At 70.9% G+C, this 57,671-nt stretch carries 47 protein-coding genes (2 of these 47 only partly in view); 29 read left to right on the plus strand and 18 right to left on the minus strand.

Features of this window, described 5'->3' with window-relative positions; translation table 11 throughout:
- Positions 1–576, plus strand: the final stretch of a protein-coding gene (locus F8O04_RS13495; RefSeq protein ID WP_158029919.1) for a glucose-6-phosphate dehydrogenase. The gene continues 825 nt to the left of window position 1, outside the view; the window shows 576 of its 1,401 coding nt (coding positions 826–1,401); the start codon falls outside the window, past its left edge; it ends in the stop codon at positions 574–576.
- Here F8O04_RS13495 and F8O04_RS13500 read toward each other — a convergent pair whose 3' ends face one another.
- Positions 577–2,382 (minus strand): glycoside hydrolase family 15 protein, encoded by a 1,806-nt coding sequence (locus F8O04_RS13500; protein WP_158029920.1) that lies wholly within the window; start codon positions 2,380–2,382, stop codon positions 577–579.
- Between the two features lie 115 nt (positions 2,383–2,497).
- Here F8O04_RS13500 and clpX point away from each other — a divergent pair, with 115 nt between their 5' ends.
- The 14 genes from clpX to F8O04_RS13575 all read left to right on the plus strand — a co-directional run bounded on the left by clpX (position 2,498) and on the right by F8O04_RS13575 (position 21,020).
- Positions 2,498–3,775 (plus strand): ATP-dependent Clp protease ATP-binding subunit ClpX, encoded by a 1,278-nt coding sequence (gene clpX / locus F8O04_RS13505; protein ID WP_158029921.1) that lies wholly within the window; start codon positions 2,498–2,500, stop codon positions 3,773–3,775.
- A gap of 149 nt (positions 3,776–3,924) precedes the next feature.
- Positions 3,925–4,563 (plus strand): hypothetical protein, encoded by a 639-nt coding sequence (locus tag F8O04_RS13510; protein WP_158029922.1) that lies wholly within the window; start codon positions 3,925–3,927, stop codon positions 4,561–4,563.
- 172 nt (positions 4,564–4,735) lie between these two features.
- Positions 4,736–6,319 (plus strand): CoA-acylating methylmalonate-semialdehyde dehydrogenase, encoded by a 1,584-nt coding sequence (locus tag F8O04_RS13520; protein ID WP_158029923.1) that lies wholly within the window; start codon positions 4,736–4,738, stop codon positions 6,317–6,319.
- Between the two features lie 117 nt (positions 6,320–6,436).
- A complete protein-coding gene (locus F8O04_RS13525; protein WP_158029924.1) occupies positions 6,437–7,312 on the plus strand; it encodes a sugar phosphate isomerase/epimerase family protein in 876 nt (291 codons plus the stop codon).
- A 632-nt stretch (positions 7,313–7,944) separates the two neighbouring features.
- Positions 7,945–8,358, plus strand: a complete 414-nt coding sequence (locus tag F8O04_RS13530; RefSeq protein WP_158029925.1) for a GntR family transcriptional regulator — start codon at positions 7,945–7,947, stop codon at positions 8,356–8,358.
- Positions 8,355–9,305, plus strand: a complete 951-nt coding sequence (locus F8O04_RS13535; RefSeq protein ID WP_158029926.1) for an ATP-binding cassette domain-containing protein — start codon at positions 8,355–8,357, stop codon at positions 9,303–9,305. Before F8O04_RS13530 ends, F8O04_RS13535 begins: the two co-directional genes overlap by 4 nt.
- Positions 9,302–10,084: a hypothetical protein gene (locus tag F8O04_RS13540; RefSeq protein ID WP_158029927.1), complete on the plus strand. Its 783-nt coding sequence runs from the start codon at positions 9,302–9,304 to the stop codon at positions 10,082–10,084. Before F8O04_RS13535 ends, F8O04_RS13540 begins: the two co-directional genes overlap by 4 nt.
- A 236-nt stretch (positions 10,085–10,320) precedes the next feature.
- Positions 10,321–11,778 carry an HtaA domain-containing protein gene (locus F8O04_RS13545; RefSeq protein WP_158029928.1) on the plus strand — a complete coding sequence of 486 codons (1,458 nt, stop codon included), beginning with the start codon at positions 10,321–10,323 and terminating at the stop codon, positions 11,776–11,778.
- Positions 11,779–11,947: 169 nt separating this feature from the next.
- Complete coding sequence (locus tag F8O04_RS13550; protein WP_158029929.1) at positions 11,948–13,393, plus strand: WxL protein peptidoglycan domain-containing protein; 1,446 nt, start codon at positions 11,948–11,950, stop codon at positions 13,391–13,393.
- A gap of 5 nt (positions 13,394–13,398) precedes the next feature.
- Complete coding sequence (locus F8O04_RS13555; protein ID WP_158029930.1) at positions 13,399–14,655, plus strand: heme/hemin ABC transporter substrate-binding protein; 1,257 nt, start codon at positions 13,399–13,401, stop codon at positions 14,653–14,655.
- A gap of 5 nt (positions 14,656–14,660) precedes the next feature.
- Positions 14,661–15,893 carry a FecCD family ABC transporter permease gene (locus tag F8O04_RS13560; protein ID WP_373285890.1) on the plus strand — a complete coding sequence of 411 codons (1,233 nt, stop codon included), beginning with the start codon at positions 14,661–14,663 and terminating at the stop codon, positions 15,891–15,893.
- Positions 15,890–16,756 carry a heme ABC transporter ATP-binding protein gene (locus tag F8O04_RS13565; protein ID WP_225735081.1) on the plus strand — a complete coding sequence of 289 codons (867 nt, stop codon included), beginning with the start codon at positions 15,890–15,892 and terminating at the stop codon, positions 16,754–16,756. The genes F8O04_RS13560 and F8O04_RS13565 overlap by 4 nt, the downstream gene beginning before the upstream one ends.
- Complete coding sequence (locus tag F8O04_RS13570) at positions 16,753–18,195, plus strand: hypothetical protein (protein ID WP_158029931.1); 1,443 nt, start codon at positions 16,753–16,755, stop codon at positions 18,193–18,195. Before F8O04_RS13565 ends, F8O04_RS13570 begins: the two co-directional genes overlap by 4 nt.
- On the plus strand, positions 18,192–21,020 hold the full coding sequence (locus F8O04_RS13575; RefSeq protein ID WP_158029932.1) for a fibronectin type III domain-containing protein: 2,829 nt from the start codon (positions 18,192–18,194) through the stop codon (positions 21,018–21,020). The genes F8O04_RS13570 and F8O04_RS13575 overlap by 4 nt, the downstream gene beginning before the upstream one ends.
- Positions 21,021–21,099: 79 nt before the next feature.
- Here the strand turns inward: F8O04_RS13575 and F8O04_RS13580 are convergent, their stop codons facing one another.
- The 5 genes from F8O04_RS13580 to F8O04_RS13600 all read right to left on the minus strand — a co-directional run bounded on the left by F8O04_RS13580 (position 21,100) and on the right by F8O04_RS13600 (position 26,393).
- Positions 21,100–21,759, minus strand: a complete 660-nt coding sequence (locus tag F8O04_RS13580) for a biliverdin-producing heme oxygenase (RefSeq protein WP_158029933.1) — start codon at positions 21,757–21,759, stop codon at positions 21,100–21,102.
- A gap of 100 nt (positions 21,760–21,859) precedes the next feature.
- The gene (locus F8O04_RS13585; protein WP_158029934.1) at positions 21,860–22,789 is read right to left on the minus strand and encodes an ABC transporter permease; all 930 of its coding nucleotides are present in this window, start codon (positions 22,787–22,789) and stop codon (positions 21,860–21,862) included.
- A 60-nt stretch (positions 22,790–22,849) separates the two neighbouring features.
- The gene (locus F8O04_RS13590) at positions 22,850–23,854 is read right to left on the minus strand and encodes an aliphatic sulfonate ABC transporter substrate-binding protein (protein ID WP_158029935.1); all 1,005 of its coding nucleotides are present in this window, start codon (positions 23,852–23,854) and stop codon (positions 22,850–22,852) included.
- 60 nt (positions 23,855–23,914) lie between these two features.
- Positions 23,915–24,856: an ABC transporter ATP-binding protein gene (locus F8O04_RS13595; protein ID WP_158029936.1), complete on the minus strand. Its 942-nt coding sequence runs from the start codon at positions 24,854–24,856 to the stop codon at positions 23,915–23,917.
- A gap of 292 nt (positions 24,857–25,148) precedes the next feature.
- The gene (locus F8O04_RS13600; RefSeq protein WP_158029937.1) at positions 25,149–26,393 is read right to left on the minus strand and encodes an aminotransferase class I/II-fold pyridoxal phosphate-dependent enzyme; all 1,245 of its coding nucleotides are present in this window, start codon (positions 26,391–26,393) and stop codon (positions 25,149–25,151) included.
- Between the two features lie 337 nt (positions 26,394–26,730).
- Here F8O04_RS13600 and F8O04_RS13605 point away from each other — a divergent pair, with 337 nt between their 5' ends.
- From F8O04_RS13605 to F8O04_RS13635, 7 genes are all read left to right on the plus strand, one after another.
- The gene (locus F8O04_RS13605) at positions 26,731–27,861 is read left to right on the plus strand and encodes an LLM class flavin-dependent oxidoreductase (RefSeq protein ID WP_188726503.1); all 1,131 of its coding nucleotides are present in this window, start codon (positions 26,731–26,733) and stop codon (positions 27,859–27,861) included.
- Positions 27,858–29,093 (plus strand): amidohydrolase, encoded by a 1,236-nt coding sequence (locus F8O04_RS13610; RefSeq protein WP_158029939.1) that lies wholly within the window; start codon positions 27,858–27,860, stop codon positions 29,091–29,093. The genes F8O04_RS13605 and F8O04_RS13610 overlap by 4 nt, the downstream gene beginning before the upstream one ends.
- Positions 29,094–29,202: 109 nt before the next feature.
- Positions 29,203–30,759 carry an ABC transporter substrate-binding protein gene (locus F8O04_RS13615; RefSeq protein WP_188726502.1) on the plus strand — a complete coding sequence of 519 codons (1,557 nt, stop codon included), beginning with the start codon at positions 29,203–29,205 and terminating at the stop codon, positions 30,757–30,759.
- Positions 30,760–30,767: 8 nt separating this feature from the next.
- Positions 30,768–31,727: an ABC transporter permease gene (locus F8O04_RS13620; protein WP_158029941.1), complete on the plus strand. Its 960-nt coding sequence runs from the start codon at positions 30,768–30,770 to the stop codon at positions 31,725–31,727.
- A complete protein-coding gene (locus F8O04_RS13625; protein ID WP_158029942.1) occupies positions 31,724–32,635 on the plus strand; it encodes an ABC transporter permease in 912 nt (303 codons plus the stop codon). The genes F8O04_RS13620 and F8O04_RS13625 overlap by 4 nt, the downstream gene beginning before the upstream one ends.
- Positions 32,632–34,275 (plus strand): dipeptide ABC transporter ATP-binding protein, encoded by a 1,644-nt coding sequence (locus tag F8O04_RS13630; RefSeq protein WP_225735082.1) that lies wholly within the window; start codon positions 32,632–32,634, stop codon positions 34,273–34,275. Before F8O04_RS13625 ends, F8O04_RS13630 begins: the two co-directional genes overlap by 4 nt.
- A 4-nt stretch (positions 34,276–34,279) precedes the next feature.
- Positions 34,280–35,194 carry a LysR family transcriptional regulator gene (locus tag F8O04_RS13635; protein ID WP_158029943.1) on the plus strand — a complete coding sequence of 305 codons (915 nt, stop codon included), beginning with the start codon at positions 34,280–34,282 and terminating at the stop codon, positions 35,192–35,194.
- Here F8O04_RS13635 and F8O04_RS13640 read toward each other — a convergent pair.
- The 5 genes from F8O04_RS13640 to valS form a co-directional block, all read right to left on the minus strand.
- A complete protein-coding gene (locus tag F8O04_RS13640) occupies positions 35,191–37,287 on the minus strand; it encodes a M3 family metallopeptidase (RefSeq protein ID WP_225735083.1) in 2,097 nt (698 codons plus the stop codon). The genes F8O04_RS13635 and F8O04_RS13640 overlap by 4 nt on opposite strands.
- A gap of 216 nt (positions 37,288–37,503) precedes the next feature.
- Positions 37,504–37,950 (minus strand): arsenate-mycothiol transferase ArsC, encoded by a 447-nt coding sequence (locus F8O04_RS13645; RefSeq protein WP_225735084.1) that lies wholly within the window; start codon positions 37,948–37,950, stop codon positions 37,504–37,506.
- A gap of 35 nt (positions 37,951–37,985) precedes the next feature.
- Complete coding sequence (locus tag F8O04_RS13650; protein ID WP_188726501.1) at positions 37,986–38,249, minus strand: hypothetical protein; 264 nt, start codon at positions 38,247–38,249, stop codon at positions 37,986–37,988.
- Between the two features lie 13 nt (positions 38,250–38,262).
- Positions 38,263–38,781 carry a GNAT family N-acetyltransferase gene (locus F8O04_RS13655; RefSeq protein WP_188726500.1) on the minus strand — a complete coding sequence of 173 codons (519 nt, stop codon included), beginning with the start codon at positions 38,779–38,781 and terminating at the stop codon, positions 38,263–38,265.
- 175 nt (positions 38,782–38,956) lie between these two features.
- A complete protein-coding gene (gene valS / locus F8O04_RS13660) occupies positions 38,957–41,638 on the minus strand; it encodes a valine--tRNA ligase (protein ID WP_158029947.1) in 2,682 nt (893 codons plus the stop codon).
- 86 nt (positions 41,639–41,724) lie between these two features.
- On the opposite strand from valS, the gene F8O04_RS13665 reads away from it, so the two are divergent.
- Positions 41,725–43,149 (plus strand): NCS2 family permease, encoded by a 1,425-nt coding sequence (locus F8O04_RS13665; protein ID WP_158029948.1) that lies wholly within the window; start codon positions 41,725–41,727, stop codon positions 43,147–43,149.
- A gap of 103 nt (positions 43,150–43,252) precedes the next feature.
- The gene (locus tag F8O04_RS13670) at positions 43,253–43,654 is read left to right on the plus strand and encodes a RidA family protein (protein ID WP_158029949.1); all 402 of its coding nucleotides are present in this window, start codon (positions 43,253–43,255) and stop codon (positions 43,652–43,654) included.
- Positions 43,655–43,674: 20 nt separating this feature from the next.
- On the opposite strand, the gene F8O04_RS13675 is transcribed toward F8O04_RS13670, so the two are convergent.
- A complete protein-coding gene (locus tag F8O04_RS13675; protein WP_158029950.1) occupies positions 43,675–45,537 on the minus strand; it encodes a phosphoenolpyruvate carboxykinase (GTP) in 1,863 nt (620 codons plus the stop codon).
- Between the two features lie 253 nt (positions 45,538–45,790).
- Here F8O04_RS13675 and F8O04_RS13680 point away from each other — a divergent pair, with 253 nt between their 5' ends.
- The gene (locus F8O04_RS13680; protein WP_158029951.1) at positions 45,791–47,272 is read left to right on the plus strand and encodes a helix-turn-helix transcriptional regulator; all 1,482 of its coding nucleotides are present in this window, start codon (positions 45,791–45,793) and stop codon (positions 47,270–47,272) included.
- Between the two features lie 31 nt (positions 47,273–47,303).
- On the opposite strand, the gene F8O04_RS13685 is transcribed toward F8O04_RS13680, so the two are convergent.
- The 4 genes from F8O04_RS13685 to F8O04_RS13700 all read right to left on the minus strand — a co-directional run bounded on the left by F8O04_RS13685 (position 47,304) and on the right by F8O04_RS13700 (position 52,617).
- Positions 47,304–48,902: an ABC transporter ATP-binding protein gene (locus F8O04_RS13685; RefSeq protein WP_188726499.1), complete on the minus strand. Its 1,599-nt coding sequence runs from the start codon at positions 48,900–48,902 to the stop codon at positions 47,304–47,306.
- Entirely contained in the window at positions 48,899–49,744 is an 846-nt protein-coding gene (locus F8O04_RS13690; protein WP_158029953.1) for an ABC transporter permease, read from the minus strand. The genes F8O04_RS13685 and F8O04_RS13690 overlap by 4 nt, the downstream gene beginning before the upstream one ends.
- Positions 49,741–50,799, minus strand: a complete 1,059-nt coding sequence (locus F8O04_RS13695; protein ID WP_225735085.1) for an ABC transporter permease — start codon at positions 50,797–50,799, stop codon at positions 49,741–49,743. Before F8O04_RS13695 ends, F8O04_RS13690 begins: the two co-directional genes overlap by 4 nt.
- Before the next feature lie 144 nt (positions 50,800–50,943).
- Positions 50,944–52,617, minus strand: coding sequence for an ABC transporter substrate-binding protein (locus F8O04_RS13700; RefSeq protein ID WP_225735086.1), 1,674 nt, complete (start codon positions 52,615–52,617; stop codon positions 50,944–50,946).
- A gap of 157 nt (positions 52,618–52,774) precedes the next feature.
- Between F8O04_RS13700 and F8O04_RS15135 the strand changes: the two genes are divergently transcribed.
- A complete protein-coding gene (locus tag F8O04_RS15135; protein WP_225735087.1) occupies positions 52,775–53,401 on the plus strand; it encodes a TetR/AcrR family transcriptional regulator in 627 nt (208 codons plus the stop codon).
- A gap of 19 nt (positions 53,402–53,420) precedes the next feature.
- Here F8O04_RS15135 and F8O04_RS13710 read toward each other — a convergent pair whose 3' ends face one another.
- Positions 53,421–53,972 carry a hypothetical protein gene (locus F8O04_RS13710; RefSeq protein WP_158029955.1) on the minus strand — a complete coding sequence of 184 codons (552 nt, stop codon included), beginning with the start codon at positions 53,970–53,972 and terminating at the stop codon, positions 53,421–53,423.
- Positions 53,973–54,156: 184 nt separating this feature from the next.
- Between F8O04_RS13710 and F8O04_RS13715 the strand changes: the two genes are divergently transcribed.
- The 3 genes from F8O04_RS13715 to F8O04_RS13725 are packed head-to-tail and all read left to right on the plus strand — an operon-like array spanning position 54,157 to position 57,369.
- Positions 54,157–55,407, plus strand: coding sequence for a sensor histidine kinase (locus F8O04_RS13715; protein WP_158029956.1), 1,251 nt, complete (start codon positions 54,157–54,159; stop codon positions 55,405–55,407).
- Positions 55,398–56,129, plus strand: coding sequence for a LuxR C-terminal-related transcriptional regulator (locus F8O04_RS13720; RefSeq protein WP_158029957.1), 732 nt, complete (start codon positions 55,398–55,400; stop codon positions 56,127–56,129). The genes F8O04_RS13715 and F8O04_RS13720 overlap by 10 nt, the downstream gene beginning before the upstream one ends.
- Position 56,130: 1 nt before the next feature.
- Positions 56,131–57,369 (plus strand): DUF4097 family beta strand repeat-containing protein, encoded by a 1,239-nt coding sequence (locus F8O04_RS13725; protein ID WP_158029958.1) that lies wholly within the window; start codon positions 56,131–56,133, stop codon positions 57,367–57,369.
- Between the two features lie 95 nt (positions 57,370–57,464).
- Here the strand turns inward: F8O04_RS13725 and F8O04_RS13730 are convergent, their stop codons facing one another.
- Positions 57,465–57,671, minus strand: partial view of an aminotransferase class IV gene (locus F8O04_RS13730; RefSeq protein ID WP_188726498.1) — the 3' portion only. It continues 702 nt past the right edge of the window; the window shows 207 of its 909 coding nt (coding positions 703–909); the start codon falls outside the window, past its right edge; the stop codon is at positions 57,465–57,467.

Genomic DNA, 57,671 nt, shown 5'->3' on the forward strand with positions numbered 1-57,671 from the left:
TCGAGCCGCCGAGCCCGGTACACGGCCGGCCGCATCGGCGACCGGGAAGTGCCCGATTACACGGATGAACCCGGGGTCGACGGTCGGCGCGGCACCGAGACGCTCGCGGAGGTCACGCTCGAGGTGCGCTCGCAGCGCTGGGCCGGGGTGCCGATCGTGCTGCGCAGCGGCAAGGCGCTCGGGCGGCAGCGGCGCGTGATCCGCCTGCTCATGCGCCCGGTGCCCGTCGTGCCCGTCGGCCTCGCGGGTGAGGCCGCGCCCAACGTGCTCGAGCTCGATCTCGGCACGGGCGACTTCACGCTCGGCGTCGTGACGAGCGCCGTTGACGACCCACAAACCCTCGACCGCGCCGTGCTCCGCGCGCGGCTCGGCCGTTCGGCGCTCACGCCGTACGGCGAAGTGCTCGAGATGCTGATCGACGGCGACCCGCTCCTGAGCGTGCGCGACGACGTGTCCGAGCGCTGCTGGGCGATCGTGCAGCCGGTTCGGGACGCGTGGGCGTCGGATGCGGTGCCGCTCGAGACGTATGCGGCCGGCACCGACGGACCTGGGGAGTGGTCGACGAGCGCCGGCTGATCAGGCGGAGCCGTCGTCGCCCGGGCCATGCCCCGCGAGCGCCGACGCGGCCATGATGAGGCCGATGTGCGAGAACGCCTGCGGGAGATTGCCGATCTGCCTCTGGAGCTCGGGGGAGTACTGCTCGGCCATGAGCCCGACGTCGTTCGTCGTGCCGAGCAGCCGCTCCATGAGATCGACGGCATCGTCGCGGCGGCCGATCTGCGCGTAGGCGATGACGAGCCAGAAGCAGCAGATGAGAAACGGGTGCTCGTCGCCGCTCAGTCCGTCGACGCCTGATTCCGTGCGGTAGCGAAGCACGAGACCGTCGCGGAGCAGGTCATTCTCGATCTGTTCGACCGTCCGCACGAACCTGGGGTCGTCCGCATCCACGATGCCGATGGTGGCCAGGAGCAGGAGCGACGCGTCGACCTCCGTCGTCTCGTCGTGCTGCGTGAAGTGCCCTCGCTCCTCGTGGTGGCCGCGCGTCAGGACGTCCTCGCGCGCCGCGTCGCGCACTTCGGCCCACCGGGCGACATCGCCGGGCAGATCGTACGTGGTCGCGGCGCGAATGCCGCGGTCGAAGGCCGCCCACACCATGGCCTTCGAGTGCGTGAACGATCGGCGGGGGCCGCGTACCTCCCAGATGCCGTTGTCGGGCTCCGCCCACGTCTCGGCGAGCCCGTCGAGCAGCAGTCGCTGCAATTGCCACGTGTCTCGATCTCCGTAGATTCCCTCGTTCCGGAGCAGCTCGAGCGCGATCATGACCTCGCCGAGCACGTCGGTCTGTCGTTGCGTGTGGGCGCCGTTGCCGATGCGAACGGGCTGGGAACCCTCGTAGCCGGGCAGGTGGTCGAGCTCTCGTTCCGCGAGGTCGCGGCCGCCATCGACCTCGTACATGATGAGCAGCTGCTTGACGTCGCCCGCGGCCGCGCGGATCAGCCAGTTTCGCCATGCCGCCGTGCCGTCCGCGAAGCCGGCGTGCACGAGTGCCTCGACCGTGAGCGCCGCGTCGCGGAGCCACGAGAACCGGTAGTCCCAGTTCCGGCTCCCGCCGAGTGTCTCGGGGAGGGACGTGGTGACGGCGGCGACGATGCCGCCCGTGTCGACGTGGGTGAGCGCTCGCAGGACGAGGACGGATCGGCGCACCTGGTCCTCGTAGGGGCCGCGATACGCGAGGTCGCCGATCCAGGATCGCGACTCGGCGATCGTGGCCTCGAGCCGCTCGACCTCGTCGATCGGGGGCGGAACGGGGCGGTGCGAGGGCCCCCAGACGAGGTCGAAGGCGATGCGGTCTCCCTCGGAGAGCGTGAACCGGTCGCGATGCCGCGGCCACTCGGAGGTCGGCATGCGCGGGCCGCGAAGCGTCACGCTGTCGGCTCCCGCGACGCACCGGAGGGCGTCGAGTTCATGGCCGCTCCAGTTCTCGGTGACGCGGGTGACCCACGGGACCGTCGCGCCGTAGTTGAAGCAGATGACGAGCTCGTGCACGAACGTCATCTCGCCTTCGAGGACCTCGACGGCGCGGACGACATCGGCACGCTGTTCGCCCGTCGGCATGAAGTCGATGACGCGCGCCTTGCCGCTCGCGGTCGTGTAGGTCGATTCAAGCACCAGGGTGTCATCGAGGTAGCGGCGCGTGCACGTTGCGTCGCCGTCAGGGGCCAGCAGCCAACGGCCGTTCGACTCGTCGCCGAGGAGCGCGGCGAAACACGCATGCGAATCGAAGCGCGGCAGACACAACCAGTCGATCGACCCGTCCATGCCGACGAGTGCTGCCGAACGCCGGTCACCGATGAGGGCATAGGTTTCGAGGGGTTTCGACATGTCCCGAGGCTACGGGGCGAGCGTGAACCGGGGCGTGCCGAGCCGGGGGCGTCGCCTGACGCCATTTGTCGTTGGGCCGGGTTAGGCTGGGCAACCGACGATCTGGGAGGAACGCATGGCACGCATCGGCGAGAGCGGCGACCTGCTCAAGTGCTCGTTCTGCGGGAAGAGCCAGAAGCAGGTCAAACAGCTCATCGCGGGCCCAGCCGTCTACATCTGCGACGAGTGCGTCGAACTCTGCAACGAGATCATCGAAGAGCGCATGGCAGACGCCCACGACGAGGTCGTCTCCGATTTCGTGCTGCCGAAGCCGCGTGAGATCTTCGCCTATCTCGAAGAGTTCGTCATCGGGCAAGACGAGGCCAAGCGCGCGCTGGCGGTGGCCGTCTACAACCACTACAAGCGCATCCGCGCGTTGGGGCAGATCACCTCCGCCGAAGACCGGGCAGACGAGGTCGAGATCGCGAAGAGCAACATTATGCTCATCGGGCCGACCGGCTGCGGCAAGACCTATCTCGCGCAGTCGCTGGCCAAGCGCCTCAACGTGCCGTTCGCGGTCGCCGACGCCACGGCGCTGACCGAAGCCGGCTACGTGGGCGAAGACGTCGAGAACATCCTCCTCAAGCTGCTGCAGGCCGCCGACTACGACGTCAAGCGAGCCGAGACGGGCATCATCTATATCGACGAGGTCGACAAGATCGCCCGCAAGGCAGAAAACCCGTCGATCACCCGCGACGTGTCCGGTGAGGGCGTGCAGCAGGCGTTGCTGAAGATCATCGAGGGCACGGTCGCCTCGGTGCCTCCGCAGGGAGGCCGCAAGCATCCGCAGCAGGAGTTCATCCAGCTCGACACCACGAACGTGCTCTTCATCGTCGCCGGCGCGTTCGCCGGGCTTGAGGACATCATCTCCCAGCGCGCGGGCAAGAAGGGCATCGGTTTCGGGGCGCCGATCCACTCGAAGGACGAGACCCGCGACATCTTCAGCGAGGTCATGCCGGAAGACCTGCACAAGTTCGGCCTCATCCCCGAGTTCATCGGACGTCTCCCCGTCATCACGACGGTGTCGCCGCTTGACCGCGAGGCCCTCATCGAGATTCTGACCACCCCGCGGAACGCGCTTGTGAGGCAATACCAGAAGTTGTTCGAGATCGACGGGGTCGAGCTCGAGTTCGATCGCGACGCGCTCGTCGAGATCGCCGATCTCGCCGTCAAACGCGAGACCGGCGCGAGGGGGCTCCGCGCCATCCTCGAGGAGGTGCTCGCGCCCGCCATGTTCGAGGTGCCGAGCGACGAAGATGCGGGGCGCGTGTGCATCACGCGCGATGTCGTGCTGCAGAACGCGGCGCCCACCATTCTTCCGCGTCCCGCGCTCCGCGCCGAGAAATCGGCGTAGGCCCCCGCGGCCTCCCCCCAGCCGGACGCCCTCCGGTTTCGGCGTGACGCCGAGACCGCTGGCCGGAAACACCGTGTGCCGCCTGGCACCCTCCTGGCGTGTTCCGCAGCGAGCGTCAGGTGTTCGCCCTGATACGGCAGAATGCGCGCGTGCCACCGAGATCCCGCCTCGTGTCGATGCTCGCCGTGTCGGCCATCGCCCTCGCGCTCGGCGGCTGCGCGCGCGGCGCCGAGCCGGCGCCGACCGTGCCGGAGCTGACGTACGCGGGAGCGCCGGAGGATGATCCGGAAGCGAGCGGGGCCGGGGTGACCCCGACGACGAGTGGCGCGACGACGGCGCCCGCCGAGACGAACGACGCCGGCGACCCCGATGCGGTACCGAGCGCCTCCCCGGCGGTCAACGCCGCCCTCCAGTACGCGGCGATCGGCGGCAGTGAGATCACGGGCACGTGGTCGGGTGGATGCTCGGTGCAGCCGCCGGTCGGTGTCTCGGCCATGGAATGGCGCGGTTCCGACCTCGCGGTCGCCGACGGCAGCACGCTGACCGAGATCACGGTGGTGATGTCGATCGCGTCGAAGGCGGCCGACGGCACGCCCAACGTCTCGCATTTTCGCGTGCACGGCGCGTTCGGCGATGGCCGCACGTTCGACTCGAACTGGGCGCCGTACTACCAGTGGGGCGAGGTCTGGGCCTCGTCGGCAGAGGGCGTGTACACCTTCCACTACGATTCGCCGGACATCATCGGCACCTTCGAGCTGCGGGTCTACTGCGACGACCGGATCGCGTAGCCGTGGGCAGGTCGCCGGCACGGATGGCATGCTCGGGTCGGCTCGAGATCTGAAAGTACAGTGGCAGTGGGCCCGTTCGATCGAGGTCGTCGAACAGGTGATCGCACTGGGCTGCCGCCTCAGGGCACCAGCCCGATCCCCGCGTGAACCGACACGAAGAAGGACGAAGCAGATGAGCACGATCGACACGAGCACGAGCACGAGCACGCGGACCGGTTCGGCGACGACGCCGGATGCTCCGGTCATTCCCCACTGGATCGACGGGGCCGCGTTCGCCCCCGAGAACGGCCGCACGGCACCGGTGTTCAACCCGGCGACGGGCGAGGTGACGGCGCGCGTCGCGCTGGCCGACGAGGCCGAGATCGATGCGGCCATCGCGTCGGCGCACGCCGGGTTCGAGACCTGGTCGCGGTTCTCGATCGCGAAGCGGCAGACGGTGCTGTTCGCGTTCCGGGAGCTGCTGAACGCACGCCGGGACGAGCTCGCGCAAATCATCTCGCGCGAACACGGCAAGGTCGTGTCGGATGCCATGGGCGAGATCCTGCGCGGCCAGGAGGTCGTCGAGCTCGCGACCGGGTTCCCGCATCTCATCAAGGGCGCGTTCAGCGAGAATGCGTCAACCGGCATCGACGTCTACTCGCTCAAGCAGCCCCTCGGCGTCGCCGGAATCATCAGCCCGTTCAACTTTCCCGCGATGGTGCCGATGTGGTTCTTCCCCGTCGCGATCGCCGCGGGCAACGCGGTCGTCGTGAAGCCGTCGGAGAAGGACCCGTCTGCGTCGATCTGGCTCGCCGAGCTGTGGGCCGAGGCGGGGCTGCCGAGGGGTGTTTTCACGGTGCTGCAGGGCGACAAGCTCGCGGTCGACGGGCTGCTGACCGACGAGCGGGTGCAGTCGATCTCGTTCGTCGGATCGACCCCGATCGCCAAGTACATCTATGAGACCGCCTCGAAGCACGGCAAGCGGGTGCAGGCCCTCGGTGGCGCGAAGAACCACATGCTCGTGCTGCCCGACGCCGACCTCGACCTCGTCGCCGACCAGGCCGTCAACGCCGGCTACGGCGCCGCCGGCGAACGGTGCATGGCGATCTCGGTCGTCCTCGCCGTCGAGCCGGTCGCCGACGAACTCGTCGCGAAGATCCGTGAGCGCATCGCCGGGCTGCGCGTCGGCAACGGCGGGGGCGGCCCCGAGGGGGAGCCCGACCTCGGCCCGCTGATCACGGCGCAGCACCGCGAAAAGGTGTCGGGGTATGTCGACATCGCCGAGGCCGATGGCGCGACCGTCGTTGTCGATGGCCGCACCCTCACGGTCGAGGGGCACGAGAACGGATTCTTCTTCGGGCCGACCCTGCTCGACCACGTGCCGACCACCTCGCGCTCGTACCAGGAGGAGATCTTCGGCCCCGTGCTCCAGGTCGTGCGCGTGCAGACCTTCGACGAGGGCGTCGAACTCATCAACTCCGGCCAGTTCGGCAACGGCACGGCGATCTTCACCAACGACGGCGGCGCCGCCCGCCGGTTCCAGAACGAGATCCAGGTGGGCATGATCGGCATCAACGTGCCGATCCCGGTGCCCGTCGCGTATCACTCCTTCGGCGGCTGGAAGCAGTCGCTCTTCGGCGATGCGAAGGCTTACGGCGTGCACGGCTTCGACTTCTTCACCCGCGAGAAGGCGGTCACGAGTCGCTGGCTCGACCCCGCCAAGCGCTCGGCCGAGCACGGCGGCGGCATCAACCTCGGCTTCCCGCAGAACGACTAGGACAATCGTGAACCAGCAACGCTGGTTTTCCCCACGAGGCGAGTTCGCCTGCGAGGCCGGCGTGCGCGCGTCCGGCACCACGGCATCCACGCCACGGCACAACCACGGAGGCACTGCATGGCCCGTATCGCTCTCGACCCGACCCCGTACCACTCGACCCACTGGCTGCTCGAGTTCCCCGACGTCGCCGCGCGCGCGGGCTACGAGTATCTGCAACTCACGCCGCACCCCGACTTCGGCCCGTCCTTTCGCTACCCGAAGGCCGACGACGGCCTCGTCGCGAAGCTCAAGAAGGCCGCGGCCGACGCTGGCGTGACGATTCCCTCGCTGCTTTCGGTGCAGCGCATCTCGTGGCCGGACGAGCCGCAACGCGAAGCGGCCGTGCGCAACTTCAGGCGCATCTTCGAGCTCGCGGTCGAGCTCGAGATCCCGATCATCAACTCCGAGCTCTCCGGGCGCCCCGAGCGCTCGGAGGAATCGGAAGCGGCGTTCTACCGCTCGATGGAGGAGTTGCTGCCCATCGTGGAGCGCGAAGGACTGCGCCTGAACTTCGACCCGCACCCGGACGACTTCGTCGAGGACGGGCTCGAGGCGTGGCGCGTGTTGCGCGGCCTGAACTCGTCGTCCGTCGGGTTCGTGTACGCGGCGTCGCACACCTTCCACTACGGTGACTGCGCGGCGACGCTGCTGCCCGAGCTCGGCGACCGCCTCGGCGCCGTGTACGCCGCCGACACCTACGACCACCACCGCTCGCACGGGCTGCGCTACATCACGAACCCGCCGGGCAACACGGTGCGCATTCACCAGCACCTGCGCATCGGCGACGGAGACGTGAACTGGCAGGAGCTCTTCCGCATCCTCGGCGACATCGGCTACCTCGGCCGCGACGACGCCCTCATCGTGTCGAACGTCTTCGCCGAGGACGAGACGGCAGACGAAACCTCGCGTTACCAGGTGCAGCAGTTGCGGTACCTCGCGGGCGGCAACATGTGACGGTACCCGCGGGCCCCGCTGCGGGTGAGCCGGCGGGAAGGGGAGCGGCCAACGCGCCCTCAGTTTCCATCATGCAGTTTGCATGATGTTGAGCGAACGGCAAATCTCCTTGGGGCAGCATCCGCCTCAGTGCCAGCAGTGCCGCGGCGTTGGTCACGTTGCTGGCCGACTCCGGCCTGAGCTGAGTGAACTCGGCAGACTGGTGGGTCTCAGCCAGTCCCTGAGCTCTGGGGTCTCGGATCGTCTGGCACAGGCGGATGCATCCTCGAGGCTCTGGCCCGTCCTCAGTGGTCGCGCCGCGGCCATCGTGTACTGGTCGCTGCGCTGCCTCTCATTCGCACTATCCACTGTGCGATACGCAGCCCCCTGGGCCCCGTCGACGCTTGCGCTCAGTGTCGGTCCCGGCGTGCTGGCAGCAACTGCATTGGCCGCTGCCCTCATCGCGACAGTGCTCATTGCTGTGGCCTGATCTGCCCAAGTAGGCGTCCGCACTTGCAGAACTCGACCCGCCGGTGGGCGGTTGTGCCCGGAAGGGCGCGTCACTCCGGGCGCAGCTGCCCACCCGCCGCCCTTGACGACACCCTGGTTCTATGGTTCATTAGTCGAGTAATGAACCAGGGAAGGCGGCGCGTATGGAACTCACGGACCGCGAACCGATCTACCGGCAGATCGCCGGGCAGGTTCGCGAGCAGATCGTCGCCGGGGCACTCGAGGAGGGCGAACGCATCATGTCGACCAACGAGTACGCCGCGGCGTACCGCATCAACCCGGCGACGGCCTCGAAGGCGTTCGCCGAGCTGGCGGCGGAGGGGCTCATCGAGCGACGCCGCGGGCTCGGCATGTTCGTCGCGGAGGGCGCGCGAGCGAAGCTCGTGGCCACCGGGCGCGAGCGCTACGAACACGAGACCCTCGCGCCGGCGATCCGCGCCGGCCTCGCACTCGGCCTCGCGGGCGACGAGATCCTCGCCAGCGCGGGTCGGCTCATCGCATCCGCCGGCGACACCACGGCATCCGCGCCGGCACACCGTCAGGAGGAAACTCGATGATCACGTTCGATCGCGTCACCAAACGCTACGCCCGCCTTGGTGGCAGCGCCGAGGCGGTGCGAGACCTCAGCGTCACCATCCGTACGGGCGCTATCACGGCCGTGCTCGGCCCCAACGCCTCAGGCAAGACGACCATGCTCCGCATGCTCGCCGGCCAGCTGGCGCCCACGGGCGGCACCATTTCGATCGCGGGCCGTCCCGTGGCGACCGACGCGCGCATCCCGCACTTCGCGGTCGCGCACGACGGCAACAACTTCGGCGACTCGCGACTGAGAGAGTACCTGTCGTTCGCCCGTTCCCGGCCGGGGTGGAGCATGCACGAGTACCGGCGGCTCGCCGACACGTTCGAGCTTCCCAGCAGGGGCTACCTGCACAAACTGTCGCTGGGCCAGCGGGCCGGGTTCGCCATCGCGTGCGCCCTGGCGTCCGCCGCACCCCACGTCGTGATCGACGAGGCCCACGCCGGCCTCGACGTGCCCAAGCGGCTCGCGCTCTATGAGGAACTCGTGCGGACCAACGCCGAAGACGGACGGTCGATCATCATCGCGTCGCACAACGTGGGTGAACTCGAGCGCATCGCGGAAGACGCGATCGTGCTCCGGGATGGCCGGCTCATCGAGGCGACCGAGGTCGACGACCTCGCTGGGCGCTTCGTCCGCGTCATCGGGCCGGCCGAGGGCGTGCAACGCACCGTCGGCTCTCGTCGCGTCGTCGCGCAGCGCGAGCTCGGCGCGACGCTGGAGGCCACGGTCGACGTCTCGTCTTCACCGCTCGACCCCTCGCCCGCGGGCGTCGTCGTGACGCCCGTCGACTTCCAAGAGGCGTTCGTCGCCCTCCTCGGGCGCCAAGGGGCCGGGATGCCCGGAGATGACGCGGCGCACTCGGCCGGCTCCACCGGGGCGCACGCGAACTCGACAAACGAATCGACGAAGGGATCGACGTCATGACCAACGCAACGAACCTCACCGACAGCAGTGGTTCGCTTCGGGCCGAGCGCCCCGCGCTGGCGTCGCGCCTCGCCGCGGTCTGGCGGACCGACGCAGGGCCGACCCTGCTGTGGATGGCCACGATCCTGGTGATCGTCGTCATCGGTCTCGGGGCGCTGTTCGCGTGGCTGCCGATCGACACCGGCGGCGTCGACATCGCCATCAGCTCGGTTGCCGACACGCTCGCCGGCTTCGTCATCGTCGGCGGCGTCATGGTCGGATGCTTCGGCGCTGTCGGTCGTCGCGAGAGCGTGCTCGGGGGCTGGACCCGTCGAGACCAGGTCGAGGTCCGGGCCGTCGTCGCCGCCACGACGGCGCTCCTCGCGGCGCTCATCTGGACGATCCTCGCCCTGCTCCAGCCCGATCCTCAACCGGCCATCCAGGCCGTGACCGGCGCGCCGATCACCACCCGGGAACCACAGTTCTCGCCGCTCGGCGCGCTGCTCGTCGCCGTGATCGCGTGCTCCGGAGTCTTCGTGCCGGCCCTCATCGTCGCCCTCTCGCGCATCCACTGGCTCGCCGTGTGGATCGGCGGCGCGGTGCTGCTCGTCTGGGCCGTCACGCTCGTGAGCTCGTACGGCATCCTCGTCCATCCGATGGAGGGTCTCGACCCCGACGCCGCCGCGTCTCGCAACACCGAAGCGACCGTGAGCGCCGCGATTGCGCTGGTCGGGGCGGCTGTCGTCGTCGTGGCGTCGTCGATCGGCACCCTTCGCGCTCCCATCAAGCGATTCGGGTGAGGCGGCGGGGGACTCATTGCACGGGGCGTAGCGGCTGCATGGCGGTCGCTCCGCCCCGTCTGCGTCAGGAAGCAGGTGTTGGGGATTGGCGAAGCTGAGGGTTTGCAGTAAGGTAAGCCTGCCCTAACTTAGTACTGCCTTACTTCTCCCGGTGGTCGTGAGGGAGGGCATCCGTGCGCGGCACGGACACGGCGCATGCCGCCGCGCCCCGGCCGCGCGATGCGACAGGAGAACTCATGACAACAGTGCAGGACGGGGCGGCGTCGCGGCCGCCGAGATCGGGGTCGCGCCTTGCGATCCTGAGCGGCGCCGGTCTCGCGATCGGCGCGCTTGCGGCAGGGCTCGCGCTCGGCTTGAGCGCGGCGCCGGCGAACGCGGCCGAGCAGACGGTGAGCAACGTCGACTTCTCATGGCGAGTCAACGACGAGTCGGGTGGCGGCGCGTACTTCGGCGGCTGCAACTTCCTCGTCGCGGGTGCGGCCGGCGATGCGGGCAGTTCGCGGCTGTGGACCGAGCCCGACGGCTTCTACAAGACCAGTGAGGGCAACGTCACCATCACGAAGCCCGACAGCGCGGGCAACCAGGTCGAGCCGACGTGGTCGACCAAGTGCCAGAACGCAGGGGGGACCGCGGTGGGGACGGGCGCCGGCTCGACCACGGGCAACCAGGTGAACCTCTCGTCCGGTACGGGCACGGTCGACGTGGACACGAACTCGGCGCGGCTCTCGTGGGACGGTTCGTTCACCTTCGTCTTCTACGGCGGCATGACGTACTGGACGGTGAACGACCCGGTGCTGACGATCGCTGACGGCGTTGGTTCGCTGACGGCGACGGCGTCCGGTTACGGCGCTGACATGAACGACACGTCGAAGTGGGTCACGCTGCCCGAGACCGCGATCGAGCTCGCGACCTTCTCGGGCGCCGAGGTCTCGGCGACGGGCTTGACCGTGCAGCCCGACTATCTCGGGGTCGAGGTCGACACGGACGGCGGCATGAGCCCGCAGTCGAGGAGCGGCGAGACCTGGGGGGCATTCCCGCAGTCCTTCGTCGACTTCAACATCCTCACGGGGCAGTCGTCGTACTGGTACTCGTCTGGCGGCGCAGCCGATCCCAAGAAGCCGGCGGTGCCGTTCACCGTGGCCTACGAGGTCGAGACGACGACGCCGCCGCCCGCCGCGGGCGAGGGCGACATCGGCGTGACGATCCCTGACGCCGAAGACCCGACCGATCCGGGCGAGCCCGGTGACCCCACGGGGGAGTTCGGCTGGACATGGGCGGAGGCTGACGGCGTGGACCTCGGCACGGCGAAACAGGTCGACGACACGTTCGTCGCGTCCGGCAGTCTCACGAACGTGGTCGTCAACGACACCCGTGCGGGTGGCACCGCACCGTACTCGTGGTCGCTCTCCGGCCAGGCGGGCGACTTCACGGCGAGCGGCGGAAGCTCCTTCTCGTCGTCGTACCTCGGCTGGACGCCGAAGATCATCGACGCAGCCGCGCCCGCCGTCACGGCCGGAGCGGCCGTGACGGCGGGCGCAGGCGACGCCGACGGCCTCGCGACGGCGAAGACGCTCGGGAGCTCATCGGCCGCGGCGAGCGCGACGCTCGGTGCAGACCTCAGCCTCGCCGTCCCCGTCGACAAGGCTCCGGCGGGCGACTACCGCACGACGTTGACGGTCACGGCCATCAGCTGAGACTCGAGCGACCTGGCGCGTTCCCCGGGGGAAGCCTTCGACGGCCGCTCCCCGGGGAACCGGCGCACGGACGCATCGCCGGTCCGGTCCCGGCCGCCAGACCCCGGTGACCGTACGCCGCGTCCGCATCGGCAACCACTCCACGCACGACACACGCATTCGAGGGACCATGCCTCACGCCATCCGCACGACGCTGCGCCACGCGGCGGCGACCGTCATCGCGTCGCTGATCGCGCTCGCGGCGCTCGTCATGCACCCGCTCGCCGCCGACGCCGCGACAGACGAGCCGCCCGCCTGGACGGTCGCAACCGTCGACAACGATCACGGCTCCGGCCGCGCGAACTTCGCGCACGACGTCGACCCCGGCCAGACGATCACCGACACCATGCGCGTGACGAACACCGGCGGGAGCGACCTGCCACTGACGGTGTACGCGGCCGACGCCTTCACGACCGATACCGGTTCGATCGACATATTGCCGCTCGAAGAAGCGTCGATCGACGCCGGCACCTGGATCACGGTCGACGCGCCCGACCTCACGCTGCGGCCGGGCGAGTCGGCCGACGTGACGTTCACGGTCGCGGTGCCGGACAACGCCACGCCCGGCGACCACGCCGCGGCCATCGTCGCCTCGCTGCTCCCAGGTGACGCCGGCGGCCAGGTGCAGGTGGAGCGCCGCCTCGGCCTGCGCGTCGATCTGCGCGTCAGCGGCGAGATCGCCCCGGTCGCAGAGATCTCCTCGCTGACGACGGGCTACGCAGCCGGCTGGAATCCCTTCGGCGGCGGCACCGTGACCGTCACTTACGTGCTCACGAATACGGGAAACGTGCGGCTCGCGACACTGGAAGACCTGCGTATCGCCGGCATCGGCGGCATCGCCCCGATCGCGCTGCAGGGCATGGAGGTGCCCGAGCTGCTGCCGGGCTCGTCGGTGTCGGTCACGCGCGAGGTGCCGACGAGCGTCGTCGGCCCCGTCGACGGCACGCTCACGCTCTACCTGCAGCCGGTCGGCGCCTTCACCGATGCGCCCGTCGCCGTCACGACCGAGCTCTCGGCGTTCGGGGTGCCGTGGACCCTCGTGGCGCTCATCGTCGTCGTGCTGATCGCTCTCGCGGCCGTCGCGTTCTGGTGGTGGCGCCGTCGCCGGCTCGATCTGCTCGCCGCGACGTACGTCGACGGCGGGTTCGGCCTCGACGACGAGCCGGGCGAGGGCCAGGATGCTCGTGGCCGCGAGGGCCGCGCCGGCGCGCTCGCCGCCGGCGGTGCGACCGCTGTCCTCCTCGCGGCGGCGCTCACCGTCGGCTTCAGCGCGGCCGCGGGCGAGGCCGTCGCTGCGCCCATCGGGGTGCTCGCCGCACAGGCCGAGGATCCCGAATCGACCATCGGCGTTGAGATCCCGAGCGCGACCCCGGCCATGCCCGGCACCCAGGTGCCGTCCGGGGCACCGGCGCCGGGGACGACCTCCGGCACGGGCACGGGCTCCGGCACGGGCACCGGTAGCGGCCTGACCCCAACCGGGATCGCCGGCTTCACCGAGGTCGTCGCCATCGGCGCGGGCGCGCTCGTGCTCGGCACCGCGGCGACCCTGCTCGCACTCCGCAGGCGTGGGGCCTAGCCGGAATGGCGCTTCCCCGTCTCCTTCGCCGCTTCAAGCGGCAGACCCTGCGCCGCTCCGCGTGGGGGCTCGTGATCGTGCTCGCCGTCGGCCTGCTGTGGGTCAACGGCATTCACAACGTCGGCGCTTCCCCCGGCGCCTCGGCGGGCGGCTGCGTCCAGCCTCCCGCCCAGACCGTGCCCGCACCGCCCGCCCTTCCCGGAGTGACGAGCGCCGACCTGCCAGACCCCAGGACGATCACCGGGCCGACGACCGCGTACACGTCGACCGCCGCGATTCCGCCCGTCACCGACGCGCCGGAGGCGCTGCAGCGGCTGCCAGCGACCATCGAGAGCTCCGACGGCGCCATGACGACCGTGGCCGACACCTCCCGGATCTTGGCCGTGAACCAGAACGGCGGGCTCGCCGCCGCCGTCATCGGCCTCGGCTTCGGCTGCAACCTCGTCGGCCGCGACACGGCGACCGACGTGGAGCAGCTCATGCCCGGCAATGAGCAGTTGCCGCTCGTGACGCAGAACGGTCATGAGCTGAGCGCCGAGTCGATCCTCGACCTGGCGCCGACCGTCGTCATCACTGACTCCTCGGTAGGCCCGTACGACGTCCAACTGCAACTGCGCGAGGCGGGCATCCCGGTCGTGATGGTTCCCATCGTCTACGAAGAGGGCGTGCAGGGCGTCGGCGCCCAGATCCAGCTCGTCGCCGATGCGCTCGGCGTCCCCGAGGCCGGCGAGGCGCTCGTGAACCGCACGAACGAGGAGATCGGCGTCACGATCCAGGGGCTCGGCGCCATGGCGCCGTCCGACCCGGAGCAGAAGCCCCGCACCGTCTTCCTGTACCTGCGCGGCAGCATCTATTACTGGTTCGGCGCGGGCTCCGGCGCCGACTCGATCATCCAGAGCATCGGCGCGCGCGACGTCGCGACCGAGGTCGGGTTCGAGGGCATGGCGCCGACCAACGCCGAGGCCCTCGTCGAGGCCGCGCCCGACGTCATCATCGTCATGACCCTCGGTCTCGCCTCCGTCGGCGGCATCGACGAGGCGCTCGAGCTGCCCGGCATCAAGCAGACGCCGGCAGGCGCGAACCGGCGCATCGTCGACATGAGCGACTACGAGGTCATGAGCTTCGGCCCGCGCACCGCCTCGGTGCTCGCGGCGCTCGGTGTTGCCATCTACGCGCCGGAGTACGCGTACGCGCCGGACGACGCCGGCGGGGCCGAGGCATCCGGCGCGCCCGCTCGCGGCGGGAGAGGAACGAACGCGTGACGACGCTGCACGACCGCGCGAACCCCTCGCCCGCGGGCGATGACGCCCCCGCCGAGCCGCGGGCGCAGACCGGCGCGCCGCCCAGTGCGCTGCCGACCGCGCACGGTGCTCCAGTGTCCACGGACACGCGACGCGATCGGGGGCACGGGGCACTGCGGCGCGCCGACCCGCTCGAACGCCCGAAGCCGACACCGCCGCGCACGAAGCGGGGCCGCGCGGCGCTGCTCGCGATCGTGCTCGGGGCACTGCTCGTCGCCGGCTGCCTCGTGTCGGCGATGATCGGCCAGCTCTACATCCCGCCGAACGAGGTGCTCGGCTTCGTATTGCACTCGGTCGGCATCGACTGGATCGCGGGCCCGAGCCACGAGTTCGGATCGGCGGCGCTCACCGAGGTGCGGTTCCCGCGCATCGTGCTCACGCTGCTCGTCGGGGCGGCTCTCGCCGTCGCCGGCACCCTGATGCAGGGCATCTTCGGCAACCCGCTCGCGGAGCCCGGCTCCGTCGGCGTCTCGTCGGGCGCCGCGGTCGGCGCGAGTTTTTCCATCCTGTTCAGCCTCACGTTCCTCGGCCCGTTCACGACACCGGCGTTCGCGTTCGTCGCGGGCCTCATCACGACGTTCGTGGTGTACGCGCTCTCGCGGCAGGGCAGGCGAACCGAGGTCATCACGCTCATCCTCACGGGCGTCGCCGTCAACGCCGTGTGCGGCGCGCTCATCGCGTTCATCACGTTCCGAGCACCGACGCAGGCGCGAGAGCAGATCGTGTTCTGGCAGATGGGCAGCCTCAACGGCAGCCGGTGGGAGCAGGTCGCGCTCGTCGCACCGCTCGTCGTCGTCGGCTGCCTCCTGGCGATCGGAATGGGGCGTCAGCTCGACCTGCTGAGCCTCGGCGAGAAGGCCGCGCGGCACGTCGGCGTCAACGTCGAACGCGTGCGCGTCCTCGTCATGATCTACGTCGCGCTGCTCGTTTCGGCGGCGGTCGCGTTCGCCGGCATCATCGCCTTCGTCGGGCTCGTCGTGCCGCACATCATCCGCATGATCATCGGGCCGGCTCACCGGGCGCTCCTGATCTGTTCGGTGCTCGGCGGGGCGCTGTTGCTCACGGTCGCCGATCTCGCGGCGCGCACCCTCGTCGAGTACGCCGACCTGCCGATCGGCATGCTCACGTCGATGATCGGCGGACCGTTCTTCTTCTACCTCATCCGCCGCAGCCGATCGAAGGGGGGTGGCTGGCAGTGAGCTCGATCCTCATGGGCGCTGCCCGCCGCCCGCGGCCAGTGGAGCACGGCGCCGTCGTGCTGACGGTGCGCGGCGCGACCGTCGAGTTCGGCGAGCGCCGGGTCCTCGACGGCGTCGACCTCGACATTCGCGCGGGCGAGGTACTCGCGCTCGTCGGGCCCAACGGCGCAGGCAAGTCGACGTTGATCAATGTGATCACCGCCGACGTCGACATCGTGCGCGGCAGCGTCGAGCTCGACGGCCTGGCGAGCTACGCCTGGACGAACACCGAGCTCGCGATGCGCAGGGCCGTGCTGCTGCAGCACGTCGACATCGCCTTCCCGTTCACCGTGGAAGAGGTCGTCGACATGGGCCGTGCCCCCTGGCGGGGCACGAGTGACAGCGATCGCGACGAGCTCATCGCGCGCGGCGCGATGCGGCGGACCGACATCGAGCGGTTCGCCGACCGCCACTACCCGTCCCTCTCCGGCGGTGAGCGCGCTCGGGCGGCGCTCGCGCGCGTGCTCGCGCAGACCTCGTCGGTCATGCTGCTCGACGAACCGACGGCCGCGATGGACATCAAGCACCAGGAGCTGGTGCTGTCACTGACGCGCGACTACGCGGCGACCGGCTGCGCGGTCGTCATCATCGTGCACAACCTCGATCTTGCGGCGGCGTACGCCGACCGCATTGCGCTGCTCTCCGACGGCCGGATCGTGGCCGACGGCGCGCCCACGGAGGTGCTCACGAGCGAGCGCATCGGTGAGGTCTACGACCATCCCGTGCAGATCCTCGAAGACCCGATCACGGGCGCGCCCATCGTCGTGCCCGAGCGACGCGCCCGCCTGACGGCGGACGCAACGCGTGGAAGGAACGCCCCATGACCTCCTTGAGCATCGGCGCGCGGAGCATCGGCCGCACCCTCGTCGTAGCAGCCATCGCGGCGCTCGCCGCCGTGTGGGCGCTCGTCGGCGTCGGGGCCGCCCCCGCTCACGCGGCCGGGCAGGTCACGGTGTCCGGCACGCTGACTGCTGACACCGAGAGCACGATCCAGGTGTCCGGCTCCGGCTTCCAGTCGGTGCAGGGAGGATTCGGCGGAATTTACGTGCTCTTCGGCTGGGTGGATGATCCGGCCGGTGGCTCGTGGACGCCGAGTGCCGGCGGCGTCACCGGCGAGGACTACCGCTACGTGTACGACGACGAGAGCAACCCCGTCGGCTACCAGCTCTTCGTCACCTTCCCCGGCAGCTCGACCGCCTATGCCGCAAACGGCGGCGAGGTGGCCGCGGACGGCACCTGGTCCGGCACCATGCGCGTCCCGAGTGCCGTCTTCCAAACCTTCGACCGCGACCTGAACGAGACGACGGTCAACTGCCTCGAGGTGCAGTGCGGCGTCATCACGATCGGCGCGCACGGCGTCAAGAACGCGAACAACGAGTCGTTCACGCCAGTGAGCTTCCCCGCCCCCGCGGCCGGCACCGGGACGGCGGGCGACGCCGGTGCGACGGCCGGGGAGACGAACGACGAGGCGGCCCCGGAACAGTCGGAGGAGGTGGCGGCGGCCCCCGTCGCGACGTCGGCACCGATCACGACCGTGACGACGCCAGCGGCGCAGCCGCTGCCCGACTGGCTCCTCGTGCTGCTGCCCGTGCTCATCGTGGCAGGCCTCGCCATCGTCGCGCTCGCGGTGGGCGTGGGCGCCTACCTCGCGGCGAAGAGCCTGCTGCTCGGCGTCAACCCGGCGGCGCTCGAAAAGGTGCGCGGCCAGCGCGAGCGCAGGGCCATCCGCGAGCGCGAGAAACAGCGACGCAAGACCGCGACGCTTCGGCGAGCCCAAGAGCTGCGCAGCGCGAGGGCGAGGCAGCGCGTCGACGGCGCCGTCGCGCGGCAGCAGCTGGAGCGCGATCCCGTGGTGGTGGCGGACAGCGCGGATCGCATGAACGACTTCTTCGCCGCCGAAGTTCCGCCGTCGACGCCGACGTCCGGTGATGTGCCGCCGACCTCGTGGTTCGAGACGGTCGCTGCGAATGCGGGCGGCCAGGGCGGCTCGAGTCCGGCCGGTCCGGATTCGATCGGCGCGGAGGCGGAGTCAGGCGCGGGTGCGGCCGGGGGTGCCGGCACGGCACCCGGAGACGATGATCCGGCGGCGACCAGGCAGGGCGAGACCTCGCCGACGTATCTCGCTGCGGTGGCCGACGACGCCGATGGCACCCGGACGGGCGGAGCCGACGGCGATGCACCGACGCTCGTGCTCGCCGCAGCCCGGGCGTCGACCTCGGCACCGAACGAGGCGGCGACGCGCGGGACGGAGGAGGAGCGATGACCGGCCGGCTGGCGGTCTTCCGCCGCGGCGAGGGCTGCAGCCCGACGGCCACGGCGCGACGGCGAGGCCGCAGCGGACCCGGCAGGAACCGACCGGGAATCATCGCGCGGCTCCTCGCGGGCCTCGGCATCGCGAGCCTCATGACCGGCGGCGGCTGGTTCGCGATCGAGGCCGCGAGTGCGGCGGAGTCGGTGGTCAGCGACGTGGGCTTCTCGTGGCGGGTGAACGAGGAGTCCGGAGGCGGCGCGTACTTCGGCGGCTGCAACTTCCTCGCCGCAGGGACGGCGGGCGACGCCGGCAGCTCGCGGCTGTGGGCCGAGACCGACGGCTTGTACTCGACCAGCGATGGGAATGTGACGATCACGAAGCCCGACAGCGCCGGCAACCAGGTCGAGCCGACGTGGTCGACGAAGTGCCTGGACTCAGCCGGCGGTCCGGTGACCACGCAGCCGGGGTCGTCGTCGGGCAATCAGGTGAACTTGGCTGGCGGCTCCGGGAGGCTCGATGTCGACGCCGATACCGGCAGCATCTCGTGGAAGGGGTCGTTCACGATCGTCTACTACGGCGGTATGACGTACTGGACGATCAGCGATCCGGTGCTGTCCGTCGAGAACGGTGTCGGCACGCTCACGGGTATTGCGTCGGGGTACGGGGCGGACATGAACGATCCCTCGAAGTGGGTGGAGCTGGAGCCGACCGAGATCGAGCTCGCGACGTTCTCCGGTGTCGATCTCACGGCGACCGGCGTGACCATCGATCCCGACTACGCGGGAATCGCGATCGACAGTGACCCAGGCGGCCCCTCCGGTCCGCAGAACCGGGAGAAGGAGGGCTGGGGCTCGTTCCCGCAGTCCTTCATCGACTTCAACGTGCAGACCGGCCAGGCCGCGTACTGGTACACCTCCGGTGGCGCCGCCGACCCGAAGAAGCCCGGCGCACCGATCGCCATCGACTACGCCGTCGCCGACGGTCCCGCGGCATCCGTCGATCACGGCCGGGTGCCCGAGGGCTTCGACGGGGGCGTCGCGGTGTCGTTCTCGGGCCTCGGGGATGCGCCCGGCCGCGTGGAACTGCGTTCCCGCGCGGACGGCTCAGTGCTGCAGCTACTCGACAAAGCGGTCGTGGACGGCGGAACGGCGAGTGGGCGTTGGGACGTCTCGACCCTCGCCCGAGGCCCGCACGAGTTCGACGCCGTGCTCGTCGACGGCAGTGGCGAGACCGTCATCGAGCTCGCCTCGCCGGTGACGATCGTGGTCGTCGCCCCGCTCGCCGACGCAGCGCCGGAGCTGGACGCGCCCCTCGTGACGGCCAGGTCGATCGCGGCGAGTTGGGGGTGGCCGGCAGGCTCGGCCGCGGGGCCGCCGAGCTCCTACGTCGTCCAGGCCTTCGCGGGGCCTGCGGCGACGGGAACACCGGTCGCCGAGCGCACGGTCCCCGCTGACCCGGCCGCCTCAGGGGGAACGACGACGCTCACCGGGCTGGCGCCATCGACCCAGTACACGGTCGCGGTGACCCCGCAGCTCGCGGGGGAGAACGGATCGGCAGCGACGCGCACGGTGACGACCAAGGCGGCCGGTGACAACGCCGGCGGGAACGACGGCGACGGGAACGACGGCGGCGGGAACGGCGGTGACGGCGGTGTCGAGGGGAACGACCCGGGCGGCGATGATACGGCGGGCGCCACGTTCTACTGGGGCCTGAATCAGGAGTCGAACGCCGGCGCCTTCTTCGGCGGCTGCAACTTCCTCGTGGCCGGGCGGGCGGGCGACAAGGGCGCGGCGACGCCCTGGACGGATGGCGACGGCATGTACGCCTCGGCCGCGGGCAACGTGACGATCATCAAGCCCGTCGGGCAGAGCTTCGAGCAGGCGAGCTGGTCGACGAAGTGCACCGATCGGACCGGGGCGCCCGTCTCGGTGCAGCGCCAGGGCTCGTACACCGAGTCGCAGGTGCGCATCACGGGCGGCGAGGTCGCGACCGAGGCGGACGGTTCGGTCCAGGTCCAGTGGCGCGGCTCGTTCACGGTCGCCTTCTACGGCGGCATGACCTACTGGTCGGCGACCGACCCGCTGCTCGTGGTGGACGCGAACGGGAACGGGAAGGTGACGGCGACCGCATCCGGCTACGGAGCATCCATGCACGACGCCTCGAAGTGGGTTGCGCTCGAGGAGCGCACGATCACGCTCGCCAATCTCACCGGGTTGACGGCCGATGCTGTCGAGCGCGATGGCGGGTTCACCATGACGCCCGACTACTTGGGCGTCGCGTACACGGGCACCAACGAGGGGCAGGGGGTGCCCGGCTCCGGCATGGAGTCCGCGACCGAGCAGGCGGCGCGGAACGCGGCCAATGGTTCGTACTGGGGGTCGTTCCCGGCCGACTTCGTCGACTTCCAGGGCGAGACGGGCCAGTTCTCGTACTGGTTCACGTCGAACGGCCAGCGCGACCCGTACAAGCCGACGACGCCCATGACGGTGAGCCTCGACGGCGCGGGCGGCCCCGTCGCCGGCAACTACAACGCGGCACCGGCGCCCAACCTGAACCAGCAGGTGCCGGGAGGCGGCGGAGCGGGAGCCGGAGGCAACGGGGGCGGGGGAGCGGGTGCGGACGCCCTGGCCGACGCTGGTCCCGCGGACGGCGCGCAGTCGCAACCCGCGCAGGCCGGGCCGGCGCCGCTGACGGTCGCGAGTGGCGACCGAGGGCCCATCAGCCCGGCGCTGCTCGTCGGCAGTGGTCTCGGGCTCACCGCGACCGGGCTGGCGAGCTGGGCAGTCGGTCTGCTGATCCGAAGACGCCTCGGCCTTGATCCCGCGGCGTTCTCGTAGCAGCGGGCCCGCCGAAGCCCGGTGCGAGGCCCGAAGCTGTCCGAGATCCCGAAGCTTCGGGTGGGGCCGGCGGGTGACGCTAGGCGAATGTGCGCTCGAGGGCCGTGAAGATGCGCTCGTTGTGGGCGAAGCTCTCGTTGGCCTCGTCGAGCAGCCGGGAGATGGCGGCCTCGTCGAACGGCAGCTCGTCGAGCCGTGTGCGGTAGGCGCGCTTGAACGGCACGAGCTCGTCGATCGCGTCGAAGGCGAAGAACCTCGCCTCGTCGTCGGGCAACCCGTAGGCGCGGTCGATCATGACGCGCATGGCCTGACCGCCCGACAGATCGCCGAGATAGCGCGTGTAGTGGTGCGCGAGGAGGCGGGCGGGATCGCCGGCGGCGTCGTGGATACGGTCGGCGTAGGACCGAGTTTCGGGCAGCACGCCCGGCAGTGGTGTCGAGACGCGCGGGGCGAGAGCGGCGAGGTCGGACTCGATCGAAGGCACGCGGTCGAGCTCCTCGACGACGAGACCGGGCAGGTCGCGGCGCTCGCGCAGCCGTCGGGTCGCGGCCTCGAGCGCCTCGTACACCGCGCCGTACTGCTGCAGCAGCGCCGCCCACGCGTCGATGCTGAGGTTGCCGCCGAGCAGGCGTTCGAGGAAGGCGGCGCGCTCAGCGCTCTCGTGCGCCTGAGCAGTTCGCTCGCGCAGGCGCTGGCTGATCGGCAGCGCGTCGGTCGCGGTGGAGGCGGTCGTCGTCATCGGTACTCCTGCGGGCTCATGGCGCGGCGTTGCGCGCACGGCAAGGCTACCTTAGGTACACCTAACTTGCGGAGTCGATTCGAGCCGGATCTCGTTGGCGCTACGTCCAGCGAGCGAGCACCCGCTTCTGCGCGATGCCGAACAGGCCATCACACAGCTTGCCGATGACCGCGAGCAGCACGACCGCAAGCAGCATCCGGTCGGTTCGGCCGTTGTTCTGCGAGTCGACGAGCAGGAACCCGAGCCCGCTTGAGGAAGCCAAGAGCTCGGCGGCCACGAGGAACAACCACGACTGGGCCAGAGCGAGGCGGAGTCCGGCGACGATTGACGGGAGCGCGGCAGGCACCTGCACCTGCAGGAGCAGCTCGAGTCGCGTGAGACCGAAGGCACGACCGGCTTCGACCAGCAACGGGTCAACGTGACGGAGCGCCGCCGCGACCGTCGTATAGACGGGGAAGAACGCGCCGATTGCGACGAGTGTCACCTTCGAGTCTTCGCCGATACCGATCCAGAGCGCCAGCAGCGGCACCCACGCGAGCCCCGTGACGGCGCGGAAGGCGCCGACCGTTGGGGCGAACAGTGCGTCCGTGAGACGCGAGAGGCCGACGGCCGCGCCGACCGCGAGACCGAGCAGCGAACCGATGACGTAGCCGAGCAGCACCCGTTGCGTCGAGATCCCGACGTGGCCGAGCAACTGTCCGCGCTCGATCAAGTCGACCGCAGCCGTGACCACGTCGGCTGGCGGCGGCAACTGGACGGACGTGAAGATGCCGACCGACGTGCTCCACTGCCAGAGCGCGAGCAGCAGCAGCGGCACGATCGCCCCGAGCAGCCAATACGCGCCGGCGCGGCGACGAGTGCGACCGCCGGCGTCGCCGGTTCCCCGGATGACCCGCGCGCTGCGGTCTCGCGTGCGCCCAGGGTGACCGGGCAGCCCTCGGCGGCGTGCCGAGCCGGCGTCCGTGCCAATGGGCCCGGTCGAGCGCGAGTCGGGGTTGGCGCGTTCGTCGAGCTGTTCGCCTGTGGTCATGACGGGCTCCTGCTGGGATTCATCGATGGGACGGCGGTCGCGCTCGTCGCGACCGGATCGCTACTCGGTGGAGGCGCCGCTCGCGGCGGCCTCCGCGAACGACGGGTCGAAGAGCGTGCCGAGGGCATCGTTGAGTTCGTCCTCGCTCCGCACATCGCCCGACTCGACCATGAAGCCGCCGATCGTCAGCAGCACGGGTGAGAGGTCGTCGCTGTTCGGCACACCGCTGATGTCGTGGTTGAACCGGCCGAAGGCGAGCTCGGCCACGTCGTCCTCCAGGCCCGCACCATCGGCATAGATCCCGAGCGCCTCGTCGGGGTTCTCGAGCACCCAGGTGCGTGCGCGCTCGTAGGTATCGATGACGAGCTGTGTCAGCTCGGGATGCTGCGATGCAAAGCTGTTGTTGACGTTGAGCACGATGGGGCTGATGAGCGACGGGTCCGTGTGGATCAACTGCGCGCCCGCGAGTTCGGCGCCAGCGAGGATCGGGTCGAGGCCCGACCACGCGTCGACCTGGCCGGTGTCGAGGGCCGCGCGACCGTCGGCGTGCTGGAGATTTTCGAGCGTGACCTCGTCGGCGCCGATGCCGGCCTCCTCGAGGGCCTGGAGCAGGTAGAAGTACGGGTCGGTGCCCCTCGTGACGGCGATGGAAGCGCCGCGCAGGTCGTCGATCGACGTGATCGACGAGTCGGCGGCGACCGCGAGCCCGAAGCCCTCGCTGGCGTGCGTGACGTAGACCGTGGAGATGTCGGCCCCATTGGCGCGGGCCTGCAGCGCGGGACCGCCGCCAGTCGTGCCAAAGTCGATAGCCTCCGCGCGCAGGTTCTCGTTCGCCTTGTTCGAACCCGCCGAGAGCACCCAGTTCACCCCGACGCCTTCCTCGGCCAGTGCCTCCTCGAGCCACCCCTGGTCCTTGATAACCAGGCTCAGCACGCTGTACGTCGCGTAGTCGATGTTGAGGGTTTCCGGTGCGCCGGCCCCGGCGTCGCCGGCGGCGCAGCCGGTGAGCGCGAGGGCCGCCGCGGCGGCGATTGCGGCGCCGAGTCGGATTGGGTGTCGAGTCATATTGAGGGCTCCGGATGCTGTTGTTGCGTGTGGTGGTCTGGTGGGTTCGAGATGAGGGCCCTACCGCGCGGGCGTGGTCGCGTCCTCCGTCGAGCCGCCTGCGGGTTCACCGGCCTCGGCGTGCAGGTGCACGCCGAGAGCTGCGAGCAGTTCGTGACGCAAGCGAAGGAACTCCTTGCTCGACCGGCTGCGCGGGCGGGGTTCGGCGAGCTCGTCAATGCGCAGCAGTGTGGCGCCTTCCCGGGCGCCGGCGATGTCACGGTCGTCAGCGGAGCGTCCGGCGCCGTCGGCCGTGCTCGCGGCTGCCTCGGTGCCCACGACGAAGATCCGGTCGGCGAGGATCAGCGCCTCGTCAACGTCGTGGGTGACGAACACGACGGTGCACGGGTTGGCCGTGTGGATGTCGAGGAGCAGATCGTGCATACGCAGGCGGGTGAGGGCGTCGAGCGCGCCGAACGGCTCGTCGAGCAGGAGCACGTCAGGCCTGCGAGCGAGCGCCCGGGCCAGCGATACGCGCTGCGCCATGCCGCCCGAGATCTCACGCGGGCGGTGCTCGGCAAACTCGCTCAGGCCAACCAGCTCGAGCAGGCGCGCCACGCGCTCGCGTCCCTCGACACCGCGAGCCCTCCGCGGGAGGCCGAGCGCGATGTTGGTGGCGAGCGAGCGCCACGGCAGGAGCCGTGCTTCCTGAAAGGCCACGGCCGATCGTGGATCGTACGGCTGGACGGGCGTGCCGTCGATCGTGACCCGGCCGGTCGTCGGATCGGAGAGCCCACCGAGAACGCGGAGCAACGTCGACTTGCCGGAACCGCTCGCGCCGATCACGGCGACGATCTCGCCCGGCTCGATACGAGCATCCACATCACGGAGCACGACGCGCTCGCGGCCGGCCTCACCAAACGACTTCCCGACGCTGTGCAGTTCGACGACCCCACCGCTCGCGCTCCGATCCTGGCTCGCGCCGGCCAGCTGGGCGTCGGGGACGGTCGGTGCCGTTGTCATGGAATTCCTCTTGGCTGGCGGGGCGTACTGGCTGACGGGAGTGGAGACGGCCGTCGAGGGATTCCGGTCGGCCGGTCGGTGGCAGGTGGTCCTCCTCGTGGAGGTGCTCGCGCGCTGTGCGAGCGTCCGCCTCGCGCCTGGCGCCTGGCCAGGCCGGCCGGGGCCCCTATCGGGTTCGGCGCGTCCAGCCCGCCACGCTAACGGTGCACGACGATCGGCTCGAAATGGAGCGTCACACGGCGAAAGAAACGGGCGCGGCCGCGGCGGGCTCGTACCGGGCGGGACCGACGCGCTAGCGCGCCTCGAGCCGAGCGATCGCCTCGTCGAGCGTCGCGTCGTGTTTGCACGCGGCGAATCGCAGCCACGTGCCGAACGTGCGGCCGGCCTCGCTGCCGTCGCGACAGAACGACGCGACCGGGATGCTCACGACGCCCGCCTCGCTCGCGAGCGTTCGCGCGAAGTCGGCACCGTCGCGCGCCCCGAGCGGCGCAGCGTCGGCGCACACGAAGTACCCGGCGGCGGGTCGGGCGACGTCGAGCCCGAGCCGCGCGAGGGCATCGGCCAGCTTTGCCGCGCGGCGGCCGAGGTCTTGGCGGCGCCCTTCGAAGACCGCGTCCGGCAGGCCGAGCCCGACCGCGACGGCGTGCTGAAACGGCGTCCCGTTGGAGTAGGTGAGGTACTGCTTAACCATGAGGACCGACTGCGCGAGCGACGGCGGGGCCGTGAGCCAGCCGACCTTCCAACCCGTGGCCGAGAACGTCTTGCCGGCCGACGAGATGGTGATGGTTCGATCCCTGGCGCCGGGGATCGCGGCGATCGGCGTGTGCGTGCCGCCGTACGCGAGGTGCTCGTAGACCTCATCGGTCACGATGAGGGCGTTGTGTCGTTCGGCGACGCGCACGATGTGGGCGAGGGTCTCCCGTGGGAGCAGTGCCCCGGTCGGGTTGTGGGGTGTGTTCACGATGATGAGGCGCGTGCGGTCGGTGACGGCCGAGGCGAGCTCGTCGGGGTCGATCGTGAACCTCGGCGGAGCCGGGTCCGCGCCGGATGCTGGCGGCAGCGTCGCGACGGTCGCCCGCCGAAGCGGCACGGTCACGAGTTTCGCGTCCGTGAGGCCTGCGAGCGCCGCATACTCGTCGTAGTACGGCTCGATGGCGACGATCTCGTCGCCCGGCTCGACGAGCGCGAGCAGGACCGCGGCGATCGCCTCGGTCGCGCCCGCCGTGACGACGACCTCGCGGTCGGGGTCGACGTCGAGCCCATACCAGCGCCGCTGATGCTCGGCGACCGCCCGGCGCAGGGCGGGCACGCCGATCCCCGGCGCGTACTGGTTGCGGCCGTCGGCGATCGCTGCGCGCGCGGCCTCGAGCACTTCGGGCGGCGCGCCGTCCTCGGGCACGCCCTGCCCGAGATTGACCGCGCCCGTGCTCGTGGCGAGCTCGGTCATCTCGGCGAAGATGGTCTGCGCCGGGCGGCCGTCGGCGCGGAGGAGCCCGGCCGCGTGGGCCGACCGGCGCCACGGCCCTGTGATGTGCATGCCCACCATTGTTGCGCGTTGCGGGAGCGCGCCCTCTCCACGCGGGCCGGCGGGCGCGCGGGCATCCGCGTCTGCCGGCCGCCGGCATCCGCCGATGCGGAGAAATGTGTCGTAACGTGCGGCGCCGGCCGGGCGCACGCGAGGGGCGCGCATTCCGCCCGTCTTGCCCGGAAACGCGGGCGACGCGGGGCGATAAGCTTCTGCTATGGGCGGCATGCACCGTGGCTTATTGGTGGCGCGCTGCGCTGCGTGCCTACAGTGATCGACACTGCCGACGGCTGCACGAGAGAGCGGTGCGCCGCTCCGGAAGATGACGTGTGACCGCCGAGGGAGCCCTATGCCCATTGAACTTCGATCTCGCCTGCAGATCGCCAGCGCCCCGATCGGCGACCCAGCGACCGTCGTGCAGCGTCGCGCCACGTCGAGCGGCAATTGGTCGGTTCGGAACTCGACGAACGTCGAAACCGTGCTCACCGCGGCGCGTGAGCAGGAGGAGATCGGTTACGACGGGGTGCTCGTGGCCGAGCGCAGCGGCTGGCCCGACGTGTACGCGCAGTCGGCCTGGGTGCTCGCGAACACGAGGCGACTCAAGACCGTCTCGGCGCACCGCATCGGCCGGCAGTCGCCGACGACGGTCGCGCGCCTCGCGCAGACGATGGACATGCTGTCGGGCGGCCGCTTCATCCACCACTTCATCACCGGCCACAATGAGGTCGATCAGCAGCGCGACGGCGACTTCATCGACAAATCGCGGCGCTACGCGCGGGCCAACGAGTTTCTCGAGCTCTACGTGCGCGAGCTGACGGCAACCGAGCCGTTCGACTTCGAGGGCGAGTTCTACCGCGTCAAGGGAGCAATGTCGGGCGTCGGCAATCACTCGACGCCGTACCCCGAGATCTCGTGGGCCGGCTCGTCGCCGCAGGCGCTCGAGGTCGCCGCCGCGTGGGCAGACACGTTCTCGCTCCCGGCGACCTCCGTTGCCGACACGCTCGAGGTCACGAGCCGCGTGCGAGCGCTCGCCGAGTCGAAGGCGCGCACGCTTCGCTTCTGGTACAACGCCAACCAGATCGTCGCCGAAACCGACGAGCGGGCCCGCGGCATCGCCGAGGGGATCGTGCGCGAGCTCGAGACGCGAGCCGACCTCCTCCGACTCGACATCGAGCGTCCCGAGTCGGTGAGTCGGCGCAAGATCTACGACCGGGCTCGCGAGGGCGACTGGGTCGACGGCAGCCTCTTCCTCGGCCTCGCGCGCGTCACGGGCGTCGAGAGCGTGCCGGCGTTCGTCGGCTCGCCGCAGACGGTCGCGAACGCCATGCTCGAGCACTACCGCAATGGCGTCGAGATCTTCGGCCTCGACCCGACGGCCTACACGCAGGAGGAGTTCGAGCTCAAGCGCGAGCTCCTGACGCTGCTGCGCGCGGGAGCGGCCGAGATCGACGCCGAGCGCGCGGCGTCGGTGCCCGCATGAGCGGCGGATCGGGCGCTCGCGGGGCGGATGCTCGTGCCGGCATCGAGCGTTGGCTCGCGTCGCACGACGGCGAGGTCGTCGCGTGGCGGCACCACCTGCACCGCAACCCCGAGCTCGGGCACAGTGAGCACGCGACCACGTCGTTCGTCGCCGAGGCGCTGCGGGCCGCCGGACTCGCGCCGCGCATCCTGCCGGGCGGCACGGGCCTGACGGTCGATCTCGAGCCGGTGGGCGGCGCGGGTGACGGACCGCTCGTCGCGCTGCGCGCCGACCTCGACGCATTGCCGATCCGCGAGGCGAGCGGGGAGCCGTTCGCGTCGGAGGTCGACGGGGTGATGCACGCCTGTGGACACGACGTGCACACGGCGAGCCTGCTCGGCGCCGTGCTCGCCCTCGCGTCGCTGCCGCACCTGCCTGGCCGCATCCGGGCCATCTTCCAGCCCGCCGAAGAGGTCATGACCGGGGCGATCGCCGCCATCGACGCGGGCGTCATGCACGGCGTCGACCAGATCTTCATGCTGCACGTCGCCCCCGGACTACGGACCGGGACGATCGGCGCCGCGACCGGGCCCGCGACGAGCTCGTCCGACGCGATCACGGTGCGCCTGACCGGGCCGGGCGGCCATTCGTCGCGCCCCAACGACACGGCCGACATCGTGTACGCGCTCGGAAGCGTCATCACGTCGCTCCCCGCGCTCCTGACCCGACGCCTCGACCCGCTCGACGCCGGCGTGCTCGTCTGGGGGCAGGTCGAGAGCGGGAAGACGGCCAACGTGATCCCGACCGAGGGGTTGCTCCGGGGCACGCTGCGGCTCGGCAGCCGCGAGGCGTGGGACGAGGCGCCGGCCCTCGTGGCCGAACTGCTCGACGGGGTGCTGGCTCCCACGCGCGCGTCCCACGAGCTCGAGTATCAGCGCGGCGTGCCGCCCGTCGTCAACGACGCGGCCGCCGTCGCGCTCGCGAGCCGCGTCGCCGACGATGACCTCGGCCATGACGCGTTCGTGCCACTGCCCCGCACGGGCGCGGGCGAGGACTTCGCCTACTACCTCGATCACGCGCCGGGCGCGCTCATCTCGCTCGGCGTGTGGGATGGCCGGGGCGAGCCGACCAGCGTGCATCGCGACACGTTTCGAGCCGACGATGCGGCGCTCGCCGTGGGCGTGCGCACGTACGCGGGCCTCGCCCTCGCCGCGCACGCCGAGCTCGCCGGGGCCGCCCGGCCTGACGCCTGACCGTCCGGGCGAACGCTCCGGGAAGGCATCGCGACCCGTCGTCGCCGGCCCGGGCATGCATTTCCCCGCAGCACCTCACGACCCGCAAACCGACCGAAGGACCCCCCAAATGAGACTTACGCGAGTGGCACGAGCCGCCGCCGTCGTCGCCGTCACCGCCTCCCTCGTGGCCGGATGCTCCTCGGGATCGACGGGTGACGGCGGGTACGCCGACACCATTACGTATCCGGTCACGGCGACGATCCCGACGCTCGACCCGCACGTGAGCCCGTCCGGTGTCGTCGCCGACATCGATCACCACATCTTCGAGACCCTCGTGGCGCTCGACGAGTCGCTGACGCCGCAGCCGGCGCTCGCCGAGTCGTGGACGACGAGCGACGACGAGCTCACCTGGACCTTTACGCTCCGCGACGGCGTCCAGTTCCACAACGGCCAGCCGCTCACCGCCGCGGACGCGGCCGCGTCGCTGAACCGGTGGAAGGAGGCAACGGCCAGGGCGCAGACCATGCTCGGCGACAGCGAGTTCGTGGCCGACGACGACCTCACGCTCTCGGTCGAGCTCGCCGGACCGCGCGGCGACCTCCTCGCGCAGCTCGCCAACCCGCTGCAGTTCGCGGCCATCATGCCCGCCGACCTCGTCGAGAACGCGCCCGCCGACGGCATCACCGAGTTCGTCGGGACGGGCCCGTACGAGTTCGTGGCCTGGAACGTCGACCAGAGCATCGAGCTCACGCGGTTCGACGACTACTCGGGCGTCGACGCCGAGCCGAGCGGTTACGCCGGCCGCAAGGACGCCCCGACCGAGAACCTCGTGTTCGAGTTCAACGTCGACTCGTCGACCCGGTTCTCGTCGTTCCTCGGCGGCCAGTACGACATCGTCGACGTTTCGGTCGACAATCTCCCGCAGGTGGCCGACGACCCCGACGTGACGGTCAACCGCGAGCTCGGCACGGGCTACGCCGTCGTCTTCAACATGCAGAGCGACTTCGGCGCGAACCTCGCGAACCGCGAGGCGACCAACGCGGCAATCGACGCGGACGACTTCATGACGGCGGTGACGTCGGATCCCGACCTGTACCGGCTCAACCCCAGCTACGTCTACGAGGAGAACGAGGCGTGGTGGACCGACGCGGGCTCCGACGGCGTCTACAACGCTCCCGACGCCGAACTCGCCGCGCAGAAGCTCGAGGAGTCGGGGTACAACGGCGAAGAGGTCACGATCCTCACGAGCCACGACTACGGCGACGTCTACTATCGCTCGGCCGTGATCCTGCAGAGTCAGCTCGTCGCCATCGGCGTCAACGCGGTGCTCGACATCTACGACTACGCGACGCTCATCCAGAAGCGCAACTCGCTCGACGGCTGGGACATCTACGCGGGCGCGTTCCTGGTGCCATCGACGCCCTCGCAGCTGCTGCATCTGACGCCGAACTACGCCGGGGCCGACGACCCCGAGCTGGCGTCGCTCGTGCAGGACACGGCCGCCGCGACCGACCCGGAGGCGCAGCAGGCGGCGAGCGTTGCGCTGGAGGAGTACCTGTGGGAGCAGCTGCCGGTGATCAACGTCGGCGACACCTACACGTACGAGGCCGTGCGCAACTCGGTCGAGGGCTACCAGACCCTCAACGGTTCGCCGATCCTCTGGAACGCGCGCGTGGCGGGCTGATCGGGCCGATGCTCCGCTACACGCTCTCGCGGCTGGCTGCCCTGCTGCAGGTGCTCGTGATCATGTCGATCGTGATCTACGGGCTGATCTACGCGATGCCGGGCGACCCGGCGACCGTGATCCTGGGCGACGAGGCGACCCCTGAGCGTGTGGCCGAGCTGCGCGGCGAGCTGGGACTCGACCAGCATCCGGTCGCCGGCTACGTGTCGTGGGCGTGGTCTGCCCTCGGCGGCGACCTCGGCGACTCGATCTTCCTGCGTCAGCCCGTCACGGAGGTGCTCGGGGAACGGATGCTCCCGACCCTCTCGATCGCCGTGCTGGCGACGTTCCTCAGCGTCATCGTCGCGATCCCGCTCGCGACGTTCGCGGCGCGGCGGCGCGGGGGAGTGGCGGATGTCTCGGTCACCGTGCTCGCGATGCTCGGTATCGCGGTGCCCGGCTTCGTGCTCGCGCTCTTCCTCGTGCGCGTGTTCGCGGTGCAGCTCGGCTGGTTCCCTCCGGCCGGGTTCACCGACCCGGGGCGGGATCTCGGTGACTTCCTCCGCTCGATCTTCCTGCCGGCCGCCTCGCTCGCGGTCGTGCAGGTTGCACTGCTCGGCCGCATCACCCGCAGCTCCGTCGTCGAGACGCTCGGCCAGTCGTTCGTGACGGTCGCCCGTGCCAAGGGCCTCTCGCCGCGCGGCGTGCTGTTCGGGCACGCGCTGCGGGCGTCGCTCGTGCCCATCCTCACGGTGCTCGCCGGCTCGTTCGGCACCCTGCTCGCCGGTGCCGCCGTCGTCGAGACGGTCTTCAACATCCAGGGCGTTGGCGAGCTCATCGTCACGGCGATCTCGCGCCGCGACTACCCGGTCATCCAGGGCACCGTCCTGACGATCGCCCTCATCTACGTGGTACTGAACTTCGTCGTGGACCTGCTCTACCCGGCGCTCGATCCTCGCATCCGACTCACGGCAGGAGGCCGACGATGACGATGGCGGCTCAGGAACGTCCCGCACGACGCTCATGGATCATGCGGCGGCCGGGCATCGCGATCGGCATCGCGCTGCTGGTCGCGCTCGCCCTCTTCGCCGTGCTCGTGCCGCTGTTGAGCCCGTACGACGCCAACGACGCGACCGCCGTGCAGCAGCGCATGCAGGCACCTTCCGCCGAGCACCCCTTCGGCACCGACGACTTCGGCCGCGATGTCATGCTGCGGCTGGCCGTCGGCATCGGCACCTCGATGCAGGTCGCGCTCGGCACCTCGATCGTCGCGCTCGTGCTCGGCCTGTTCCTCGGGCTCGTCGCGGTCTTCGTGCGGTTGCTCGACCAGCCGATCATGCGCGTCTGCGACGGGCTGCTCGCCATCCCGGGCGTGCTGCTCGCGCTGGCGGTCGTGGCCGCGACCGGAGCGAGCACCTGGAGCCTGATCGCCTGCCTGATCATCGTCGAGACGCCGAACGTCGTGCGGCTGACGCGGTCGGCCGCCCTCGGCATCCGCGAGCGCCGGTACGTCGAGGCCGCCGAAGCGGCCGGTGTGCGGCCGGCGACCGTCGTCGTGCGGCACGTGCTGCCGGGCGTCGTTGTGCCCGTCGCCGTACAGGCGTCGGCCGTGTTCGGGGCGGCGATCATCATCGAGGCCGCGCTCAGCTTCCTCGGCGCGGGGGTGCCCGCGCCCACCGCGAGTCTCGGCAACATGCTGAGCGACGCCAAGGGCTTCATCAACATCGCGTGGTGGATGATGACGTTCCCCGCCGCCGCCCTCGCCGGGCTCGTGCTCGGAGCCAACCTCATCGGCGACGGCATCGCGGGCAGCGGGCTGCTCCGGCGGCCCCGCCGGCGCGACCGGGCCCGGCTGACGCGGGACGAAGCCATGTCGATCGAGGGGGCACGCTCGTGAGCGCGCGCACGCCGACGGTGCCCGACGACGAGCGGGACGAGATCGTCCCGGCGCTCGACGTGAGCCGGCTGCGAGTGGCCTACGGCGAAACCGCCGTGGTGCAGGGATCGACGTTCGCGATCGCTCCGGGCGAGGTCGTGGCGCTCGTCGGCGAATCGGGCTCCGGCAAGACGACGACGGCGCAGGCCGTGCTCGGGCTCCTGCCACCGGAGGCCGAGGTCGAGGGCGGCAGCGTGCGGCTCGCGGGCGAGTCGCTGCTCGGCCTCGACGAGCGCCGGTTGCGTGAGCTCCGAGGCCGTCGCATCGGCTACGTGCCGCAAGACCCCGCCTCGGGGCTGAACCCGGTCGTACGCGTTGGCCGCCAGATCGATGAGGTGCTTCGCAGCCACCGGCTGGGCCCGGCGCGCGAGCGGCGCGGACGCGTCCTCGATGCCCTCAGGCAGGCCGGCATCGCCGACGCCGAGCGCGTCGCGGCGAGCTTCCCGCACCAGCTCTCGGGCGGCATGCAGCAGCGCGCCCTCATCGCGCAGGCGCTCGTGGCGGGGCCGGAGCTCATCGTGGCCGACGAGCCGACGAGCGCCCTCGACGTGACGGTGCAGCAAGAGGTGCTCGACAACCTCGGGCGCGCGGCCGACGAGCTCGGCGTCGCGCTGCTGCTCATCACCCACGACCTCGCCGTCGCCGCCGAGCGTGCCGACCGGGTGCTCGTCCTGCGCGACGGTCGGATCGTCGAACAGGGCGACGCCGCGGCCGTGCTGCGCGCGCCGACCCACGCCTACACGCGCGAGCTCGTCGCGGCGAGCCCGGCCGTCATCGCCGACTCGCTGCGGGACCGCGAGGAGCGGGCGGTCGAAGCGCCCGGTTTCCTGCGGGTGGAGGGGCTGCGGCGCAGGTTCACGGGCGGCGGCCTCGGATCGCGCGGCGCCGTCGTCGCCGTCGACGACGTCTCGTTCGAGATCCCGCGCGGGCACACGCTTGCGCTCGTGGGGGAGTCGGGCTCGGGCAAGACCACGACGGCGCGCATCGTGTCGCGACTCGAGCGGGCCGACGCCGGCGAGGTCATGCTCGACGGCAGGCCGATCACGGGGCTACGCGGTCCGGCGCTGCGCGAGTTCCGTCGCCGCGTGCAGTACGTGCACCAGCATCCGCGCACGGCACTCAACCCCCGCTTCACCGTCGCTCAGGCCGTCGGCGAGCCGCTCGGGGCATTCGGCGTCGCGGGCGGCGAGCGATTGCGGCGCGTGCGCGAGCTGCTCGAACGGGTGGCGCTCCCCGAGCACTTCGCCGAGCGCACGACCGCCGAACTCTCGGGCGGGCAGGCGCAGCGGGTCGCCATCGCCAGGGCGCTCGCGCTCGACCCCGAGGTCATCGTGCTCGATGAAGCAGTCTCGGCGCTCGACGTCGCCATCCAGGCGAAGATCCTCGACCTGCTCGCCGCCCTTCAGGCGGAGGCCGAACTCACGTATCTGTTCGTCACGCACGACCTCGCGGTCGTCGCGCAGATCGCCGACCGCGTCGCGGTCATGCGCTCGGGGGAGGTCGTGGAGGCGGGGACCGCGCGCCGCGTGTTCGAATCGCCCGAGGATCCCTACACGCAGCGGCTACTCGCGGCGGTGCCCGGCATGCGTGGCGTAGCGTGAGGGGATGCCAGAGCCGCTCGATCTCGTCGCACTCCGCAGCCTGACGGAGATCGCCGAGGCCGGCTCGTTCACTGGGGCCGCACGGTCGCTCGGCATCAGCCAGCCGGCCGTGTCGCAGCACGTGCGAGCGCTCGAGACGCGCTTCAGCACGCGGCTGGTGCACCGGGATGGGCGGCGCATGGTCTTCACCACGTCGGGCGAGCGCGTGCTCGCCGCGGCCCGAAGGCTGCTCAGCGTGCACGATGAGGTCGTTCGCGCGCTCGAGCCTCCCGAGACACCGCCCATCGTCGTGGGCTGCATCGATCACGCCGTGTCGAGCGTGCTGCCCGGCGTGCTCGCCGAGCTCGGCCGTGCGGCGCCGGCGCGACGTGTCGTCGTGCACGTTGAGCGAGCGGAGACCCTCAGCGAGGGCCTGCGCGACGGGTGGATCGATGTCGCCGTCGTGCTCGGCGGCGACTGGAGCGTGCCCGGCGACGAGGCGGGCCGGTTCGAACTCCGCTGGGTCACGGCGGCCGCCGGCGGCTCGGAGACCGGGGCGGGGGCGGGCGCGGAAACCTCTGTTCCCCTCGTCGTGAGCCGCGAGCCGTGCCGCATCCGCAACCGTGCGCTGTCGCTCGTGGCCGAGGCCGGCATCGCGGGGCACATCGCGGCCGAGTCGTCGACTCTCGAGGGGGTCGTGGCGGCGGCCCGGACGGGGCTCGGGGTGGCGCTGCTTCCCATGCCGCACGGCACGACGAACGGCTTCACCGAGCGCGCCGGCCTGCCAGAGGCGGGCTCGATCCCCGTGCGCGTCGTCGCGGGCGAGCGCACCGACCCTGAGATTCGGGCGGCCGCACTTCGCGGGGCCATCAACGCGCTGGGAGCGGGCGCCGCGGCGCCGGGCGACCGCGTCGCTCCCGGCGCTGAGCCGCACCGCTAGCTCGTCAACCCGCGCCGTTCGAGAAGGGGCTCGATGCGCGGCTCGCGGCCCAGGAACGCGCGCACGGCATCCATCGCGTCGCGCGAACCACCGACACCGAGCACGTGCTGGCGGAAGCGGTCGCCGTTCGTCCGCAGCAAGCCCCCGTGCTCGCGGAACCACTCGACCGTGTCGGCGTCGAGGACCTCGGACCAGATGTAACCGTAATACCCGGCCGCGTAACCGCCGGCGAAGACGTGTTTGAAGTACCGCGAGTGGTAGCGGCTGCGCACGCCGGCCACGTCGAGCCCGGCGCGCGTCAGGGCGGCGGCCTCGAAGGCGTCGATGTCGGTCACCGCGTCGGCCTCGGCGGCCGAGAGCGTGTGCCACGCCTGGTCGATGACGCTCGCGGCGAGGTACTCGACGGTCTCGAAGCCCTGATTGAACGTCGAGGCCGCCTCGAGTCGGTCGATGAGGTCGTCGGGCAGGGGTGCGCCCGTGGTGACGTGCGCGGTCGAGTGGCGCACGACCTCGGGCCACAGCATCCACATCTCGTTCACCTGGCTCGGGAACTCGACGAAGTCGCGGGGCACGCTCGTGCCGCCAGAGGAGGGGTACACGACATGGGCGAGCAGGCCGTGCAGCGCGTGACCGAACTCGTGATACAGCGTCGTGACCTCGTCGAGCGTGAGCAAGGTCGGCGCGTCGCCGGCCGGCTTCGGCACGTTCAGCACGTTCACGATCACGGTGGGGTGACCGAGCAGCTCGTTCTGCTGCCGGAAGCTGCTCATCCACGCCCCGCCGCTCTTCTCCTCGCGCGCGAAGAGATCGAGCAGGTAGAGGCCGAGCACTTGCCCGTCGGCGTCGCCGACCTCGAACACGCGCACGTCGGGGTGATAGCCGACCAGGTCGTCTCGCTCGGCGAAGGTGAGCCCGTAGAGCTGCGAGGCGGCCCAGAACACGCCATCGCGCAGCACGCGCTCGGCCCCGAAGTACGGGCGCAGCGCCGCCGCGTCGAGGTCGAAGTCGCGCGAACGCACGAGTTCGGCGTAGTACGGCCAGTCCCACGACTCGAGCTCGAAGCGCTCGGCACCCGCGGCATCCTGCAGCTCGTCCGCGAACGCCTGCAGCACCTCGCGCTCGCGGCGGGCGTTGCGGGCCGCCGGCGTCGCGAGCAGTTCGAGCCGATCCGCGATCGCGGTCGGCGACCCCGCCGTCGACTCGGCGGCGGCGAGCTCCGAGTGACTGGGGAAGCCGATCAGCTCGGCCCGCCGCGCACGAAGCCGCACGATCTCGAGCACCGTCTCGGTGCTGTCGTGCTCGCCGCCGGCGGCGCGGCCGACGGATGCGTCGAACAGACGCCGGCGCACGTCGCGGTTCGTGAGGCGCGCCAGGGCTGGATGCGCCGTGAAGAGCACGAGCGGGAGCCGGTACCCGTCGTGGCTTTTCGCGCGAGCGGCCTCTCGGGCCGCCTCGATCTCGGCCTCGTCGAGCCCGTCGAGCTCCTCCGGCGTGTCGACGACGAGCGCCGCGTCGGCCGTCGCCGCCAGCAGGCGCTGCTCGAATCGCGTCGACAGCGCGGCGAGCCGTGTGTTGATGTCGGCCAGCTCGACCTTGACCGCGTCGTCGAGCGCCGCTCCGTGCACGCGGAACTCGAGTTCGGTGCGTTCGAGCACGTGGGCCTGCTCCGGCGTCAGGTCGAGGTCACCGGATCGCGACGCGAGGTCGCGCACCCGTTGAGCGAGGGCACCGTTGAGGAAGATCGCATCGGCGTGCTGCGCGCTGCGCGGGCTGATCTCGCGCTCGATCGCCTCGAGTGCCGGTGTCGAGTGGGCGGACGTGAGGTTCCAGAACACGTCGCTCACCCGCGCGAGCAGCTCGCCCGAACGTTCGAGCGCCTCGATGGTGTTCGCGAAGGTCGCTGGCTCCGGGTTCGAGGCGATCGCCTCGATCTCCGCGCGGTGCTGCGCGAAGCCCGCGTCGAACGCGGGCAGAAAGTGCTCATCGCGGATGCGTTCGAACGGCGGCAGCTCGCACGGCAGCTCGCTCGGCGCCGCGAAGGGGTTGCCGGCGGGGAGCGCGGCGGCTGATTGGTGGGGCGTCGTCGAAGTCACCCGGTCAGGGTATCGGGGCGCTCTCGCCCGGCTGTGGCGTGCCACCCCGGACATGTCGTCGCCGCGACCGTCATCCGGTGCGCCCGCCCCGCGACCCCTACCCGGCTGGACATTCGCTACCGGACGTCCGGTCGCCGGTGTCCGACTCGGTAGCTGAATGGGCGGGGCTGCCACCACGCGCATTTGGCAACCTGACGCCGACTGAGCTTCCGGGCGCTACGCCGCGCCGTGCACGAACCGCGCCGCGAGCTCTCGCACCCGCGCCGCGATGTCGTCACGCACGAGGCGCATCCGCTCCATGCCGCCGATGCCGCGCTCGGAGGGTTCGTCGGTGATCCATGTCTCGACCGGCGTGCCGTTGGCGGGCTCGACCCTGGCCTCGGCACCCAGCACGACGATCAGGTCGGCGGCGGCGACCATCTCGTCCGTGAGCGGCTTGGGTTGCTCGTCGCCCACTCCGATGCCGAGCTCAGCGAGCGACTCGACCGACTGCGCGTTGAGGGTCTCACCGGGCGCGGTGCCGGCCGATGCAACGTGCACTCGGTCACCGGCCTCGTGGCGCATGAGCGCTGCGGCCATCTGCGACTTGCCACCGTTCTTCTTGCAGACGAACACGATGTACGGGGCGGCGGTGCCCTGCCCGGCAATGGTGGCGTCGATCACGGGATGCTCCGTCGGGTCGATCGGTGGAGGGCACGTCATGAATGGGCCGGGAAGAGGTCTTCGTCATCCTCGTCGTCGAGCGCGGCATCGTGCCCGTGCGGTGCGTCGCCGACGGTCACGCGCAGCCCGCTGTCGAGCTCGGCGACCGGTCGGCCCTCCAGCCACGTCAGCGTCCAGGATCCACCGCGCGCCGATGCCGGCGCCGCGGCCTCCGCCTGCGCGATCGCCGCGACGAGCTCGTCGGGCAGTCCTCGGGGTGGAGTGTCGCCGAACGCCCAGCGGCCGCCGATCTGCATCATTCCGCGCTCGCCCTCAGGCCCGTGACTGCACGCGCATGCCGTGCCCGACGATGTGGCTCCGATCGCCGAGACGGTCCCAGTAGCGGATCGAGGCCTCGTCGTCGCCGGGGGTGAACGTCGAGATGCGATCGACGCCGCGCCTCTCGGCCTCGGCGTAGACGGCCCCGATGAGCTCGTCGTTGATCCCGCGCATCCTCACGTCGGGCGCCACGTAGAGGTCTTGCAGCTGGAACTCGACCGTGCCCGTCTGCGGCACGACGGTCTCCTGGAAGTGCAGGATCCCCACCACGCGATCATCGAGCAGGGCGATGAGCCCTTCGAGGCGCGCGGGCCGTGCCTCGAGCCACTGCCACACGCGCAGCGCGTGCGTCTCGCTCAGTTGCTGGCCCGACTCGGCGAGGAACGCCGCGAAGGCATCGTGCCACCCGAAGAAATCGCCCCGCGAGATGGGGCGGACGACGATGCTCGCCTCGCGGGAGCGAGCCTGGCGAGAAGCTTGACGGCGTGAAGGAAGGTGACCGGATGTGCTCATTGAGGCCTCGAAGACGTGGAATGCGGCGGCGATGAGCGTCCACGATAGCGCGCCGAGGTAGCCGCGTTTTGAACGCGTGGCGCGCGACCCGCGGCAGTGCGGACGGGGCCGGATGCAGGCCGCGGCATGCGGACGGGCCGGTCCCCGCGACCGTGAAACCGGCCCGACCGGCGCGCTACGCGCTCGCCTCGGCCTCGGCGAGCTCGATGTCGCGCACCTCGAGGTCATCGGCCTCGCTGAACCGCAGTTCGGCGATGCGCCCGACGGCCTCGAGGTCGCCGGCCACCTGCCGGAGCAGCTCGAGCTCTGCGCCGGGCGCCGCGATCTCGGCCGACGCCACTGGCGTCTTCTGCGAGGCCTTCGCGGCCGTCTTCGCGCCGCGGATGCTCGTGAGGGCCCGGCTCGCGAGGCCGAGCACCGTGTCACTCGCGTCGGCGGCGCTCGCGAACTCGTCGGCCGTCGGCCACGCGGCGGCGTGCACCGACGCGCCGGCGTCTGGGGCCGATCCGGTCCCCGCGGCGATCCACGACCACGACTCCTCGGCCGCGAACGGGATGAAGGGCGCGAAGAGCCGCAGCAGCACCTGTACGGCCGCGCGCATGGCGGCGACGGCCGAATCCCGCTGCGCCGTCGACCCGTCGGCGTCGGCGCCTCCGTACGCGCGCTCCTTCACGAGCTCGACGTAGTCGTCGCAGAACGTCCAGAAGAATGTCTCGGTCACCTCGAGCGCGCGGGCGTGGTTGAACGCCTCGAACGCCCCTGTCGCGTCGCGCACGACGTCGGCCAGCGAGGCGAGCATGGCCCGGTCGAGCGGATTGGTGACGACGGCGGCCAGCGCATCGGGGTCGATCGTTCGCCCGATCGTGCCTGGCGCATCGCCGTAGCCGAGCACGAGCTTCGTCGCGTTGAGCACCTTGATCGCGAGGCGACGGCCGATCTTGATCTGGGTCGGGTTCTGCGGGTCGAAGGCGGCGTCGGTTCCGAGGCGCGACGAGGCCGCCCAATAGCGCACAGCATCCGACCCGTGCTTCTCGAGGATGTCGGCGGGCGTGACGACGTTGCCCTTGGACTTCGACATCTTCTTCCGGTCGGGATCGACGATGAAGCCCGAGATCGTCGCGTGCTTCCACGGGGCCGAACCGTGCTCGAGCTGGCTGCGCAGCATGGTCGAGAAGAGCCAGGTGCGGATGATGTCCTGGCCCTGCGGGCGCACGTCATACGGGAACACCACGTCGAACAGCTCGGGGTCGCGCTCCCAGCCGCCCGCGAGCTGCGGGGTGAGCGACGACGTCATCCACGTGTCCATGACGTCGAGCTCGCCGGCGAAACCACCGGGCACGCCCCGCTGCTCCTCGGAATAGCCGGCCGGAACATCGGTCGAGGGGTCGACGGGCAGCGCCTCCTGCGGCGGCGTGATCACACGGTCGTAGTCGGGGTTGCCGTCGGCGTCGAGCGGGTACCAAACCGGAATCGGCACGCCGAAGAAGCGCTGGCGCGAGATGAGCCAGTCGCCCGAGAGGCCCTCGACCCAGTTCTCGTAGCGAACGCGCATGAAGTCGGGGTGGAACCGCAGCTCGCGGCCCAGCTCGATGAGCCGCGCCTTGAGCGCGTCGTCGCTCGCGCCGTTGCGCACGTACCACTGGCGCGTCGAGACGATCTCGAGCGGCTTGTCGCCCTTCTCGAAGAACTTCACCGGGTGTTGGATGGGCTTCGCGTCGCCGAGCATCTCGCCCGAGTCCTGCAGCAGCTCCACGATGGCCTTCTTGGCCGAGAACACCGTCTTGCCGGCGAGCTCGGCGTAGGCGGCCAGGCCGGCTTCGCTCGCGATCGCCTCCGGTGGCGTCGAGACGATCCGGCCATCCTGGCCGAGGATCGTCCGGTTCGGCAGCTGCAGTTCCCGCCACCAGACCACGTCGGTCACATCGCCGAAGGTGCAGATCATGGCGATGCCGGAGCCCTTGTCGGGCTGCGCGAGCGGGTGGGCGAGCACGGGCACCTCGACCCCGAACAGTGGCGTCGCGACGTTCGTGCCGAAGAGCGGCTGATAGCGCTCATCATCCGGATGCGCGACCAACGCCACGCAGGCGGGCAGCAGTTCCGGCCGGGTCGTCTCGATGACGACGTCGTCGCCCGTTCGGGTGCCGTCGGCGTCGACGCGGTGGAACGCGAGCGTGTGGTAGGCGCCCGGCTGGTCGCGGTCCTCGAGCTCGGCCTGGGCGACGGCCGTCCGGAACGTGACGTCCCACAGCGTGGGCGCCATCGCCTGATACGCCTCGCCGCGCTCGATGTTGCGCAGGAACGCGCGCTGGGATGCCGCGCGCGAGTCGTCGTCGATCGTGCGGTACGTCTGCGTCCAGTCGACCGACAGGCCGAGCCGGCGCCACAGCTGCTCGAAGGCCTGCTCGTCCTCGATCGTGAGCGCCTCGCACAGCTCGATGAAGTTGCGGCGCGAGATGGGCACCTGGTCGGCGGCTTTGACGCTCTTCGCCGCGCCCTGCTGCGGGGGCGTGAAGCCGGGGTCGTACGGCAGTGACGGGTCGCAGCGCACCCCGTAGTAGTTCTGCACGCGGCGCTCGGTCGGAAGGCCGTTGTCGTCCCAGCCCATCGGGTAGAACACGCGCTTGCCCCGCATGCGCTGATACCGGCTCACGACGTCGGTGTGCGTGTACGAGAAGACGTGACCGATGTGCAGCGAACCCGAAGCGGTCGGCGGCGGGGTGTCGACCGAGTAGACGTCGGCGCGGGTCGCGCCATCGCGGTCGAAGCGGTACACGCCCGACTGCTCCCAGGCCTCACCCCACTTCGCCTCGAGGCCCTCGAGGGCCGGCTTGTCGGGCACGTTCGCAGGTGTGGTCATGACGCTCCGCATCGCTATGGGCGGCACCGAGTCAAGGGGTGCCTCATGTCAACCCGGCAAGTGTACGCGGAGGGTAGGCTCCCCGGGTGACGCAGAAGACCACCGTGTTCGATCGCATCGACCGCTGGTTCGCGATCTCGCAACGCGGCTCGACCCTCTCCCGCGAGCTCCGCGGCGGGGTCGTCACGTTCGTGACGATCTCGTACATCCTCGTCCTCAATCCGCTCATTCTCGGCGGCGGGCCCGATGTCGCGGGCGGTTCGCTCGAGGCGGTGCAGATCGCGACGTCGACGGCGCTCGCGGCCGGCGCGCTGACGGTGCTGTTCGGGTTCGTCGCCAACCTGCCGTTCGCGCTCGCGGCCGGCCTCGGCATCAACTCGTTCGTCGCGGTCTCGATGGTGCAGCAGGTGACGTGGGCCGAGGCGATGGGTCTCGTGCTGCTCAACGGCATCGTCATCGTCATCCTCGGAGCGACCGGTGCGCGGACGGCCATCTTCCGCGCCGTGCCGGCCGCGCTGAAGTCGGCGATCACGGTCGGCATCGGCCTGTTCATCGCCTTCATCGGGCTCGTCGACTCGGGTTTCGTCACGCGCACCGACGCCGGCCCGCCCGTGCAGCTCGGGTACGGCGGGTCGATCGCGACCGTGCCGACCCTCGTGTTCGTCGTGACGCTCTTGGCCATCGCGGTCCTCGTGGCCCGAAAGGTGCCCGGCGCCATCCTGATCGGCATCGCCGGCGGAACCGTCGTCGCGATCGCCGTCGAGGCCCTCCTGCAGCTCGGGCCCCTCGCCGAAAACCTCGGCGGCTGGAACCTCACGGTGCCGGCCCTCCCCTCGGCCATCGTGGCCCCGCCCGACTTCGGGCTCGTCGCGACGGCGGATCCCTTCGGCTCCTTCGCGCGCGTCGGTCCGGTCGCGGCGCTCATGCTGCTGCTCACGCTCGTGTTCATGAACTTCTTCGACGCCATGGGGGCCATGACGGGGCTCGCCCGCAACGCCGGCCTCGCCTACGACGACGGCACGTTTCCGCGGATGCGAGGGGCCTTCGTCGTCGAGGGGCTCGGTGCCGTGGTCGGCGGCGGCACATCGAGCTCGTCGAGCACGGTCTACGTCGACTCGGCGGCGGGAATCGGCGAGGGCGCTCGCACGGGGCTCGCCTCGGTCGTCACGGGGATGCTCTTCCTGCTCGCGATGTTCTTCACCCCGCTCGCGCTCATCGTGCCCCAGGAGGTCGGCGCGGCGGCGCTCGTCGTCGTCGGCGCCATGATGATGGCGCAGGTCGTCAACGTCGAGTGGGGCGACTTCGCCGTCGCGCTGCCCGCCTTCCTGACGATCGTCACGATGCCCCTCACGTACTCGATCGCCAACGGCATCGGCATCGGGTTCATCTCCTGGGTCATCGTGGCGGCCTTCACCGGCGGCATCCGTCGCGTGCACTGGCTGCTGTGGGTGGTCGCGGCGGGCTTCGTGCTGTTCTTCGCAAGGGGACCGCTCGAAGCGCTCACCGGGTGAGCGCCGTGGCTGCCGTCCCGGCGCCGAAACGGGATAATGCGAGGTGCCGAGCCCGCGACCCCAGTCGTGACGCGCATCCGGCGCACATCGAAGGAGATCGCCTATGAGCAACGACCCAACCCCTCGCCGCCGGAGCATCGAATTGCCCGGCTTCGGGCACGAGAACCCCATCCCCGTCGCCAGCCGCATCGGGCCCTTCGTCTACTCGGGCGCGATCACGGGCAAGAACCTCGAGACGAGGGCGTTCCCCGACTCGCTCGACGAACAGGTCGCCATCGTCTTCGGCCGCATCCGCGACCTCATGGCGGTGGCCGGTGGCACCGTCGACGACATCATCAAGCTCAGCGTGCACCTCGCCGACCCGAGCGACCGCTCGGCCCTCAACCGCGAGTGGCTCGCGATGTTCCCCGATGCCGACAGCCGGCCCGCACGCCACGTCTCCGGCGGCGAGCTGAGTGGCGGCGCGCTCGTCAACGTCGAGCTCGTCGCGATCCTCCCTGACTGAGCCGTCGCTCGGCGAACCGACTACGACGAGGCGTCCTCCTTGGCGGCGGCCCGCAGCCCCCCGCGTACCTCGTCGAGCTGCGAGAAGAGCTGCGCCGGCACCTTGTCGCCGAGCTCCTCGAAGTACGCCTTCGTGACGTCGAGCTCGACGAGCCACGACCGCGGGTTCACCTCGAACAGCGGCTCGAGGTCGTCTCGGGAGAGGTCCTTCAGCCCCTCCACGTCGATGTCGCGCGTGCGCGGCAGGTTGCCGATCGGCGTCTCGACGGCATCGACCGCGTTCTCGATCCGGCGGGTGACCCACTTGATGGCGCGGATGTTCTCGCCGAACCCTGGCCACAGGAAGTCGCCGTGCTCGTCCTTCCGGAACCAGTTGACCTGGAAGATCTTGGGTGCCTTGTCACCAAGCTCCTCGCCGATCGAGAGCCAGTGGCCCCAGTAGTCGGCCATGTGGTAGCCGGCGAACGGCTGCATGGCGAACGGGTCGCGGCGCAGCTTGCCGACGGGGCCCTCGGCGGCAGCGGTCTGCTCGCTCGCGAGCGTCGCGCCGAGGTAGCAGCCGTGCTCCCAGCTCTTCGACTGAAACACGAGCGGCACGTTCGAGGCGCGGCGCCCGCCGAACAGGATCGCGTCGACCGGCACGCCGTCGGGCGACTCCCAGTCGGGCGAGATGGTCGGGCACTGCGAGGCGCGCACGGTGAAGCGGGCGTTCGGGTGCGCGGCCTTGCCGGCCGAGTCTGCCTCCCAGTCGTTGCCCTGCCAGTCGATGAGGTGCTCCGGCGCGTCCTCCGTCATGCCCTCCCACCAAACGTCGCCGTCATCGGTCAGCGCGACGTTGGTGAAGATCGTGTTCTTCGTGATCGTCTCCATGGCGACGGGGTTCGTGTGGTAGCCCGTGCCGGGGGCGACGCCGAAGAATCCGTACTCGGGGTTGATCGCGTAGAGGCGGCCGTCCGCCCCCTTGCGCATCCAGACGATGTCGTCGCCGATCGTCTCGACCTTCCAGCCCGGCAGCTTCGGCCGCATCATGGCGAGGTTGGTCTTGCCCGTCGCCGACGGGAATGCGCCCGTGATCGTGAACGTGCGGCCGGCCGGGTTGGTCACCTGGATGAGCAGCATGTGCTCGGCCAGCCAACCCTCGTCGCGGGCCATGGCCGACGCGATGCGCAGGGCGAAGCATTTCTTGCCGAGGAGCGCGTTGCCGCCGTAGCCCGAGCCGAACGAGATGATCTCGCGGTCCTCGGGGAAGTGGGTGATGTACTTCGTCTCGTTGTGCGGCCACGGGACGTCCTCGCGGGCGTTGCCGTCCGCATCCACGAGCGGCGCGCCAACCGTGTGCAGCGCCTTGACCCATTGGCGCTCCGGCGTGATGTACTCGAGCGCCGCCGAGCCCGAGCGCGTCATGAGCGCCATCGATGCCACCACGTATGGCGAGTCGGTGATCTCGATGCCGTACTGCGTGATGGCGCCGCCGAGCGGGCCCATCGCGAACGGCACGACGTACATGGTGCGTCCGCGCATCGAGCCGTCGAGCAGGGGGTGCAGCTCCGCGCGCATCTCGGCCGGGTCGCGCCAGTTGTTGGTCGGGCCGGCGTCGTCTTCGCGCTTCGAGCAGATGTAGGTGCGGCTCTCGACGCGCGCGACATCGCCGGCGTCGGAGCGCGCGAGGAACGAGTTGGGGCGCTTTTCTGGATTGAGCCGGATGAGGGTGCCCGCCTCGACCATCTCCTGCGTGAGCCGGTCGTACTCCGCGTCGCTGCCGTCGCACCAGACCACCCGCGTCGGCTTGGTGAGCTCAGCCGTGGCAACGACCCACTCGTTGACCTCGGGGTTCGCAGAAAGCTGCGGAACATCGGCGGTTGACACGACGGCGTGTGGAGACATGATGCTGCTTTCGACTTGGCGGGCTGCGACGTTCCCCCCATTTTCACCCACACTGCCGCCATTAGCACGCTGAATGGGCGTCAAAAATCACAAAAGTTTACAAACTTCCGGAAACCGGGTCACCCTTGTCGATCAAGGGTGGTAAAAGTTTGCCTGGATGCGCAAAACTGGTGAGACGTGATTCCTTCGCCGGCCGTCGCGGTATGCGCGGTTCGGGGCTCGAGCGTGGGGAACAGGAACGGGTGGGAGGGCAGTGGACACGCTCATACTTGGTCGCCGCATCCGCTTCTTCCGCAAGCAGCGCGGCCTCACGCTTGAAGCGCTCGGCTCGCGCACCGGCCTGCTCGCGAGCCAACTGTCGCTGTTCGAGACCGGGAAGCGCGAGCCGAAGCTCTCGGTGCTGGAACAGATCGCGGCCGCAATGGACGTCGACCTCGCCGAGATGCTCAGCCCGACCCCGCCCGATGAGCGGACGCGCCTCGAAGTCGAGGTCGAGCGCGCGCAATCGAGCGAGCTCTATCGATCACTCGGACTGCCGCGCATCGGCCCGACGAAGTCGCTGCCCGGCGAGGTGCTCGCGGCGCTCGCCGGCATGCATCGCGAGTTGCAGCGCCGCGAGCACGAGGCCACCGAGACGCCCGAGGAGGCGCGCCGAGCGAACACCGAGCAGCGGCTCCGCATGCGCGAGCTCAATAACTCGATGCCGGAGCTCGACAGGGCGGCCGACGGCCTGCTCACCCGCGTCGACCACACGCGTGGGGCGCTCACGCACCACGCGGTCGCCGAGATGGCGCGGCACCTGGGATTCGAGCTGATCTACGTGGACGACCTGCCCCGCTCGACGAGGTCGATCACCGACCTCGAACACGGTCGCATCTATCTCCCGCCCGCCTCGATCCCCGGTGGTCACGGGCTGCGCGCCATGGCGCTGCAGGCGATGGCGCACCGCGTGCTCGGGCACGAGCGGCCGCGTGACTACGCCGACTTCTTGCGCCAGCGGCTCGAGATCAACTACTTCGCGGCGGCCTGCCTCATGCCCATCGACCGCTCGATCGCCTTCCTGCGTGACGCGAAGGAGCGCCGCGACATGTCGGTCGAGGACTTCCGCGACGCCTTCGGCGTGACGCACGAGGCCGCGGCCCTGCGCATGACGAACCTGCTCACCGCGCACCTCGGCATCCGCCTGCACTTCCTGCGGGTCGACGACGACGGCTCCATCTCGCGCGTGTACGAGAACGACGATCTCCCCCTTCCGACCGACATCACCGGTTCGATCGAGGGACAGCTCGCCTGCCGGAGCTTCCTCGCCCGCCGAGCCCTCGGCCAGCGGAACCGCACGACCGCCACGTACCAGTACACCGACACGCCCGCCGGCACGTTCTGGTGCTCGACGCAGACCGGCCGCACCGAGTCGCGCGAGTTCTCGATCACGATCGGCGTGCCGTTCGACGAGGCGAAATGGTTCCGCGGTCGCGACACGACGCAGCGGGCGTTCTCGTCGTGCCCCGACGATCCCTCGTGCTGCCGCCGACCGAATCCGGCCCTCGCCTCGCGATGGTCGGGGAGGGCGTGGCCGAGCGCTCGCGTGCATCAGCACGTGTTCTCGCCGCTGCCGGGCGGCGAGTTTCCCGGCGTCGATCAGCGCGAGGTGTTCGAGTTCCTCGATCGGCACGCGACCGAGTGGGCCGACGATGGGATCGGTGCGGGCGAGCGGATCCTCGGCGAGCACGCATAGCGCGCAGGCCGTGCCCGGGGCGTGGCGAGCCTCAGGGCGCCGACTCGAGGCGGCCCGACGCCATGCGGAGCGTGCGGTGGCTGATCTGCGCGGTGACGAGCGGGTCGTGCGAGATGAACAGCAGCGCGAGCCCGCGCTCGCGCTGCAGCCCTTCCAGCAGGTCGAGCACGCCGTCGGTCGAGGCCGGATCGAGCGCCGAGACGGCCTCGTCGCACACGAGGACGCGCGGCTCGGCGGCGAGGGCGCGCGCGATGGCGACCCGCTGGCGCTGCCCGCCCGAGAGGTGCAGCGGACGGCGAGTCGCGAGGTCGCGGGAGAGCGCCACCTCGTCGAGCGCCGCCTCGATGCCGTCGCGGTGTGTGCGGGGCGAGCGCGAGGCGCCCCGCGAGAGCGCGTCGGCGAGGATCGCGCCGACCGTGCGACGAGGGTCAAAGCTCGAGAGCGCGTCTTGTGGCACGTGACCGACCGCGCCGCGCATGGGGCGCCGTTCGGCCTCGGTCGCCGGCGACCAGCTGCGGCCGTCGAGCTCGATCGTGCCCGAGTCGGGGCGCTCGAGACCGAGGATCAGGCGCCCGAGCGTCGATTTGCCAGAACCGGATGCTCCGACGAGGCCGACCGTCTCACCCGCGCGAAGATTGAGCCGGGCGTCGTCGACGGCCTGGATGCGACGGCCTCCGGGGACGGTGAACGCCTTCGAGACGCCGTGCACACCGAGCACGACCGGCCGGGGTGACGTTGCTGCGGCGCGAGGCTGCGTAGGCCGAGGAGCCGGCACTGCCTGTGCTCCCCGAGGCGCCGACGCCGAAGGCGGCAGGACGGGCGCCGCGCCCGCCTCCCGCAGCCCGCCGTCGCTGAGCTCGCGCACCTCGTCGGCCACGCGCCCCACCGCGTCGAGATCGTGGCTCACCAGCAGCACCGCGACGCCGCCGCGCGCAAGCTCGCGCAGCAGCTCGAGCACGCCGTCGCGGGTGTCCCGATCGAGTGATGCGGTCGGCTCGTCGGCGATGACGATGTCGGGATGCTGCGCGATGGCCGTCGCGATGAGCGCCCGTTGCCGCTGGCCGCCCGAGAGCTCGTCGGCGCGCCGGCCGAGATAGGCGGCGGGGTCGTCGAGCCCGGCGCGCTCGAGCAGCGCGGCGGCGCGGGCGCGCCGCTCGCGTTTCGGAACTCCGGGCAATCTGCCCATGGCCTCGTCGAGTTCGCGGCCCACCGTGCGAAGCGGGTCGAGGGCGACGAGCGCGTCCTGCAGCACCAGCCCCGCGAGCCGCCCGCGCACTCGGCGCCAGTCGCGGTCCCGACCGGAACGCAGGTCGATGGCGCGCCGCGCCTCCCTCCCCTCGGCGCCCCGCTCAAGCATCTCGAAGCGGTCCGCCCGCACGCGCGCGCCGGCGCCCGCGAGTCCGACGAGCGCGCGAGCGGTCACCGACTTTCCCGCCCCCGACGGACCGACGATGGCGAGTACCCGCCCCGGCACGAGGTCGAGGTCGACACCCCGCACGATCGTGCGACCGTTGAAGTCGATCTCGAGCCCGCGCACCGAGAGCGCGGGGCGAGCGGCGTGGTCGCCGGCCGCGAGCATCCGGTCATTGCCACGGGTGGTCGCCGAGGCATCGGGCGTCTCCGCGCTCACGCCGTGCCCGCCTGCCGGGTGCGCCGCTGCAGTGCCCGACCGAGCAGCGTGGCGGCGACCGCGGCGACGACGATCGCGGTCCCGGGGAACACCGTGAGCCACCATGATCCGGTCAGGAGGTAGGTGCGCCCCGCCGAGAGCAGTGCGCCCCACTCGGGGGAGGGCGGGGGCTCGCCGAGGCCGAGGAAGGCGAGGGCCGATGCCCATACGATCGCCTGCCCGAGGCCGAGTGTCGCCAGGGCGAACAGCGGCGCGAGCGTGTTCGGCAGGATGGTGTGCACGAGCCGGTGCCGGCGCGAGCGCCCGAGCACGACATCGGCCTCGACGTAGGCCGAGGCGCGCACGCCGAGCATCGCGCCGCGGACCACACGGGCGTACCCCGGCGCGGTCGACAGGCCGACCGCGATCGTGGAGGTGACGACGCCCGGCCCCCAGAGGGCGATGACGAGGAGCGCCAGCAGAATCCCGGGGAACGCGAAGCCCACCTCGAGCACGCGGCCGACGCCCCAGTCCAGCCAGCGGGGCCCGAGCGCCGCTGCGGCCCCGAACACGATGCCGATGCCGAGACCGATGGCGGTGGCCGCGACGCCGATCACGAGCGATGCGCGCGTGCCGTGCACGATGCGGGTGAGCAGGTCGCGCCCCGACTCGTCGGTGCCGAGCGGGTGCCGAGGCCCCGGCGGCCGCATCGCTTCAGCGGGATCGATCGCGAGCGGGTCGCCGGGCGCGAGCAACGACGGCACGAGTGCGGCGAGCACGATGCCAAACAGCACGGCGGCACTGATCCAGAGCGACGCGTCGGGGCGTCGTCGCCGGACCGCGACCTCGGGCTGCGCGGTCACGGTGCGCCCGCCGGGGTGATGGGCGCGTGGGCATCGGCGGGGCCGCGGACGCTACCAGGGCCGGGCGTTCCGGGCCCGGCCGCGCCGCCCGGCGCAGGCTCGACCGCACCGGCGCCGCCCGCGATGCGCGGGTCGAGCAGGCGCTCGGCGAGCTCAGTCGCGAGTGTGACGAGCACGTACACGATCGCGACGACGATGAGGGCCCCGCATACGAGCGGTACGTCGCGGATCATGACCGCGTCGAGCAGTGTGCGCCCGAGGCCAGGCCGGGCGAAGATCGTCTCGACCACGACGGCGCCCGACACGAGCGACCCGAAGGCCCACCCCGTGGTCGCCACCGCCGGCACGGCCGCGTGCCGCAGCACGTGCCGGAAGTAGACCTGTGTGTCGCCGAGCCCGCGCGCCCGCGCCGCGACGACGAACGGCTGCTCGAGCGTGTCGAGCATCCGCTCGCGCATGACCTGGCCGAGAAACCCGGCAACGGGAATCGCGAGCGTGACGGCCGGCAGAATCAAGCCGCCGGCGCCAGGACGGCTCACCGCCACCGGCAGCCCGAGCGATACGGCGAAGACCGCGATCAGCACCGTCGCGATCCAGAAGTGCGGCAGCACCGTGCCGACGGCCTCGAGGAATGATGCGATCGCCCACGCCACCCGGCCGCCGCGCATCGACCACCACGAGAACGCGACCGCGAGCGTCCACGCCAGCACGAGCGCGACCAGCGCGAGCCCGAGCGTGGGCGGCAGCTGCTCGCCGACGATCGCGGTGACGGGGCGGCGCAGGTCGTACGAGTCGCCGAGGTCGAACACCGCGACGCGGCCGAGGTAACGCACGTACTGCAGCCACAACGGCTGATCGAGCCCATGGTCGGCGCGGGCCTGCTCGACCGCCTCCGGTGTCGCGTTCGACCCCGGACCGCCGAGGATCGCGAGCACGGGATCGCCCGGCACGGCGCGCACCGCGAGGAACGTGACCGTCACGACGGCCCAGATCACGGCGACGGCACCGAACAGGCGCAGCGCGAGAGCGCGAAGGCGCCCACCGAGCGCACTCACGGCCGACCCCATGACCATCTGAGTGCATCGAACGCGCGACGCGCCGTCGATGCTCCGCGCGGCGGCACCAGCCGCACTCGGTTCGCCACGCACCGGGACGTGCGAGGCCTCCGTGTGCGGGGCGGTACCGGGACCATCCCGCCCCTAGCGCCCGATCGTGACGTCGAGGAAGGTGGGCGTTCCGAGCTGCGGTTGGAGCCTGAAGCCCTGCACGTCGGTCGAGTACGCCAGCTGCACCATTTGATCGTAGAGCGGGATCACCATGCCGGTTTCGGCGATCGCCTGCTGCGCCTGCCCGTAGAGCGGCCCGCGCACGGCGTCGTCGCTCGCCTGGCTGGCCTCGTCGAGGAGCGCGTCGAGCGCGGGGTCGCTGAGACCCGTGTTGTTGGCGTGGTAGCCGCTCGGGGCGGGTGGGATGCCCATCGAGTGATACACGGTGCGGAGCACGTCGGGCGACGACTTCGAGTAGGGCGCGATGATGGCGTCGAACTCCCACGAGCCGCTGCGCTCGTACCAGGTCGCGAGGTCGAGCAGCTCGAGTCGCACGTCGAAGCCCACCTCGGCGGCCGTGGCCGCGATCTGCTCGAGGAGCGACACCTCCGCGGGGATCGACTGGTTCGTCGACACGGGGAAGGCGACCGTGAGCCGCTCGCCGTCGCGGGTGCGGATGCCGTCGGCGCCGCGCGCCGTCCAGCCCGCCTCATCGAGGAGGGCGTTCGCCCGGTCCGGGTCGTACACGAAGCGATCGGGGAACGACGCGGCGAACGGCAGCGAGCTCGACAGGAGCGAGGTCGATCGGTCGAGCGTGCCCGCGAAGAGCGAATCGATGGCCGGGTCGAGGTTCATCGAGAGGGCGAAGGCCTCGCGAACGGTGGCGTCCTCGAAGGGCGCGCGTGTCGTGTTGAGCTCGATGCGTGCCGTAACGCCCGGGCGGGCGAACGTCGCGGTCGAGAACGCGTCATCGTCTCCGAAGGCGGCGAGGGCATCCGGCTGCACCGAGTCGATCACGTCGACCTGCCCGGACTGCAGGGCAGCGAGCCTCGAGGCCGCGTCGGGGATGAACCTCCACTCGATGCGCTCCAAGTGGGCGGGGCCCTGGTTGCTGGCGTCAGCAGGCGGCGACGCGTAGTCGTCGTTCCGTACGAGCGTGATGCTGTCCTGCGGCTGCCACGACTCGACGATGAAGGGCCCGGTGCCGATGGGCGCCTGGCAGTTCTCGTCGATGCCGCGCTCGAAGCCGGCCGGCGACATCATGCCGGTCCAGGTCTGGGCGAGCGATTCGATGAGCGCGCCGTCGGGCTCCGAGAGCTCGAAACGGGCCGTGTGCTCGTCGACGGCGACGACGCGCTCGACCTTGCCCAGCGCGAGTACGCCGGTTGACGACGCGGTCGCCGGGTCTTTGAGGTGCTCGACGTTCGCCCGCACGGCCTCGGCGTCGAAGGGCGTGCCGTCGGTGAAGGTCACGCCCTCGCGCAGCGCGATGTCCCAGCTGAGTCCGTCGTCGGCCTCGGACGCACCCGTTGCGAGCCACGGAATGATCTCGCCACCGTCGTTGCGCGAGAACAGCGACTCGACGAATTGGTTGCCGACGAGCGCCTGCGGCCAGTTTCCGCCCACGTGAGGGTCGAGGCACGAGGGCTCGGCGTCGCCCGTCGCATACACGAGGGTGGTGCGCTCGGTCTCGCCCGGGGAGCACGCTGCGAGCGCGGCCACGATGGCGACGGCCGCGGCCGATGCGGCCATGATGCGGGCCGTTCTCACTCGGCCGCGGAGACGGGGGGACGGGTGGGGGAGTGAGGCGAGTCGGAGTTCGGGCACCAGAGCATCCTAGACTTTTGGATCGGGTCCAACAAACGCCATCGCCCCCGCCTCGACCATTCTGGGAGCGGTCGTCGCCCGCGGGCGACGAGCGGCTTCCACGTACCGTAGGGGGACGCCGCGAGAACGCGGCGCGGGACGAGCAGTCGGAGGCGACGTGGCAGAAGCCGACGCGGCCGGGCGCGAGCCGCAGCCGGTCAGGGGACGCCCGACGGCGACGACCCGAGAGACGATCGAAGAGGCCGCCTGCGAGCTGTTCCTCGAGCGAGGCTACGAGGCGACGAGCGTGACCGACATCGCGAGGCGCGCGGGCGTCAGCCGATCGAGCTTCTTCAACTACTTCACCGGCAAGACCGACGTGCTATGGGGGCCCGTGTTCCGCGCGCTCGACGGGGCCGACGCCGCATTCGAAGCCGCCGCGGCCGAGCACCGCGAGCCCGGAGACGTCGTGCGCGCGGCGATCCTCGCCCTCGCGCGCCAGGTCGACGCGTCGAGCATCCCCGTCGCGGCCTCGCAGGCCGAGCTCATGGGCACGGGGCGCGCCCTCCTCGAGACCGGCGCGGTGCTCGTGCTCGAGCGCGCCGGGGTGCTGCGCGAACGGCTCGCCCGGCTCGACCCGGGCGGCGACCGGCTCGCCCACGCCGCTTACGCGTCGGCGGTGACCGGGGGCGTCGCGGCGGCCTGCATCGAATGGATGCGCGCGGGAACCGATCGAGGCGAGCTCGCGCCCTATATCGAGCGCGCGCTCGCGGGCCTTCCGCAGCTGCCGGCAGTCCCTCGGTGAGGCCGGGCCGTCGCGGCGCCTACTCGCCGCCCCCGCAATAGTCGCTGAGCGCGCTGAGGTCGGACTGCAGCTCACCGAGCTTGGTCATGCCCTGGGCGCCAGCCTCGATGAGGGTGATCTCGCCCGCCTGCGCCTGCTCAAGAATCGTCAGCGCCTCGGTACCGCGCGCCGTGACGTTCTCGAGGTGCTGCTTCAACTCGCCGTCCTGGACGCGCTCCGAGAGCGTCGTCACCTCATCGATCGACGTCTGCACGTCAGTGATCGCGCCGGGGAGGTCGCCCGGAATCTTGTCGGGAAGCGCGTTCAGCCGGGCCTGCGTGGCCGCGATCGCGGCCTCCACATCGGCGCACTCGCTCGCCGCGGTGGTCGCGCCGTCCGTGGCGGCTACTCCGTCGCTCGTCTCGCCGGGCTCCGTGTCCGCGCCCGGCCCCGTCGGCCCGCAGGCCGCGAGCGAGAGGGCGACCGCCGCGGCGAGCAGTGGCGCGCCCAGGCGTCGGAGCCGGCCGCGTCCGGAACGGATGGGGCGAGCGGATGCTGCGGGCAGGGCGGCGGTCGGGATGAGGTCGGTCATGTCGAGCCTTTCGCAGGGATCCGGCCGTTGGCGGGACGCCACGGGTGACGCTCCGAGGCCCGGCCCAACGTACTCGCTCCGCGCTGCGGACGCGCAGGTGGGGACGAAAGGCGGGGGATAACCCCCGAGCGATCTGGGGCTGGCACGGGAGACGGCCGCCTCGTCCGCCAATAGCGTTAGTGGCATGAACCTCGGACTCGGCAGATCACTTGCCACCATCGCGAATCTCGCCGCCTACGGCCTCCTGGGTGGTTTCGTCCTCGGCACGCTCGGCGTGCTCGCCGGCCTCTCCATCGGCCTCGCCTTCGTGCTCGTCGGCTTTCTCTTCGCGGCGCTGCTCGCCCTCGTCCTTCGAGGTATCTGGTACATCGAGTCGTGGCGCGTCGCGACACTCTTCGACACCGACATCCGACACGCACCATTCAAGCGGTCGAACCGAACCGATGGATGGCAGCCGCTGCACACGCTCGTGCTGCAGTTCGCCGACGGCAACAATTGGCTCGCGCTGCTCCACGGCTTCATCACCACGCTGCTCGGGTGGATCACGCTCGCGCTGCTATCGGTGATCGGCTGGGGTATCGGCGCGATCACGTGGCCGTTCGCGGATTGGACGCCGCCGGGGGCTTCTCCCGACGACTTCCGGCCCGGTTCCTACTTCGGCCTGCCCGTCGACTCGCCGTGGTACATCCTCTTCGGGGTCCTGGCCATCGTGATCGCCGTCGCCACCCTGTACGCCCTCTCGGTCGCCCACCGCGCCATCTCGTTGCCCATCTTCGCTCCGAACCGCGAGCAAGAGCTGCGGCGCGAAGCCCACGACGCGCACCTGCGCCGCAGCGAGGCCATCCGCGCCGCCTCCGTTGAGCGCAGCCGCATCGAGCGCGACCTGCACGACGGCGTCCAGCCCCGCCTCGTGTCGGTCGGAATGACCCTCGGCATGGCGAAGCAGAAGGTGCCGACCGAACCGGACCGGGCCGTCGCGCTCATCGACGAGGCCCACACGTCGACGAAGGCGGCGATCACCGAGCTGCGCCAGCTCGCGCGTGGCTTCCATCCCGCCATCCTCGAAGATCGCGGCCTCGACGCCGCCCTGAGCGCGCTCGCCTCGCAGTCGCACCTCCCCGTCTCCCTCGACGTCCGGATCGGCCGGCGCTGCGCCCCGCAGGTCGAGGCGGCCATGTACTTCGCCATCGCCGAGTCGATCACCAATGCCAACAAGCACGCCCGTGCCACCGAGGTGCGCGTCACCGCGGTTGAGCGGCCGGGCGGCAAGCTCTGGGCCCGCATCGAGGACGATGGTGTCGGCGGTGCTAATCCGCTGCCCGGCGGCGGGATCGACGGTGTCGCCAATCGAGTCCGCGCAGCCGGCGGCACGTTCACGCTCACGAGCCCGGCCGGCGGCCCGACCACCGTGGAGGTGAGCCTGCCGTGCGAGTAATCATCTGCGAAGACGCGGTCCTGCTGCGCGAGGGAATGATCCGGCTGCTGCAGGATGCCGGGCACGAGGTGGTCGCCGCGCTCGCCGACGCGACGGGGCTGGAAGACGCCGTGACGGAGGCGGAACCCGAGCTCGTGCTGCTCGATGTCCGCCTTCCCCCGACGTTCACCGACGAGGGCATCCGCGAGGCGATCCGGCTGCGCGCCTCGCATCCCGCCATTCGCATCCTCGTGCTGAGCCAGTACGTCGAGGAGCGCTACGCCGCCGAGCTCATCGCCGACCGTCGCGGCGGGCTCGGGTACCTGCTGAAAGACCGGGTCACCGACATCGAGGAGTTCCTCGAGTCGGTCGAGACGGTCGCGGGCGGCGGCACCGTCCTCGACCCGGAAGTCGTGGCGCAGCTGCTGCACCGCCGCAGCCGCGACTCGAGGCTCGACCGCCTCACGCCCCGCGAAAGCCAGGTCCTCGGCCTCATGGCCGAGGGCAAGTCGAACCAATCGATCGCGAAGGCGCTGTTCGTGACGGAGGGCAGCGTCGAGAAGCACATCTCGCAGCTGTTTCAGAAGCTGGATCTCGGCGCTGACACCGACGGCAACCGCCGAGTGCTGGCCGTGCTGACGTACCTCGCCAACGCCAACCAGGGCAGCTCCGGCGGCGGGCCCGCCCACTACTCGTCGAACACCTACTCGTCGAACACCGGCGTGCCCAGAAGGGGAGCTTGACATGAACACCAACGACAGCAACGAACCGCAGGGCCACGAGTTCCGCTCCGATCAGGTACCCGGCGACGCGACGATGCCGGAAGCGGTCGATGCCGGGCGGGCATCGGGAGCGTGGACCGCGGAGGGCTCGGCCACGGGCGAGGGGTTCGCGGCACCCGAGCCGGTTGCCCCGACGATGCCTGCCGAACGCATCGCCCCGTCGGGCGACGCGCCCGGTGCCCCGTCGGACGACGCGCCCGGTGCCCCCTTCGGCGGAGCGCCCGGTGGCGCGCCCGGCGACGACAGCCGGGGAATGAGCCCGCCACCAGGCGCAGGAGCCGGGAGGGGGGACGACGGTGGCAGCGGCGCGGGACGTGGCAACGCGTCCGGGCCGTTCCGCCGCCAGGGTGCCTGGGTCGCCGTCGTGCTCACGATCGTCGGCGGGCTCGTGGCGTTGTCCACCCTCGGCACCAGCATCTGGGACAGCGCGATCGCGATGCCCTCGCAGTCGCGCGGCGACGGATATGTCGGCGGCTGGGGAGGGCCCGGGCCGTGGCAGGAGGACGTGCCGACGTTCGACTGGAGCGACAGCATCGCCGTCGACGACGTTGAGTCGATCGTCGTCGACGGCCGGTCGAGCGAGCTGACGATCCGGTACGGCGGCGTCGACGCGGCCACCCTCGACATCTCGACCACGGCGGGCTCGATGCCCGACTGGCGGTTCGAGGTCGAGGACGGCGTGCTCACGGTGCGCGAGTCGGACACAACCGGGGGCGCCCGTCCGTTCGGATGGTCGAGCACGAGCGCGACCCTCACGCTGCCGGATGCGCTTCAGGAGTCGGCGCCCGCGCTCGCCGCCACCATGCAGTCGGGTGCGCTCAGCATCGTGGGCGACTACGGCACGGTGGAGCTCGCGGCGCGCAGTGGCGCGCTCTCCTTCGAGGGCGCCGCCTCGAGCATCCACTGCGACCTGCAGTCGGGCGCCGGCGATCTGACGGTGTACGACGCCGACGAGGTCGCCCTGTCGGTCGGCTCCGGCGTACTCGGCGTGAACGTCCACGGAAACCAGCCGGCCTCCACGGTGCTCGACGTGCGGTCCGGATACGGCGAGCTCACGTTGCCAACCGGCGCCTACAACCTCACCGGCACGGCCTCGAGCGGCGCGCGCGACGTCGATGTCGAGACCTCGTCGACGGCCGACGCGACGCTCGAGGTCAATGTGAGCAGCGGCATCGCCGCCGTCTCGCAGCACGGGGGATAGGCACGCCCCCGTCCATCCGAGTGACGATTGCCCGGCTGAGCCGACATGGCGACCCAGCTGGGCAATCGTCACGCTCCGCACGGTTGGGCGGGGCGTCAGGCGGGTGATGCCCCCGCCGCCCCCGGCACGCGCAGCACGGCCGCGAGGCGCTCGTGCAGCGGTGAGACGCGGAACGGCTCGCCATCGATGCTGACGACCGGCGCCGCGATGCGCCCGCTCGAGAGCAGCCACGCCCCTCGGGCCGCGAGCAGCTCCTGGCGCGTCACTTCGCGCGTGCGGAGCGCGAGGCCCGCTGCTGGTCC

The sequence above is a fragment of the Pseudoclavibacter endophyticus genome, assembly GCF_008831085.1.
Lineage (GTDB): Bacteria > Actinomycetota > Actinomycetes > Actinomycetales > Microbacteriaceae > Pseudoclavibacter > Pseudoclavibacter endophyticus.

Coding starts and splice junctions, on each gene's coding strand:
- F8O04_RS13610 (WP_158029939.1), top strand. CDS start 27,858: ATGAGCGGCGGATCGGGCGCTCGCGGGGCGGATGCTCGTGCCGGCATC.
- F8O04_RS13625 (WP_158029942.1), top strand. CDS start 31,724: ATGACGATGGCGGCTCAGGAACGTCCCGCACGACGCTCATGGATCATG.
- F8O04_RS13670 (WP_158029949.1), top strand. CDS start 43,253: ATGAGCAACGACCCAACCCCTCGCCGCCGGAGCATCGAATTGCCCGGC.
- F8O04_RS13550 (WP_158029929.1), top strand. CDS start 11,948: ATGCCTCACGCCATCCGCACGACGCTGCGCCACGCGGCGGCGACCGTC.
- F8O04_RS13570 (WP_158029931.1), top strand. CDS start 16,753: ATGACCTCCTTGAGCATCGGCGCGCGGAGCATCGGCCGCACCCTCGTC.
- F8O04_RS13540 (WP_158029927.1), top strand. CDS start 9,302: ATGACCAACGCAACGAACCTCACCGACAGCAGTGGTTCGCTTCGGGCC.
- F8O04_RS13715 (WP_158029956.1), top strand. CDS start 54,157: ATGAACCTCGGACTCGGCAGATCACTTGCCACCATCGCGAATCTCGCC.
- F8O04_RS13605 (WP_188726503.1), top strand. CDS start 26,731: ATGCCCATTGAACTTCGATCTCGCCTGCAGATCGCCAGCGCCCCGATC.
- F8O04_RS13725 (WP_158029958.1), top strand. CDS start 56,131: ATGAACACCAACGACAGCAACGAACCGCAGGGCCACGAGTTCCGCTCC.
- F8O04_RS13710 (WP_158029955.1), bottom strand. CDS start 53,972: ATGACCGACCTCATCCCGACCGCCGCCCTGCCCGCAGCATCCGCTCGC.
- F8O04_RS13615 (WP_188726502.1), top strand. CDS start 29,203: ATGAGACTTACGCGAGTGGCACGAGCCGCCGCCGTCGTCGCCGTCACC.
- valS (WP_158029947.1), bottom strand. CDS start 41,638: ATGACCACACCTGCGAACGTGCCCGACAAGCCGGCCCTCGAGGGCCTC.
- F8O04_RS13580 (WP_158029933.1), bottom strand. CDS start 21,759: ATGACGACGACCGCCTCCACCGCGACCGACGCGCTGCCGATCAGCCAG.
- F8O04_RS13575 (WP_158029932.1), top strand. CDS start 18,192: ATGACCGGCCGGCTGGCGGTCTTCCGCCGCGGCGAGGGCTGCAGCCCG.
- F8O04_RS13530 (WP_158029925.1), top strand. CDS start 7,945: ATGGAACTCACGGACCGCGAACCGATCTACCGGCAGATCGCCGGGCAG.
- F8O04_RS13545 (WP_158029928.1), top strand. CDS start 10,321: ATGACAACAGTGCAGGACGGGGCGGCGTCGCGGCCGCCGAGATCGGGG.
- F8O04_RS13535 (WP_158029926.1), top strand. CDS start 8,355: ATGATCACGTTCGATCGCGTCACCAAACGCTACGCCCGCCTTGGTGGC.
- F8O04_RS13590 (WP_158029935.1), bottom strand. CDS start 23,854: ATGACTCGACACCCAATCCGACTCGGCGCCGCAATCGCCGCCGCGGCG.
- F8O04_RS13555 (WP_158029930.1), top strand. CDS start 13,399: ATGGCGCTTCCCCGTCTCCTTCGCCGCTTCAAGCGGCAGACCCTGCGC.
- F8O04_RS13650 (WP_188726501.1), bottom strand. CDS start 38,249: ATGATGCAGATCGGCGGCCGCTGGGCGTTCGGCGACACTCCACCCCGA.
- F8O04_RS13635 (WP_158029943.1), top strand. CDS start 34,280: ATGCCAGAGCCGCTCGATCTCGTCGCACTCCGCAGCCTGACGGAGATC.
- clpX (WP_158029921.1), top strand. CDS start 2,498: ATGGCACGCATCGGCGAGAGCGGCGACCTGCTCAAGTGCTCGTTCTGC.
- F8O04_RS13585 (WP_158029934.1), bottom strand. CDS start 22,789: ATGACCACAGGCGAACAGCTCGACGAACGCGCCAACCCCGACTCGCGC.
- F8O04_RS13600 (WP_158029937.1), bottom strand. CDS start 26,393: ATGCACATCACAGGGCCGTGGCGCCGGTCGGCCCACGCGGCCGGGCTC.
- F8O04_RS13655 (WP_188726500.1), bottom strand. CDS start 38,781: ATGAGCACATCCGGTCACCTTCCTTCACGCCGTCAAGCTTCTCGCCAG.
- F8O04_RS13520 (WP_158029923.1), top strand. CDS start 4,736: ATGAGCACGATCGACACGAGCACGAGCACGAGCACGCGGACCGGTTCG.
- F8O04_RS13500 (WP_158029920.1), bottom strand. CDS start 2,382: ATGTCGAAACCCCTCGAAACCTATGCCCTCATCGGTGACCGGCGTTCG.
- F8O04_RS13525 (WP_158029924.1), top strand. CDS start 6,437: ATGGCCCGTATCGCTCTCGACCCGACCCCGTACCACTCGACCCACTGG.
- F8O04_RS13620 (WP_158029941.1), top strand. CDS start 30,768: ATGCTCCGCTACACGCTCTCGCGGCTGGCTGCCCTGCTGCAGGTGCTC.
- F8O04_RS13595 (WP_158029936.1), bottom strand. CDS start 24,856: ATGACAACGGCACCGACCGTCCCCGACGCCCAGCTGGCCGGCGCGAGC.
- F8O04_RS13675 (WP_158029950.1), bottom strand. CDS start 45,537: ATGTCTCCACACGCCGTCGTGTCAACCGCCGATGTTCCGCAGCTTTCT.